Origin of the sequence: Rhodococcus sp. A14 (genome assembly GCF_011603105.1) — a bacterium.
GTDB lineage: Bacteria > Actinomycetota > Actinomycetes > Mycobacteriales > Mycobacteriaceae > Rhodococcus_F > Rhodococcus_F opacus.
In genome coordinates this window covers 1-57,671 of the sequence record NZ_JAAOQS010000050.1, presented here as the reverse complement: position 1 = coordinate 57,671, position 57,671 = coordinate 1, and the positions used below count along the sequence as shown (strand labels likewise).

The 57,671-nt window shown below is 69.4% G+C and carries 25 protein-coding genes (1 of these 25 running past the window's edge); 13 read left to right on the top strand and 12 right to left on the bottom strand.

Annotated features, from left to right (window positions below):
- A protein-coding gene (locus tag G9373_RS24265; protein WP_005561915.1) for a bifunctional SulP family inorganic anion transporter/carbonic anhydrase crosses the window boundary here: on the top strand, positions 1–2,044 show its 3' portion. It extends 236 nt beyond the left edge of the window; only the last 2,044 of its 2,280 coding nucleotides appear in the window; the start codon falls outside the window, past its left edge; its stop codon occupies positions 2,042–2,044.
- A gap of 1 nt (position 2,045) precedes the next feature.
- On the opposite strand, the gene G9373_RS24260 is transcribed toward G9373_RS24265, so the two are convergent.
- A complete protein-coding gene (locus tag G9373_RS24260) occupies positions 2,046–2,942 on the bottom strand; it encodes a diiron oxygenase (protein WP_005255915.1) in 897 nt (298 codons plus the stop codon).
- Positions 2,943–3,041: 99 nt separating this feature from the next.
- Positions 3,042–4,625 carry an MFS transporter gene (locus G9373_RS24255; RefSeq protein ID WP_005255916.1) on the bottom strand — a complete coding sequence of 528 codons (1,584 nt, stop codon included), beginning with the start codon at positions 4,623–4,625 and terminating at the stop codon, positions 3,042–3,044.
- 90 nt (positions 4,626–4,715) lie between these two features.
- Here G9373_RS24255 and G9373_RS24250 point away from each other — a divergent pair, with 90 nt between their 5' ends.
- Entirely contained in the window at positions 4,716–5,387 is a 672-nt protein-coding gene (locus G9373_RS24250; RefSeq protein WP_043787452.1) for a TetR/AcrR family transcriptional regulator, read from the top strand.
- A gap of 204 nt (positions 5,388–5,591) precedes the next feature.
- Here G9373_RS24250 and G9373_RS24245 read toward each other — a convergent pair whose 3' ends face one another.
- Positions 5,592–6,647 (bottom strand): adenylate/guanylate cyclase domain-containing protein, encoded by a 1,056-nt coding sequence (locus tag G9373_RS24245; RefSeq protein WP_054247079.1) that lies wholly within the window; start codon positions 6,645–6,647, stop codon positions 5,592–5,594.
- Between the two features lie 163 nt (positions 6,648–6,810).
- On the opposite strand from G9373_RS24245, the gene G9373_RS24240 reads away from it, so the two are divergent.
- A complete protein-coding gene (locus tag G9373_RS24240; protein ID WP_005255920.1) occupies positions 6,811–7,524 on the top strand; it encodes a DUF6319 family protein in 714 nt (237 codons plus the stop codon).
- A gap of 121 nt (positions 7,525–7,645) precedes the next feature.
- Positions 7,646–8,299 carry a S1 family peptidase gene (locus G9373_RS24235; protein ID WP_005255921.1) on the top strand — a complete coding sequence of 218 codons (654 nt, stop codon included), beginning with the start codon at positions 7,646–7,648 and terminating at the stop codon, positions 8,297–8,299.
- Positions 8,300–8,365: 66 nt separating this feature from the next.
- Here G9373_RS24235 and ilvD read toward each other — a convergent pair whose 3' ends face one another.
- Together ilvD and G9373_RS24225 are read right to left on the bottom strand one after the other, a co-directional pair.
- The gene (ilvD, locus tag G9373_RS24230) at positions 8,366–10,060 is read right to left on the bottom strand and encodes a dihydroxy-acid dehydratase (protein WP_054247060.1); all 1,695 of its coding nucleotides are present in this window, start codon (positions 10,058–10,060) and stop codon (positions 8,366–8,368) included.
- 37 nt (positions 10,061–10,097) lie between these two features.
- Positions 10,098–10,664 (bottom strand): TIGR03086 family metal-binding protein, encoded by a 567-nt coding sequence (locus tag G9373_RS24225; protein ID WP_167117113.1) that lies wholly within the window; start codon positions 10,662–10,664, stop codon positions 10,098–10,100.
- An 84-nt stretch (positions 10,665–10,748) separates the two neighbouring features.
- On the opposite strand from G9373_RS24225, the gene G9373_RS24220 reads away from it, so the two are divergent.
- From G9373_RS24220 to G9373_RS24205, 4 genes are all read left to right on the top strand, one after another.
- Positions 10,749–11,747: an aldo/keto reductase gene (locus G9373_RS24220; RefSeq protein WP_167117110.1), complete on the top strand. Its 999-nt coding sequence runs from the start codon at positions 10,749–10,751 to the stop codon at positions 11,745–11,747.
- A gap of 45 nt (positions 11,748–11,792) precedes the next feature.
- Positions 11,793–13,061, top strand: coding sequence for an MFS transporter (locus G9373_RS24215; protein ID WP_037203483.1), 1,269 nt, complete (start codon positions 11,793–11,795; stop codon positions 13,059–13,061).
- Between the two features lie 92 nt (positions 13,062–13,153).
- Positions 13,154–14,734, top strand: coding sequence for an FAD-binding oxidoreductase (locus G9373_RS24210; RefSeq protein ID WP_167117116.1), 1,581 nt, complete (start codon positions 13,154–13,156; stop codon positions 14,732–14,734).
- Entirely contained in the window at positions 14,731–15,645 is a 915-nt protein-coding gene (locus G9373_RS24205; RefSeq protein ID WP_005561892.1) for a diacylglycerol kinase, read from the top strand. Before G9373_RS24210 ends, G9373_RS24205 begins: the two co-directional genes overlap by 4 nt.
- Before the next feature lie 4 nt (positions 15,646–15,649).
- Here the strand turns inward: G9373_RS24205 and G9373_RS24200 are convergent, their stop codons facing one another.
- Positions 15,650–16,033: an RNA-binding S4 domain-containing protein gene (locus G9373_RS24200; protein WP_005561891.1), complete on the bottom strand. Its 384-nt coding sequence runs from the start codon at positions 16,031–16,033 to the stop codon at positions 15,650–15,652.
- A gap of 47 nt (positions 16,034–16,080) precedes the next feature.
- A complete protein-coding gene (locus G9373_RS24195; protein ID WP_065489481.1) occupies positions 16,081–17,571 on the bottom strand; it encodes an MFS transporter in 1,491 nt (496 codons plus the stop codon).
- 6 nt (positions 17,572–17,577) lie between these two features.
- Between G9373_RS24195 and G9373_RS24190 the strand changes: the two genes are divergently transcribed.
- Positions 17,578–18,105: a GNAT family N-acetyltransferase gene (locus G9373_RS24190; RefSeq protein ID WP_167117108.1), complete on the top strand. Its 528-nt coding sequence runs from the start codon at positions 17,578–17,580 to the stop codon at positions 18,103–18,105.
- A gap of 53 nt (positions 18,106–18,158) precedes the next feature.
- Entirely contained in the window at positions 18,159–18,578 is a 420-nt protein-coding gene (locus G9373_RS24185; protein ID WP_005255936.1) for a hypothetical protein, read from the top strand.
- 15 nt (positions 18,579–18,593) lie between these two features.
- Here the strand turns inward: G9373_RS24185 and G9373_RS24180 are convergent, their stop codons facing one another.
- Positions 18,594–20,039: an MFS transporter gene (locus G9373_RS24180; RefSeq protein WP_167117105.1), complete on the bottom strand. Its 1,446-nt coding sequence runs from the start codon at positions 20,037–20,039 to the stop codon at positions 18,594–18,596.
- An 86-nt stretch (positions 20,040–20,125) separates the two neighbouring features.
- Entirely contained in the window at positions 20,126–21,370 is a 1,245-nt protein-coding gene (locus G9373_RS24175; protein WP_167117102.1) for a hypothetical protein, read from the bottom strand.
- 91 nt (positions 21,371–21,461) lie between these two features.
- On the opposite strand from G9373_RS24175, the gene ubiG reads away from it, so the two are divergent.
- Positions 21,462–22,295 (top strand): bifunctional 2-polyprenyl-6-hydroxyphenol methylase/3-demethylubiquinol 3-O-methyltransferase UbiG, encoded by an 834-nt coding sequence (gene ubiG, locus G9373_RS24170; RefSeq protein WP_054247074.1) that lies wholly within the window; start codon positions 21,462–21,464, stop codon positions 22,293–22,295.
- On the opposite strand, the gene G9373_RS24165 is transcribed toward ubiG, so the two are convergent.
- From G9373_RS24165 to G9373_RS24155, 3 genes are all read right to left on the bottom strand, one after another.
- A complete protein-coding gene (locus G9373_RS24165; RefSeq protein WP_005561875.1) occupies positions 22,292–23,140 on the bottom strand; it encodes a 3-hydroxybutyryl-CoA dehydrogenase in 849 nt (282 codons plus the stop codon). The two genes, ubiG and G9373_RS24165, sit on opposite strands and share 4 nt — an antisense overlap.
- A gap of 74 nt (positions 23,141–23,214) precedes the next feature.
- Entirely contained in the window at positions 23,215–24,375 is a 1,161-nt protein-coding gene (locus G9373_RS24160) for an acyl-CoA dehydrogenase (RefSeq protein ID WP_005255941.1), read from the bottom strand.
- 172 nt (positions 24,376–24,547) lie between these two features.
- The gene (locus tag G9373_RS24155) at positions 24,548–25,246 is read right to left on the bottom strand and encodes a TetR family transcriptional regulator (protein ID WP_133986173.1); all 699 of its coding nucleotides are present in this window, start codon (positions 25,244–25,246) and stop codon (positions 24,548–24,550) included.
- A gap of 118 nt (positions 25,247–25,364) precedes the next feature.
- On the opposite strand from G9373_RS24155, the gene G9373_RS24150 reads away from it, so the two are divergent.
- Both G9373_RS24150 and G9373_RS24145 read left to right on the top strand, forming a co-directional pair.
- Positions 25,365–52,064 (top strand): non-ribosomal peptide synthase/polyketide synthase, encoded by a 26,700-nt coding sequence (locus tag G9373_RS24150; RefSeq protein WP_167117099.1) that lies wholly within the window; start codon positions 25,365–25,367, stop codon positions 52,062–52,064.
- A 164-nt stretch (positions 52,065–52,228) separates the two neighbouring features.
- Positions 52,229–57,671 (top strand): non-ribosomal peptide synthetase (locus G9373_RS24145; RefSeq protein ID WP_167117096.1); only part of this gene is annotated, 5,443 nt, incomplete at its 3' end.

The window sequence follows — 57,671 nt, the reverse complement described above, 5'->3', positions numbered from 1 at the left end:
ACTCCAGGTCAGCGGTCCTGCCGCCGGATTGACCGTGGTGGTAGCAGAATTGGTCGCCACATTCGGCTGGAAGGCCACGTGCGCGATCACCGTCGCAGCCGGATTCCTTCAAATCATCTTCGGGCTCAGTAGAATTGCCCGTGCAGCCCTGGCCATCGCGCCGGTCGTGGTCCACGCCATGCTGGCCGGTATCGGAATCACGATCGCCCTCCAGCAGATTCACGTCCTACTCGGTGGCAGCTCGCACAGCTCGACCATCGAGAACCTCACTCAGCTCCCCGGCCAGCTGACGTCCGCCCGCTACGGCGACGTCCTCGTGGGAACGGTGGTCATCGCCGTCCTGCTGTTCTGGAAGAAGATCCCCGGCAAGCTGCAGGTGCTCCCCGGCCCGCTGGTCGCCGTCGTCGCCGCCACCGTTCTGTCCCTTGTCCTCCCACTCGACATCGATCGAATCACGTTGGACGGCTCCCTGTTCGACGCCGTGGCACTGCCTTCGATGCCGGACGGCCCGTGGCTCGCAGTGGCCACCGGCGTACTCACGGTCGCGTTGATCGCGAGCGTCGAGAGCCTGTTGTCCGCGGTCTCCGTCGACAAGATGCACGGCGGCACGCGTTCGGAGTTCAACCGTGAACTCGTCGGTCAGGGCTCGGCCAACATGCTCTCGGGTCTCATCGGCGGCCTGCCGGTCACCGGTGTGATCGTGCGCAGTTCCACCAACGTGGCCGCCGGGGCGCGCACCCGGGCGTCCGCCGTGCTGCACGGCGTGTGGATCCTCGTCTTCGCCGCGCTGCTCACCGGGCTCGTCGAGCAGATCCCGATGGCAGCGCTGGCCGGCCTCCTCATCGTGATCGGCATCCAGCTCGTCAAAATGGCTCATCTGCGGACGGCCCGGCGCACCGGCGACCTGTGGGTGTACGGCGTGACCGTGGCCGGCGTGGTCTTCCTGAACCTGCTCGAGGGTGTGATCATCGGCCTCGCACTCGCGGTGGTCCTGCTGTTGTGGCGGGTCATCCACCCCAAGATGCGGGCCGAACCTGTCGGCTCCGAGGATTCCGGGCGGTGGCGCGTGACCGTCGAGGGGTCGTGCAGCTTCCTGTCCATGCCGGCGTTGACGGGGATCCTCGCGAAGGTGCCCGAGGGCGCGCACGTCACCGTGGAACTGGCGGTCGACTTCCTCGACCACGCCATGTTCGAGGCGATCGACGACTGGAAGCGTCACCACGAGCGGAACGGCGGAACGGTCGTGATCGACGCGCTCGGTCCCGTCGACATGGACGCCGTCGGCGCGTCGCCGCCCCGGCGCGGCATCGGCGTGGTGAGCTCCCGCGGGTTCGCCCCGTGGAAGAGCTGGCAGCCGCGGCACACCGACACCGAGGACTCCACCACCACACCGGCGGCACTCCGGCCGGTCCTCGCGGGAGTGTCGGAGTATCACCGGCGGAACGCGGCTCAGCTGCTCCCGCACCTCGACGAACTCCGGGACGGGCAGCGCCCCGACTCGTTGTTCCTCACCTGCTCCGATTCACGCATCGTGCCGAACGTGATCACCAGCAGCGGTCCGGGCGACCTGTTCACGGTGCGCAACGTGGGCAACCTCGTCCCGACCGGGAAACAGGACGTGTCGGTCGAGGCGGGACTGGCCTTCGCCCTCGACGAACTCGAGGTCAGCTCGGTGATCGTGTGCGGCCACTCCGGCTGCGGCGCGATGAAGGCCGTGCTCGCGAGTGCACCGACCGAGACCGACGGGTCCGATCGCGACGCCGTCGAACAGTGGCTGACGTTCGCGCAGCCGAGCCGGAACGCGTTCCTCAGCGGTCATCCGGTGGCACGTGCAGCGGCCGAACTCGGATTCGACGAGGTCGACCAGCTGGGCATGGTGAACGTGGCGGTCCAGGTGCAAACCCTCGGGCGCCATCCCCTCGTCGGCGCGGCAGCGGCCGAGGGTCGAGTACGCGTCGCGGGAATGTTCTTCGACATTCCGTCCGCCCGCGTACTCGAGATCACCTCGACCGGTGTGTCCTACCTGGACCACGTCCCCACATGATTCAGAGGAGATGGACCCTCTTGTAGAGGCGCTTGGACGGGCCGCCGACGAGGCCGACGCCATCGAGGAACTGCATCAACTTGGAACCGGACGTGCGAACGGTGTCCTTGTAGTGCTGGTTGTTCTTGGCCTCGGCGGCGGCCCGCTCCGGGTCGAGTCCGGCATTCGCATACACGTCCTTGCGGATCATGCTCTTCATCACGAAGTACACGACCACCGCGGTGTTGAGCCGCTCGAACTGCAGCCGAGCCCAGCTGGCGCCCTCGATGCGGCGGCCGACCTCTTCGCGGGCGAAGCGGATGTGGCGGGCCTCTTCGAGGACGTGGATCTTGCTGACCGTGCGGGTGACGGGCTGCACGCGCTCGTCCTTCATGAAGTCGCGCTGCATCATGTCGAGGATCTCCTCGGCGGCCATCACGCTGGCGTACGCGTTCGCGCCCCGGAAGAAGCCACCCCAGATGCGTCCGAGCTTGTGGATCGCGGGGTGCGGTCCGTAGCTCGGCATGTTGAGGCGTTCACCGGCGCGGGCGAACATCACCGAGTGGCGGCATTCGTCGGCCACCTCGGTGAGCGCGAACTGGACGTGGCGCGAGTGCTTGTCGCGGCCGTACACGTCGCGCAGGAGCATCTGCATGAGCAGGATCTCGAACCACAGTCCGACGCTGGACACGCTGGCGGCCTCGTGCTTGGTGAGCTCGATCTTCTGTTCTTCGGTCATTTCGTCCCAGAGGGCGGTGCCGTAGAGCGTGCTCCACTCAGGGGTGAGACCGAACTTGTCGTCGGGGATCGGTGCTTCCCAGTCGACCTCGACCATCGGGTCGTAGGACTTGCGTGCCGACGACGCCAGCAAGCGCTGGGCGGTCTCTTCGCGGTCGGAGACGACGATCGATGCGGTCATCACTACCCCTTGTTCTGTGACTAGGCGGTCAACTAACTGTGACATTCAGTAACTGATACTGAACGATACAATGACGGCGGTCACAAGGGCAACGTCCGCTCAGTCGACGTCGGCCAGTTCCTCGTCCTTCCGCGGCGCCGGAGACGACCCTTTCCGGCCCGGCGCCCACACCGCGAGCACCACCGCGGACGCAAAGCACACGCAGGCCAGGGCGATGGACGCCTCGTCCATTCCCTCGAGGAACGCTTTCCGGGCGAAGCTCGCGAGCTGCTCGCCCTGCGGGCCCGCCGACTGGGCGACGTGCAGCGCGGCCGCCAGGGAACTCGACACGGGCTCCTTCGCGACGTCGGGGACGGCGTCGACGGCCGGCTGGACGTGCCTGCCGTACCCCGCGGCCAGGATGCTGCCTGCCAGTGCGACGCCGATCGCCGCCCCGATCTCGCGTGCCGTGTCGTTGACCGCGGACGCCACTCCCTGTTTCTCATCGGGAGTGTTCTGCACGATTGCGGTGGTGGCGGGTGCCGTGCACAGGCCGATGCCGAACGCGGCCACGACCAGCGGCAGAGCCACCTGGGGGTAACTCGAGTACTCGTCGAGCCGGACCATCAGTAAGATTCCGACACCGAGGATCGCGGCGCCGACGGACAGCAACGGGCGGAGGCCGACATAGGGGAGGACGAACGGCATCCCCGCGGACAGCATCATCACGGGTACCGCGATGGGGGCGAGCGCGAGCGCCGACTCCAGCGGCGAGTAGCTCAGCACCAGTTGCAGGTACTGCACCGCGAAGAAGAAGAGCCCGAGGATGGCGAGGAACTGCATCAGCAACGACATCGACCCCGACCCGAAGGCGCGGTTGGCGAAGAGCCTGACGTCGAGGAGCGGATGCTCGCGGCGCAACTCGACGAGCGCGAACGCCACCGCGGCGGCGACGCCACCCGCCATGAGTCCGACGACGGCAGGGTCCAGCCAGCCGCGGTGCGGCGCCTCGATCGTGCCGAGCACGAACAGGCCCACCGCCGCCGCGATCGTCACGGTGCCGGGAAGGTCGAGCGGCGCCTGGTCGGTCTGGCGTGAGGAGGCGATGGTGAATCCGGTGAGGAAGAGGACGCCGGACACCACGGCGAGGCTCACGAAGATCGCCTTCCACGACCACTGTTCGAGCAGCAGTCCCGAGACCAGCAGTCCGGCGATCGCGCCCGACCCGGCGACACCCGACCAGATGCCGACGGCCCGGCCGCGCTGGGACAGTGGAAAACCGGCGGTGAGCAGCGACAGCGTCGCCGGCATCACGAAGGCCGCGCCGATGCCGGCGACCGCGCGGGACCCGATGATCCACTCCGGGCTGTCGTTCAGGATCGGAATGGCGGCACCCAGGCCGAAGATCAGCAGTCCGAACATGAGGAGGCCGCGGCGGCCGTAGCGGTCGCCGAGTGCGCCGGCGGGAAGCAGGAGTGCGGCGAGGGTGAGGGTGTAGCCGTCGACGATCCAGGTGAGCTGGCTCTGGCTGGCGCCGGTGTCGCGGGCGAGGTCGGGCAGGGCGGTGTTCAGTGCGGCCATCGCCGCAACGACGAGTGCGACCGCGCAGCACGCGACGGTCAGCATCCAGATCTGCCGAAGGGTCCAGCCGGTGGTGTTGCTCTGTTCGGTGTCCTGCGGTGGTGCGGAGTCCCGAGAGCGCACGATGTAATCCCTCCGTGGAAGTAACGAGACTGTCAGTATCGTTGGTAGACTGGTAGTTCACAAGAGGTGCGGCAGTGGCAGGAACGGGCGGTGCAGATGACCGAGCAGGATCCCCGCAGGCAGCGCTCTCGCGCGAGACTTCTCGACGCCGCGACAACTCTTCTCGCGAAGGGTGGCACCGACGCCGTGACGATCGACGCCGTCACCAAGCTGGCGAACGTGGCTCGGGCCACGCTCTACCGGCATTTCGGCAACGGCACCGAACTGGTCGCCGCGGCGTTCGGGCGGTTGCTCCCACCCGCGCCGACCGTGCCCGCCGACGGCGACCTCCGCGACCGGCTGGTCGAGCTGATGGTCAGTCAGGCGAAACTCATCGAGAGTGCCCCCATGAACGTGACGGCCATGTGCTGGCTCGGCATGGGCCCCGCGCTGGACGACTACTCGAGCGCGGCCGCTGTCGAGTCGGACAAACCGGAACTGCGGACGCTGAGGCAGACCATCGTCGAGCAGTACCGGGCGGCGTTCGACCAGGTCTTCGGCACACCCGAGGCGGCCGAACGCCTCGGCGAATTCGACTACGACCTCGCTCTCGCCCAACTCATCGGACCACTCGTCTTCACCCGGCTCGCGACCCTGACCCCGCTGGGACGGACCGCGTGTGAGCAGATCGTCGACGACTTCCTCGCCGCACGCGCCGCCCAGGTCGCCGCCGGTCCCGCGAAGCCGACGCTCCTCGAGATACCGCCTGCTCAGGCATTGTGACGTCGACAGCTCCGCGCGTCGTCATTACCGTGGCACGTGCGCGCGGCACCGGATGCCGCGCGTATCGAATGAATGGTGTGGGAAGGTTTCTCGATGATCACTGATGCACTCAACTGGCTCCTCGGTGCTTGGGGCGGCGTCGCCGCCGGCAGCAGCGGATACTCCATCCCGCCCGGAACCCTTCCCTTCGGAAGCTGACAGTCGCTAGGCGTCCCGGTCTCGACGCAGCACGAACTGTTCGAGTCGTCGAATCCCTCGAACACGTCGTGGACGTAGCTGCTTGAGGTAGTAACCGGGAGCGTCGGCGAGTTCGTGGGCGAGCGCCTCGTCGATCAGCACCGTGCCGGGACGCGCCGAACCGGTGAGTCGCGCCGCGGTGTTGACGACGGAGCCGTAGAGGTCGCCGAACCGGACGAGCACCGGACCCATCGCGAGTCCTACCCGCAGTTCGGGGTCCGCCTCGTCCGGCAGAACCTGCTCCTGCAGCTGCAGGGCGATCTCCGCCGCATCGGACGGCGACTCGACGGCGAACATCACCTCGTCGCCGACCGTCTTCACCACCCACCCCTGATGGCGGCCGATGACCGACGTCGACGCCGACTCGAAACGTTCCAGAAGGTCGCTCAGTTCCCGCGCGCCGAGCTGACGGGTCAACGACGTGTACCCGACGATGTCCGCGAAGCCGACCACCAGTTTCCGGCTCGCGACCTCCTCGCCGGGATTCCCGACGTTGCGACCGGTGGTCGAGGCGATGTGCCTGCGCCACACGTACGCCTGCAACGACTCGACCGCCGGAAGGATCTCGGCGGTGAGTTCGCGCACCTGCTCCCGGATGGCCTGCTCGTCGCTGCCCGCGGACCCGGCGAGTTGATCGACGATGTGGGTGCTGATCAACGAGACCTGCCATTCGGCGAGCCGCGACATCGACTGGCCGAGAGCACGAGCCGCCGCCACTTCGCGTTCCGGTGAGATGATCCCCTGGTCGACGAGCGACGCGATGGTGCGCAACGCGGCGGCGTCCCCCTCGGTGAACATGACGCCGTCCGGATCGGTGTCGACCGCGAAACCCATCGACACCCACAGGCGATCCGCCCGTTCGAGGGATACCCCCGCGAAGTCGGCGATCTCGGTCCGCGTGTAGCGGCGGGGCCCGCCCAGAAGCGACTCCTCGAGATCGGCCTGGACGTCGCGGAGCAGGGTCGGTGAGATCTCCGTCGTCGTTGCGGTCTCGTCGCCGTTCTCCGGTGCTTCCGAGGTCACGTCGTTCCTCTCGATACGGTCGATGCGCACGCATGGTCGCGGTGCGTCCATTCCCCTCAATCTGCCACTGTGCGAGCCCGTCCGATGCGGAACCGTCGGTGGGGTGTGCGAGAGTTGCGGTGCTCACGAGCGTAACCAGGAGACAGACCAGAAAGGACAGCGCATGCCGCCCCGTAGACGTTCCGGTGCCGCCGCACCGGATCACCTGACCGCGGAGAATCTCGAGACCCTCGCTGCCGCGATCGCGGAAGGTAAGCGGGCCACCGTGTATCTGCGCGAGGCGATGCCCAGCCTCGGGCTCGAGGCCGGAGCCTCGGCGAAAGTTATCTCCGTGCAAGGCAATACGCTCTTGATCCGCCCCAAAGGCGTCGACGACGAGCTCCCCTTCGAAGCGGAGGAGCTTCTGATGAGACGAATTCCGGCCGCCAAGTCTGCGCCCGCGCCCGCCGCTCCCGCGACCCCGGTCGTGCACCAGGAGATCGAGCCCGGTCCGCCCCCCGCCCCCAAGACTCCGGCCGCCAAGACCGTCGCGACGCCTGCGCCCGCCGCCACCGCGGTCCCGAAACCCGCCGCGGTACCGGCCAAACGCACCAGCAAGAAGGTGCCCGCGGGAGTCAGCGTCACCATCCACGCCGGCGCCGACAACGACTGGAGCGTCACCGTCGCGCACGGAGCCAAGCGTCCCGGCAAGGCCGTCCCCGTCTCGCCGGACGCCGTCGAGCGCGCCGTCCGGGAACTCGGGGAGGAGACGGCGATCGAGGCCGTCGAGTCGATCATCGTGGCGGCACGCAACCTCGCGGCGGCCCGGGTGGACGAGCTGAGCCGGCAACTCGAGGACGCCCGCAAAGCACTGGAGGCGCTCGGCGCCGTCGAGTAGCGCCCGGGTCGGCAACGGTCGCGGTCTCTACATCGGCATTCCCCCACGCAGGTCTTGTGCGGGGTGGGATTCTTATGGGGAGACACGCGGCCGTCGGGGCTCATCCGGGAAGGTTCGAAAAATGTTGAAACGATTCGCGGCGGTTGTTGCGGCGACAGCGGGAATTCTGGGATTCGTTGCGGCGGGGTCCGCGACAGCAGCTCCGGCCGCCGTCTTGGGGGGCGGTTCGGGGATCGTGGTGAACGACGAACTCGTCTGCTCACTCACCACCATCGGACACGACAACGCGGGCCGGCTCGTCGGCCTGACAGCGGGCCACTGCGGTGAATCGGGTTCCTACGTGGTGCCCGAGGCCAGCCAGGACAGCGGCATCGTCGGAACGTTCGTCGTCTCCAACCCCGTTCTCGACTACGCGGTGATCCAGTTCGACCCGGCGAAGGTCGTCCCGGTCAACAGGGTGGGCGGCGTCACCATCACCAACATCGGCGCACCGGCAGCCTTCCCACAGGTGGCGTGCAAGGAAGGCCGCACCACGGGCAACACCTGCGGCATCGTCTACGGCGACCTCATGCAGACGGGTGAGACGTGGACCCAGGCCTGCGTGATCGAGGGTGACTCGGGCGCACCGATGGTCGTCGGCACCACCCTGGTGGCCATGGTCAACGCCTACCTCGCGGCACCGTGCATCGGCCCGGAGATCGGCACCAACCTCAACTCGATCATCGCCGACATGAACGCGAGCGGCGGTCCCGGCGCCGGGTTCCGGCCCATCTAGGCCCTTCGGGCTCGTGCGCCTTTTTGGTAGCCAGGACAACCAGAAAGGCGCACGGGCGCGAAGCGCCTACCCGCAGACGGCGCCGCCCGAGGCGGAGCCGACGAGCTTCGTGTACTTGGCCAGGACCCCGCGGGTGTAGCGCGGGGGCAGAGGGTCCCACCCGTTCTTACGGCCGGCGAGTTCCTCCTCGTCGACGAGCAGTTCGAGGGTGCCCGTCCCAACGTCCAGTCGGATCTGGTCGCCGTCGCGGACGAACGCGATGGGACCGCCGTCGACGGCCTCCGGTGCCACGTGGCCGACGCACAGGCCGGTGGTGCCGCCGGAGAATCGGCCGTCGGTGAGCAGGAGGACGTCCTTGCCCAGTCCGGCACCCTTGATCGCGCCGGTGATCGCGAGCATCTCGCGCATGCCGGGTCCGCCCTTGGGACCCTCGTAGCGAATGACCACGACGTCGCCGTTCGTGATGGTGCCGTCCTCGAGGGCGTCCATCGCGGCGCGTTCCCGTTCGAAGACGCGGGCGGTGCCGGTGAAGACGTCGGAGTCGAACCCGGCCGACTTCACCACCGCACCGCCCGGGGCGAGGGAACCCTTGAGGATCGTGATTCCGCCGGTCGGGTGGATGGGCGAGCTCATCGCGCGGAGCACCTTGCCGTCCGGGTCGGGAGGAGCGATGGCCGACAGGTTCTCGGCCATGGTCTTGCCGGTGACGGTGAGGCAGTCGCCGTGCAGCATCCCGGCGTCGAGCAGGGCCTTCATGATGACGGGCACGCCGCCGATGTGGTCGACGTCCTTCATCACGTGCTTGCCGAACGGTTTGACGTCCGCGAGGTGCGGGACGCGGGCACCGACGCGGGAGAAATCGTCGAGGGTCAGTTCCACATCCGCTTCGCTCGCGATCGCCAGCAGGTGCAGGACGGCGTTGGTGGAGCCGCCGAACGCCATGACCACGGCGATGGCGTTCTCGAACGCCTCCTTGGTGAGGATGTCCCTGGCGGTGATGCCGCGTCGGAGCAGTTCGACGACGGCTTCACCGCTGCGCCTCGCGAATCCGTCGCGACGACGGTCGGTGGCGGGCGGGGAGGCGCTGCCGGGCAGCGACATGCCGAGTGCCTCGGCGGCACTGGCCATCGTGTTCGCGGTGTACATTCCGCCGCACGCGCCCTCGCCTGGACAGATGGCACGTTCGATGGCGTCGACGTCCTCACGGCTCATCAGTCCGCGCGAGCAGGCGCCGACCGCCTCGAACGCGTCGATGATGGTGACGTCGCGTTCGGTGCCGTCCGACAGTTTGGCGACACCCGGCAGGATCGAACCGGCGTAGAGGAACACGCTCGCGAGGTCGAGGCGGGCCGCGGCCATCAGCATGCCGGGCAGCGACTTGTCGCAACCGGCGAGCAGCACCGATCCGTCGAGGCGTTCGGCCTGCATCACCGTTTCCACACTGTCGGCGATCACCTCACGGGAGACGAGGGAGAAGTGCATGCCCTCGTGTCCCATCGAGATGCCGTCGGACACGGAGATGGTGCCGAACTCGAGGGGGTACCCGCCCGCGGCGTGGACGCCGTCCTTGACGGCCTTCGCGAGCCGGTCGAGCGACAGGTTGCAGGGGGTGATCTCGTTCCACGACGACGCCACGCCGATCTGGGACTTTCCCCAGTCGTCGTCGCCCATGCCCACCGCACGGAGCATTCCGCGCGCTGCGGTCTTCTCCAATCCGTCGGTGACGTCGCGGCTGCGGGGTTTGGGATCCGGGGTACTCATGTCTCCCAGCGTAGGCGGGACCCTCGGCGGCGGTTGGTTAAATGCGTTGCCGGGGATCGCGACCGGTGAGGGCGATCAGGCGATCCTGGAGCGGCGCGTCGTCGGGAACGTCGACGGGGTCGGCGAACAGCCCGCTCTCGGAGAGCATCTCGCGTTGGCCGTCGAGATCCGACCAGACGCCGGCGACGAGTTGCGGGTCGAGTGTGTCGTCGGATCCGGTGGCCTTGGCGAGGTCCCATGCGTGGATGGTGACGTCGGCGATCTGCTGCCGCAGATACGGCTCGAGCGGCACCGTGCCGTAGGACAGGTGCACCTGCGTCCGCGGGTCGGTCGACGACCACGCGTGTATGGCCGCGTCCGAGTACCGCTGCCATTCCGACCGCATGTCGCCGTGCAGGGGCTCGATGTCCGGGGTCGCTTCGCCGACCGTCTTCCCGGCGAGCAGCGGGGGAACCCACTGCTGTTCCTCGATGACGTGCCGCACCAGCTGGGTGACGTCCCATTCGCGGTCCGGTGTCGGCGCCGACCAGTCGGTGATCGCGGCGACCCGTGCACCGAACTCGCGGTGGGCGATGCGGGCGAGTTCGAACCAGTCGAATGCCATGCCTTCAGGGTAGAGGCAGCCGGGTCACGATCAGCGCGATTCCAAACGATGCACCTGTCGGGGTGCTCGGGAAGGATGGGGCGCATGACCAACATCCCCACCGTGCAGTTGTCCGAAGGCCTCACCGTCAGCGCGCAGGGCTACGGCGCCATGTCCGTCGCCCCCGTGTACGGCCCCGTCGACGCCGCGGAGGCGCTCGCGACCCTCCACCACGCCATCGACATCGGAGTGACGTTCATCGACACGGCCAACGTGTACGGCGACGGCGCGAGTGAGATCGCGGTGGGCACGGTGCTGAAGGAACGCCGCGACGAGGTGCAGCTGGCCACCAAGTTCGGTCTCGTCGGCAACATCGCGAACGGCCGGCGCAGCATCAACGGCAAGCCCGAATACGTGGCGCAGGCCCTCGACGAATCGCTGTCCCGGCTCGGCGTCGACACCGTTGATCTGTACTACCTGCACCGCGTCGACCCCGAGGTGCCCATCGAGGACACCGTCGGTGCGATCGCGGAACAGGTGAAGGGCGGGAAGGTCCGCAACATCGGACTGTCGGAGGCGACCGGCGACGAGTTGCGTCGCGCCTCGCGCGTGCACCCCATCGCCGCGATCCAGAGCGAGTGGAGCATCTGGAGTCGCGACGTCGAGAAGCACGTGGTTCCCGCGGCGGCGGAACTCGGCATCGGCTTCGTGCCGTACTCGCCGGTGGGCCGGGGATTCCTCACCGGAACGTACGACCCGGCCACGCTGGGCGACAAGGATCTGCGTCGCCGGTTCCCGCGTTTCGGCGACGATGCGCTGCCGGCGAACCTGAAGGTGCTCGACGTCGTCCGCGAGGTCGCTGCCGAACTCGACGCGACGCCCGCCCAGGTGTCGCTGGCGTGGCTGGACGCGAAAGCCCGCGAGTTCGGGTTGCCGTCCGTGTCGATTCCCGGTACCCGGTTCGCGGCCCGTGTCACGGAGAACGCCGGCGCGCTCGCGCTCACGCTGACCGAAGGGCAGATCGCGCGTCTGGACCTGCTCGCGGATCTCACCGTCGGCGAGCGCACAGCCGATCCGACCTGGGTGTCGCTGGGCCGCGAGTGACTTCGACCGGCGGGTAATACCTGCTGGGGGGTAGTTTGATCTGCGATGAGCAGAGTGTGGTTGGTGTGGGGCGTCGGGGTTGTCGCTTATATCGTCGCCGTCCTGCATCGAACCTCGTTCGGTGTGTCGGGCCTCGCGGCGACGGAACGATTTTCGATCAGTCCGAGTGTGTTGTCGGGTTTCGTCGTACTCCAGATCGTGGTGTACGCGGGGATGCAGATCCCCGCCGGTGTGCTCCTCGACCGGTACGGATCGCGAGTCATGATTTCCGCGGGCGCCCTCATCATGGCGTCGGCGCAGATGCTCCTCGCGCTCACCGAATCGCTGCCGCTGGCGGTCGCCGCGCGCGTTCTCGTCGGCGTCGGCGACGCGATGACGTTCATCTCCGTGCTGCGCCTGGTGCCGCAGTGGTTCGCGCCGCGGCGGGTCCCGCTCGTGTCGCAGCTCACCGGCATCTTCGGTCAGATCGGTCAGATCCTGTCGGCGCTGCCGTTGATGCTGTTGCTGAACGGGCCGGGCTGGAGTTTCGCGTACGGCAGCGCGGCGTCGCTCGGTTTGCTGTCGTTCGTGCTGGCCGTCTCCGTCATCCGCAATGCGCCTCCCGGTCTGGAGGTGGTGGCCGCGCCCGCCGGACTGCGGGAGGTGGGCAGGCAGATCCGCACCGTGTGGGGGCGTCCCGGCACCAGGCTCGGGTTCTTCACCCACATGGGCACGCAGTTCTCCATGACCACGTTCGCCCTGCTGTGGGGTGTGCCGTACCTGAGGTCGGCGCAGGGATTGTCGCCGGCGGAGGCCGGTTCGCTGCTGACCCTGTCGGTGATCTCGGCAATTGTGGCCGGCCCGATCATCGGCATCCTCAGCGGCCGTTTCCCGATGCGCCGCTCCTATCTGGTGCTGGCGATCATGAGCAGCAATGCGGCGATCTGGACCGTTGTCCTGTCGCTGCCGGGTCCGGCGCCGATCTGGTTGCTGATCGTGCTCGTGATGGTGATTTCGGTGGGCGGCCCCGGTTCGATGATCGGTTTCGACTACGCCCGCATGTTCAACCCCAGCACCAGCATGGGAACGGCGCAGGGCATGGTCAACATCGGCGGCTTCCTGGCGTCGTTGCTGGTCATCCAGGCGATGGGTCTCATCCTCGATGCGATGGGCGGGTACTCGTTCGACGCGTTCCGAGTGGCCTGGCTCGTGCAGTACCCGGTCTGGATCGTGGCGATCACGGGTGTTCTGGTGACGCGTGGGAAGACACGGAAACAGATGGGATTGGTGCTGCGGCCCATCCGGCAGGTGTGGCGGGAGCGGGGCGGTCGCTGAAGAGGGCTAGTTACACTCTTACATGATGTGTAACACTATAACGCATGAGCAATGAGCGATCGGAAGATCACGCCGTCCTGACGGCACCCCCGATGCAGTGGGACGCCTGGGGCGCGCCGGAGAAGCACAAGATCCTCTCGGACGGCATCAAGGGGCTGCTGCAACAGGCCCTCGGCGTCACGATCAGGGAGCCCTCCGACCGGGCGGCCGACGACGTCGTCCTGGCTCCGAGCGCACTGTCCGACCAGCAGGTCGCCGCGCTCGCGGGCATCGTCGGAGAACAGTTCTGCAGCACCGCGCACTCCGACCGGCTGCTGCGTTCCGGCGGCAAGAGCACGCTCGACCTGCTGCGCCGCCGCAGCACCGAACCGCAGAACGCGCCCGACGCCGTCGTCACCCCCGGTACGGACGACGAGGTCGCCGACGTGCTCCGATACTGCGCCGACCACGGCATCGCCGTGGTGCCGTTCGGTGGCGGAACGAGCGTGGTCGGCGGGCTCGACCCCTTGCGCGACCGATTCGACGCCGTCGTCTCGCTGGACCTGCGCCGGTTCGACGCGCTCATCGACCTCGACGCCGACTCCGGCATCGCGACGCTGGGAGCCGGTGTGACGGGTCCGCTCGCCGAGGAACTGCTCGGCGCGCACGGCTTCTCGCTCGGGCACTTCCCGCAGAGCTTCATGTTCGCGACCATCGGCGGCTTCGCGGCCACCCGGTCGTCGGGGCAGGCGTCCGCGGGGTACGGGCGGTTCGAGGACATGGTGCAGGGACTGAGGGTGGTGACCCCCACCGGGACCCTCGACACGGGGCGCGCCCCGGCCTCCGCGGCGGGTCCGGACCTCGGCGAACTGTTCGTCGGGTCGGAGGGAACGCTCGGCGTCATCACCCGGGTGCGGGTGCGGGTGCACGCGGTCCCCGACACCACCGTCCGGGAAGGGTGGAGTTTCCCCGACTTCGAGACGGGCGCGGCGGCTCTGCGGGCGTTGCGGCAGGAAGGTGCGGTCCCGACCGTGCTGCGACTGTCCGACGAGGCGGAGACTGCGGTGAACCTCGCGACCACCGACAAGATCGGTGAGGAGACCGTCACCGGCGGCTGCCTGGCGATCACGACGTTCGAGGGCACCGCCGAGCACACCGCGGAGCGGACGGCGGAGGCTCGCGCCGTGCTGGTGGCGCACGGCGGCACGTCCCTGGGTGAGGCGCCTGGAAACGGCTGGGAGCACGGCCGTTTCGACGCACCGTACCTGCGCGACTCGCTGCTCGACGCGGGAGCGCTGTGCGAGACGCTGGAAACCGCGACCACCTGGGGCAACCTCGCTGCGCTCCGCACCGCCGTGACCACTGCGCTGACGGAGTCGCTGGCCGGGCAGGGCACCCCGCCGCTCGTCCTGTGCCACATCTCGCACACGTACCCGACCGGCGCCTCGCTGTACTTCACCGTCGTGTCCGCGCAAGCGGAAGACCCGATCGAACAGTGGCGGAAGGCCAAAACCGCCGCCGGTGATGCGATCATCGCCGCCGGCGGAACCATCACGCATCACCACGCGGTCGGAGTCGACCACCGTCCGTGGATGCGGGACGAGATCGGCGACCTGGGCGTCGCGATTCTGCGGGCGGTCAAGGACGCGGTCGATCCTGCGGGAATCCTCAACCCCGGCAAGTTGATTCCGTGAGCACGCAGCAGGTGATCGAGAAGGTCACCGTCCTCGTCAACCCCCTCGCCGGACACGGTCACGCACCCGTCGCCGGCCGCAAGGGGGTGGCGCGCCTGCGGGAGCGCGGGGTCGCCGTCACCGAGATCATCGGCACGGATGCCGATCACGCGCGCATGCTGGCGCGCCGGGCGATCGACGACGGCACCGACGCGCTCGTCGTCGTCGGCGGGGACGGCGCCATCAGCATCGGGCTGCAGGCGGCCGCGCAATCCGGGACACCGGTCGGGCTGATCCCGGCCGGCACCGGCAACGACCATGCGCGCGAATTCGGTATCCCCGTCGGCGATCCCGTCGCCGCGGCCGACGTGATCGCCGACGGGGAGGTGCAGGAATCCGACCTCGCCCGCATCACGCTCGCGGACGGCGCGGTGGTGTGGGCGGGCACCATCGTCGCGAGCGGATTCGACTCGCTCGTCACGGACCGCGCCAATCGGATGTCGTGGCCCAAAGGCCCGATGCGGTACAACCTCGCGATGCTCGCCGAGCTGACGCAGCTCCGCCCGCTGCACTACACCATCGAACTGGACGAGGAGACGTTCCAGGTGGACGCCACCCTCGTGGCGGTGGGCAACGGACGCTCGTACGGCGGCGGCATGCAGATCTGCCCGGGCGCGGACAAGAGCGACGGCCTGCTCGACGTCACGGTCGTCGACTACGGTCGCCGGTCGAGGCTGGTCCGGTTGTTCCCCCGCGTCTACAAGGGCACTCACGTGGATCTCCCTGACGTGCAGACCTACCGTTCGCGGAAGGTGCGATTGCAGTGCGACGGCATCACGGCGTACGCGGACGGCGACCGGGTCGGTCCGTTGCCGATCACCATCGAGGCGGTGCCGGCCGCCCTGCGCATCCTCAGCCACACCCCGGCCTGAGCGGTCACAACCCGCGCAACCGGTCCATCTCGCGGCGTTCGCGTTTGGTAGGCCGGCCTGCACCGCGGTCGCGTTGCGGTATCGACGCGAGGACTTCGCGCGGTGGGGGCGGTGGTGTGTTGTCGGTGTAGCACTCGACCGCCACCACCGCGCCGACCCGTTTGGTGATGGGCCGGACGACCTCGACGATGCGTTCGACACCCGCCGCGCGAATGCGGACCTCGTCACCGACCTTGACCGGCTGCGCGGGTTTGGCGGTGGTGCCGTTGACCCGCACGTGCCCCGACCTGCAGGCGGCCGCCGCCGCGGAGCGCGTCTTGAACAGCCGGATCGCCCAGGTCCAGCTGTCGACCCGGACACTCGCGGGGTCGGTACCGGAAATCGCCACCCGACCAGGATACGAAAGCGCGCATGACGGTGTGGCCTGCGGGCGCGTCACCCGTTCGGGGGAGTACGGCTCGACCGGGCGAGGGTCGGTTGTACTGCCGGACCGGTGACGTCGCAATGTGGTTTGCATGCAACCGAATCCGGGACGGGACCAAGCGGGGTGCGAGCGGGCGGGGCGGGCGCCCGGATCAGGGCTGCGGCGATGGTCGCCCCGACCAGGAGCAGTGCGATGCAGATGTACATCGCGATGCGGAAGCCGTGCGAGAAGCTGGTGGGGTCGATCATGCTTTCGGCGTCGATCCCGGCGATCCCGGGGAGTGCGGCCACCGCCAGCAGCTGGCTGGTGCGCGCGACGGCGTTGTTCACCCCGGAGGCGATGCCGGACTGGTCCACCGGGACCGACCCGAGCACGGCGGCGGTCAGCGGCGCGACCATCGCGGACAGCCCGAGGCCGAAGACGACGACGCCGGGGAGCACGACCGTCCAATAGTTCGCATCCGGCCCGATCCGGGTCATCAACAGCAGGCCGACCGCTGCGAGTGCGGGCCCGACGGTCATCGGCAGTCGGGGGCCGTGGGTCTGGGCGTAGCTGCCGGCGCGGGAGGAGAACGCCAGCATCGCCAGCGTGATCGGGATGGTGGCGACTCCGGCTTCGATCGGCGAGTATCCGGCCACCAACTGCAATTGCAGGACAAGCAGGAAGAAGACGCCGCCGAGTGCGGCGTACACGGCGAGCGTCACCAGGTTCGCCGCCACGAATATGCGCGACGCGAACAGGCTCGGCGGCACCAGGGCGTTCGGTGAACGCCGTTCCACCACGACGAACGCGATCAGCGCGACGGTCCCGACCACCCCGGCGATCAGGTTCATCTCGATCAGACCGTAGGTGAGCGCGCCGAGGCCGATCACCGCGCACACCGACCCGAGCACGTCGAGATGATCGGGAGGATGCGGGTCGCGGCTCTCGGGGACGTGCCGCATCGATGCCCACACGACGACGGCGGCGAGCGGAAGATTGAGCAGGAACACCGACCGCCAGCCGGCCACCTCCACCAGCCAGCCGCCCAGAAGAGGTCCGATCGCCCCGGCCACCCCGCCGAGCCCCGACCACAGTCCGATCGCGGCGCCCCGGTCGTCCTCGTGGATCGACGCCGCGATCAGAGCGAGGCTGCCGGGGGTCAGCATCGCTGCCCCGACACCCTGGAGAATCCGTGCGATCACGAGCATCGTGATGTCGGGTGCGATGCCGCACAGGAGTGACGCCACCGCGAACCAGACCGTCCCCCAGACGAAGACGCGGCGCCTGCCCCAGCGATCCCCGAGCGCCCCGCCCAACAGGATCAGCGACGCGAGGGCGAGAGTGTAGCCGCTCAGTACCCACTGCATTCCCGCGACATCCGACCCGAGGTCCTCGCCGATGTGCGGCAGGGCGATGTTCACCACCGTCCCGTCCAGTAGCGCGAGGCTGGAGCCGAGAACGGTGGCGGTGACCACCCACCGTCCCTGGCGGGTGCTCAGGCGCAGCACGGTCTCGGTCATCTCCCCATGGTGCGCCGCGGTCCAGGCAGTGGGGTGCTCGTTGCGATTTCTCGCGCCGGCTTCGGCATACTCGAGCGCGTGTACATCGAAGTCGACGACCTGTCCCGCGAGGCCGTGCACGGTCTGCTGGCAGAGCACCTGGCGGACATGCGTGCGACGTCGCCGCCCGACAGTGTTCACGCCCTCGATCTGCCCGGTTTGCGGGACCCGTCGGTCACGGTGTGGACGCTGTGGGACGAGGAGACCGTGCTGGGAACCGCGGCCTTGCGTGAGCTCTCGCCTGCCGAAGGGGAGATCAAGTCGATGCGGACGGCCACGGAGGCGCGCGGGCGGGGTGTGGCCACCCGGCTCCTCGCGCACCTGGTCGACGAGGCGCGGGCGCGCGGGTACGTCCGGCTCAGCCTCGAGACCGGCGTCGAGGATTTCTTCGCCCCGGCCAGGCGTCTGTACACCGAGCACGGCTTCACCGAATGTCCCCCGTTCGGGGACTACGGCAACGATCCGAACAGCATCTTCTTCACACTCTCCCTGTGACGGCCCGGTCCGTGCGACACTTTCCGCCACGCACCTCGATATACGGAGTACTCATGGACATCAAGCGCAAGGTCGCAGTCGGGGCCGCCGCGGTTGCCGGCCTGTGTCTCGTCGGCGCGGGGACGGCCGCAGCGGACCCGGTGCCGGCGCCCATGCCGCCGCCGCTACCCGCGCCCATGCCGGTCCCGCTGCCTGCCGGGACGTACGTCGGCACCACCAACGTTCTCGGTGGTGACCTGATCTGGAAGGGCAAGACGTTCGGACCCGGGTGGGTCATGGACAACTTCGGGGTGTTCTTCCCGTACATCTTCGGCATGACCACTCCGGAAGCGAGCGGTTCCCTCGTCACCGACTACAGCCCCTCCGGGCTTCCTTTCCTGACCGACCGGATCACGCCGAGGCCCGACGGGACCTACGAGGGCACCGTCTACATCAACGGCAACCCGGTGGCGGGGTACGCCCTCCACAAGTAGGCAACCGGCAAGGGGCTACACCTTCGACGGCGCGAGCGGTTCGGGAATCGAGTTCGGCGCCGCGAGGGTGGCGCGACGGGTGGGAATGGCCAGCGTGATGGCCGCGGCTACGAGTGCGACACCGCAACCGATCAACAGGCCGGTTCGGAAGCCGCCCTCGGTCGGCAGGGTGTGGCCGGCGACCTGGACGCTCATCTGGGCGAGGACCACTCCGACGACGGCCGCGGACACCGCGGTACCGACCGAGCGCATCAGGGAGTTGACGCTGTTGGCGGAGGCGGTCGCGGACTGCGGCACGGCGCTCATCACCAGGGCGGGCATCGCGCCGTAGGCCAGGCCGACGCCCGAGCCGCAGATGCAGGTCACCACGACCAGGCCCCACGTCGACCCCATCAGGAACATCGACGACCCGTAGCCGAGCGCGATGACGAGGCTTCCGACGAGCAGGGTGACCTTCGGTCCGCGGGTGGACGACAGCTTGGCCCCGAAGGGGGAGACCGCCATCATCATCAGACCCGAGGGGGCCATCCACAGTCCCATGGCCAGCATCGACTGTCCCAGGCCGTATCCCGTCGACGCCGGCAACTGCAGGAGCTGCGGAACGATCAGGGACTGGGCGTACATGGCGAAGCCGACGACGACGGACGCGGCGTTGGTCAGCAGCACCTGACGGCCGGCAATCACCCGCAGGTCGACCAGCGGTTCGGGAGTGCGGAGTTCCCACCAGCCCCAGGCCGTCAACGCGATGACCGTGGTCGCGAACAGACCGAGGGTGGTGCTGCTCGCCCAGCCCCAGTCGGCGCCCTTGGACACCGCCAGCAGCAGGGACACCAGTCCGACACCGAGTCCGACCGCGCCGATGGGATCGAAGCGGGCCTTGGGCCCGTGGACGGGCGTGGCAGGCACGAAGAACCAGAGCAGCACGGCGATCAGCGCGCTGAGCCCGGCGGCGCCCCAGAACAGCACGCGCCAGCTCGCATTCTCCGCGACCGTTGCGGCGAGCGGCAGACCGAGGGCGCCGCCGATGCCCATGGACGAGCTCATCAAGGCGATGGAGGAGTGCAGGCGCTCGGGCGGCAGCAGGTCCCGCAGTGCGCTGATTCCCAGCGGAATCATGCCCACACCGATGCCCTGCAATCCTCGGCCGATCACCATCGGGGCCAGGGACGTCGCGAGTGCGCAGACCACCGAGCCGAGGACGAGCGGCACCGTGCAGATCAGCATCATCCGCCGCTTGCCGTACAGGTCGCCGAGACGTCCGGTGACCGGTGTCGCCACGGCGCCGGCGAGCAGCGTCGCGGTGATCACCCACGATGCGTTGGAGGCGGTCGTGTCGAGCAGTCGGGGGAGGTCGCCGATCAGCGGCACCACGAGGGTCTGCATGAGCGCGGCGACGATGCCGGTGAATGCCAGCACGGCGATGAGGCCGCCTGGCCGGACGGCGGGCGTCGGACTGTCCACACGAATCTCCTCAACTCTGCGAAACACAATTTGTGCACCATACACAGCGTATGCATGGTGCACAACGTATGTATCGTGCAATGAGCTCAGGTGGGGCGTTTTCCGAGGTGAGCGGCGGCGAGACCGCACGCGACCACGGCAGCCACGGACAGTCCGGTCGATGTCCACGCCCACGAGTCCGGCCCCAGCGTCCTCTCGGATTCGACGAGCGGCGCATACGCCGTCCACCCGTAGTCGGCGATCAGCGGGACGGCCAGCGCGGCAGGCACCGCCAGCGATGTCGCGGTGACCGGCTCGCTCGACGGCAGACTCGACGCGACCGTGTACGAGGCCGCGAGCGGAAGGAGGAGCCACGTCGCCCCGACGTGCAGGTTGTCCCACGGCGGGTGCTCGAACAACGCCGACGCGGCCACGACTGCGAGCGCCGCGATGCCGAGCACCGGGTGCGGGAAGCGCCGGCCGAGCACGGCGCCCGTCAGCACGAGCGCCGCGGGCACCAGCAGCCACGGCCAGGAATCCGGGAACGCCGCCACACCGATGTCCCCCGCGGCGACGAACGCCATCGCTGCGAGCAACACGATCCCGGTGCGGCTCTCCAGCCACAGCGAGGCGGCGATCACCGCCACGACCAGGACGAGTCCGAACATCCACCTGCCCTGCATCGCGCCGTAGGTGCCCACGTTCCAGACACGTCGAACGAACCACCAGTACAGCACCAGCCCGATCAGCGGCAGGACGATCCCGACGACGAGGGCGCGCGCGCTCGCCGCGACGTCCGTCCGCTCACCGAAGTCGCCGGACGCCAGCGTGACGGCCAGAACTACGCACGTGAGCGCGAGGACGGTCAGCGCCACCGGATCGAATGCGGGTGCCGGAAGGTAATCGGCGTAGCGCCGGGGAAAAGACGTCCGGAAGTGGTCGATCGGTCCGGCGAGGAGGAGTCCGGCGAGAACCCCCGCCGCGAGTGCGGTCTGCAACCATGCCCGGTCGGCGGTGGCGCACAGTCCGACGAGGCCGCCGAGCAGCAGGCCCGCACCGACTCCGCCGAGGTACACCTCGAAATCCCACGGCCCCGTCGACGGAGCGACACCCAGCAGCGCGAGACCGGCGAACGACAGCGTCGACAGGACCCGGCGGGCACGAACCAGCGCTGCCACCAGGACGGCGACGACCGCAGCCAGGAAGGCACCGGCGGCCGGCCCGGCATACAACGCGTCCAGGCGGTCGCCGCCGACCACGAACGCGAACTCCCTGGACGTGGTGGACGTCAACGCAATTCCCGTGACGAACCCGCCCAGCAGCAGGCACACGTGCGAGACCCTGAATGTCATCCTCTGAGCATCGCGTAAGGGCACCGGCCTTGAAGTGACCGACGCTCAGGAGAAGGCTGGAGGTCGTCGCTGTGCCGTCGGCAGAGAAGGGGTGGTCCGCTTGGTCATCGACAACGACGTCTACAACCGTGTGGGGGAGTCGTGGTGGGAGGAAGACAACCCACTCAACCTGCTGCACGGAAGCCTCACGCCGGGACGATTCGCCTACTTCCGTAAGGTGCTCGGCGAGACGGTCGGTCGTGACCATCACGGGCTCCGCGCCCTCGACGTCGGGTCGGGCGGTGGGTTCCTCGCGGAAGAGTTCACCCGCATCGGTTTCCGGGTGACGGGCATCGATCCGTCCCCCGTGTCGGTCGACACCGCACGGCGTCACGCAGCCGGTTCGGCCCTCGACATCGAGTACCGCATCGGGTCGGGCGAACAGCTGCCGGTACCGGATGCCGCGTTCGACGTCATCTACTGCTGCGACGTCCTCGAGCACGTGTCGGATCTCGACGGCGTGATCGCCGAGACGTCCCGGGCGCTGAAACCCGGCGGCCTGTACCTGTTCGACACCATCAACCGCACATTCGCCAGCAAGCTCGTCGCGATCAAGATCATGCAGGAGTGGCGGATGACCCGGATGTTCGACACTCCCATCCACGACTGGTCGATGTGTATCCGCCCCGCGGAGCTGGAGCCGATCATGGCGCGGCACGGACTGCGGCTCGGCGAGATCGTCGGGCTCGGGCCGCGGTCGAAGAATCCGCTCCGGCTCCTCGACCTCGCCCGGGCCGGCGGAACACGGCTCAGTTACGGGGAGTTGAGCCGCCGGCTCGACTTCGGGCAGATCCGGAGCACGGCCATCTCCTACATGGGATTTGCGGTCAAGAACGGCGAAAGCCCGCCGCGACGACGCGACGGGCTTCCAGAGAGGCGTGACTAGCTGTAGTCGTAGAAGCCCTTACCGCTCTTCTTGCCGAGCTGTCCGGCGTCCACCTTGCGCTTGAGCAGCGTCGGGGGAGCGTAGTGCGGCTCGGCGAACTCCGCGTACAGCGACTCCGCCGCGGCGAGGGTGATGTCGAGACCGACGGTGTCGATCAGCGTCAGCGGGCCCATCGGGTAACCGCAGCCGCCCTTCATGGCCTCGTCGATGTCCTCGGCGGTGGCGTAACCCGACTCGAGCATCCGGACCGCCGACGTGAGGTACGGGATGAGCAGCGCGTTCACGATGAAACCCGCACGGTCCCCGGCCCGCACCGTCTTCTTGCGCAGCGTGTTCTTCGCGTAGTCGGTGACCGCGAGGACGGTCTCCTCCGACGTGACCAGGCTGACCACGATCTCCACCAGCGGCATCACCGGCACCGGGTTGAAGAAGTGGACACCCACGACCTGCCCGGGACGCTGCGTGGCGTTGGCCATCTTGATCAGCGGGATGGACGACGTGTTGGACGCCAGGATGCCCGACGGCTTCACGATCTTGTCGAGCTTCTGGAAGATGTCGACCTTGAGCGACTCGATCTCCGGCGCCGCCTCGATCACGAGGTCGCGGTCCGCGAACTCCTCGATGTCGAGGGTGACCCGCACGCGGGCGAGCGCGGCATCCGCGGCGTCCTGGTCGAGCTTGCCCGCCTTGACCCCGCGAGCCAGGGACTTCTCGATGCGGGCCTGCGCCGCCTCGGCGAATTCCGGCTTGGTCTCGAGGATGAGAACCGAGCTACCGGCCTTGATGCATACCTCGGCGATGCCGGCACCCATGGTGCCGCCGCCGATCACGCCTACTAGTTCCACAAATTCTCCTCACGTAGCCGTGCGCCTTTTTGGTAGCGGGAGCTACCAAAAAGGCGCACGGGCGGCGTAGCCGCCTACTTCAACAGTGCACGCGACATCACGACGCGCTGGATCTGGTTGGTGCCTTCGTAGATCTGAGTGATCTTCGCATCACGCATCATCCGCTCGACAGGGAAGTCGGTGGTGTAGCCGGCGCCACCGAACAGCTGGACGGCGTCGGTGGTGACCTCCATCGCGACGTCGGAGGCGAAGCACTTGGCGGCCGCGGAGATGAAACCGAGGTTCTTCTCGCCGCGCTCGGCACGGGCCGCGGAGGTGTAGACCATGAGGCGTGCGGCCTCGACCTTCATCGCCATGTCGGCGAGCATGAACTGCACGGCCTGGAAGTCGCTGATCGACTTGCCGAACTGCTTGCGGTCCTTGGTGTAGGCGAGAGCGGCGTCGAGGGCGCCCTGTGCGAGGCCGACTGCCTGCGCGCCGATGGTGGGACGAGTGTGGTCGAGGGTCTGCAGCGCCGTCTTGAATCCGGTGCCGGGCTCGCCGATGATGCGGTCGCCGGGGACCTTGCAGTTCTCGAAGTAGAGCTCCGCGGTGGGCGAGCCCTTGATGCCGAGCTTCTTCTCCTTAGGTCCGACGACGAAACCCTCGTCGTTCTCGTGGACCATGAACGCGGAGATGCCGTTGGCGCCCTTGTCGGCGTCGGTGACGGCCATGACGGTGTACCAGCTGGACTTGCCGCCGTTGGTGATCCAGCACTTGGAGCCGTTGAGGATCCAGTCGTCGCCGTCGGCCTTGGCGCGGGTGCGCATGCCGGCCGCGTCCGAACCGGCCTCACGCTCGGACAGTGCGTAGGACGCCATGGCCTCGCCGGACGCGAGCTGCGGCAGGACCTGCTGCTTGAGTTCCTCGGACCCGTTGAGGATGAGGCCCATGGTGCCGAGCTTGTTGACGGCGGGGATCAGGGACGAGGAGCCGCAGACGCGGGCGACCTCTTCGATGACGATGCAGGTGGCGACGGAGTCGGCGCCCTGGCCGTCGTACTCCTCGGGGACGTGGATGGCGTTGAACCCGGAGTTCACGAGGGCGACGCGGGCCTCCTCGGGGAAGCGTGCATCCTCGTCGACTTCCTTCGCGTAGGGTGCGATCTCCTTCTCGGAGAGCGCGCGGATCGCGGACCGCAGTTCGTCGTGCTCTTCACCGAGCTTGAACAGATCGAAGTCCGGATTTCCGGCCATGGGGCGCTCCTTGCTGAGTCTCAACGGCACCGAGTCTGAATAGGCACTCCGTGCCAAGGTCATTGTCGTTCAGGTGGGCCGCAACGTTCGTGGTCGGCAAACTACTGCCACTACAGTGCAGTCAACCACGGCACTGAGTGCCAGTCAAGGGTGGTTGTCGTCACCCGGCCACTCAGCCCCGGCGCCGGGACAGCTGGGACTGGATACGCCCGGTGATCTCCTCCACCGGCGTTCCCGGCGGGTACGACACCACCAGCACCGCGTCCTGTTCCTGCGTCGATGCCCCCGGAGCGACGCCGAACGTCCGGCGCACGTCGAGGAGGGCCCGCTCGAGTTCCTCGGCGGTCGCGTCGGGGTCGCCCTTGATCATGTTCCGGAGCAGGAAGTTGTGGCACGCGGTGACGGCGGCCGCGAATCCGATGACCTTCAGGACCGGCTCGGTGGGTACGACCCCGCGCAGGTAGTCGACGAACAACCGCTCGTAGCGGAAGCCGGTGACGATCTCCCGGTCGCGCAGGGCGGGAACCCGCTGGACCACCTGGTACCGGCGAGCCGACAACTCCCGGTTCTCGCGAAACCTGTCGAAGACCAGGCCCGCCGTCCTGCAGACCGCCGCCCACGGGTCGTCGGAATCCGTGGACAGATAATCGCCTGCCTGCTGCAACAGCGATTCGTGATCGGCGAAGATCACGTCCTCCTTGGAGCGGAACTGGCGGAAGAACGTCCGCCGGGACACGCCCGCGGCGGATGCGATCTGCTCGACGGTCGTCGCCTCGTACCCGTTCTCGGAGAACAGCCGGATGGCCTGCGCCACCACGTGGACGCGGAAGTCCGCGGGATCGATGCCGGGTGTGTCGACGCGCTCGGTCATGGGCCCCAGTATCCATTGGCGGCTTTTGTCCCGCAGTGCCCTGGACCCGGCGCGTCCGAGGGGCGGATACTCGAAACAGTGCGTCCGTCCTGGTAGGGCGGGGCGAGGTCGAGTTCGAGTGTGCCCAGGACAAGGTGAAGGACCCGTTCCGGGGGCGGGAGAAACGCGCCGCCCCGCGGACCTCCGTGTTCCGGGCGGCGGCGAACCGATTCCGCTCTCGGCGGCGCAGCGGGCCACGTGGTTCGCGCAGCAACTCGAACCGCAGGTCCCGATCTCCATCGCCCAGTACGTGGAGTTCCACGGTGTGCTCGACATCGACCTGCTCCGGCAGGAGACGGTGGAAGCGGCCCGTGAGTTCGAATCACCCTTCCTCAAGGTGTACGACGTCGAGGGCCGGCCGCTGCAGTACGTGGACCATCGGACGGACACGTCGATCGCGTACGTCGACTTCCGTGCGGAAGACGACTCGGTGGCGGCGGCACACGAATGGATGGAACGCGATTACGTCACGCCGCTCGACCTGAGCGCCGACCGGCTGGTCGAGACGTCGATCCTGCAGACCGGTGACACACACTTCCTGTGGTACAGCAGGATTCACCACGTCGCGCTCGACGGCTACGGCGCCATGACGATGCTGCGCCGCATCGCACACCGCTATTCCGCGAAAATCGCGGGCCGCGAACCGGATCCGAACCGGGCGGTGAGCCTGCGGCAGTTGTACGACATCGACAGCCGGTACCGCGCCTCCGAGCGTTTCGCAACCGATCGAGAGTACTGGGCCGCGCGGGTCGCCGGGCTCGAGGGCACCACGCTGGCGCGGACGGCGGGGCAGGTGTCGGCCACCAGCACGGTGGAGAGTGCCATCCTCTCGGACGACGTCGTGGCGGTTCTCGATTCCCGCGACAGTCTGTCTGCGGCGACCATCATCGCGGCCGCGGCATGCTACCTGTCGCGACGTACCGGCAGAACCGATGTACTGGTGACGATTCCGGTGTCGGCGCGCACCACGGCGGTGCTGCGCAATTCCGGTGGCATGCTCGTCAACGTGGCCCCGATGCCCGTCAGCGTCCGGGCCGACGACACCGTCGCGGAACTGATCGAGAAGGTCCAGCGTGAGCTGGTCGCCGCACTGCGACACCAGCGGTGCAGCCTCGACGACATCCGCCGCGACGCCGGCGACACCGCGACGACGGCACTGTACGGGCCGATGGTGAACGTCATGTTGTTCCGCCAGGAGGTCGCGCTGGGTTCGCTTCTCGGCGATTTCCACATCGTCACGTCGGGCCCGGTCGAGGACCTGCTGATCAACGTGTATCAGAGCGGCACCCCCACCAGGATCTTCGTGGACTTCCGCGCGAACCCCAGCCGCTACGAGGAGGCGGAACTGCGGGAGCACCATCGGCAGTTCGTCGAGTTGCTCGAGGAACTGGCCACCGCAGATCCGGCGTCCCGGGTGGGCAGCATTCACGAGACCAGTGCCCGCACCGGCGAACGACTTCTGCGCGAGGCCGAGGAAATCGAGTATTGGCGCCGGCAGCTGGACGGGTTGCCCGACTTCCTGCCGTTGCCCACCGACCGCCGCCGGCCGGCAAGGTTGTCGCCGGCGAGCGACCGGGTCACCGTCGTGATGCCGGGGGAGTTGCACCGCCGCGTGGCCGCACTGGCCGACGCCGCCGGCACCACCGGCCGAACGGTGTTCCTGACGGCCCTGTCGATCCTGCTGGGCAGGGTGACCGGAAGCAGCGACATCGCCGTCGGAATCGCCGTGGACGTGGGCGATCGCACGGATACCGTGGTGGTGCGATCGCGTTACGCGAGCGAGGTGTCGTGCCACGACTATCTGTCGCACGTCCGGGACGTCGCCACCGAGGCGGTGGCGCACACCGCTGTTCCGTTCGACCGGCTGGTGCGGGAGCTCGACGTGTCGGTGTCGGACGCGTACGCACCGATCGTTCAGGTGCTGCTCGACACCCGCGCGCCCGGCTCCCCGGGTTGCACCGTCTCCGGCCTCGACCTGTGCGTGACCGTGACCGAAGCGGTCGACGAGTCGGGGGCTGCGGCGGGTGTGACCGTCGAATTCGGTTTCGCCGCAGAACTGTTCGACGTCCACACGATCCGGGTGGCCGCCGACCGGTACCTCCGCATACTCGGCGCGATGGCGGCCGACCCCGAGGTTCCGGTCGGAGACATCGAGATCCTCTCCGCGGACGAACGTTCCGCGCTGACACCGGTACGAGGACGCCCGGGCCGGTCCGAGCGCACCCTGCCCGACCTCTTCGCGGACGCAACCGCGCTGGATCCGGCGGCGACGGCCCTGTCGCGGCAGGGCGAGGAGTTGTCGTACCGCGAGCTGGACCGGTGGTCGACGCAGGTCGCGCGAATGCTGATCGACCGCGGGGTGGGGCCGGAATCGTTCGTCGCGCTGGCACTGCCGCGCTCGTTCCGGTCGGTGGCCTCCGTGTGGGCCGTCGCGAAGACGGGGGCGGCATTCGTTCCGGTGGACCCGAACTACCCGCCCGATCGGATCGACTACATGCTCGCCGATTCCGGTGCGGTGCTGGGCCTGACGGAGGAGTCGCTGCGGGGACGCCTCCACGATTCTATTCCCTGGTGCGTGCTCGACGACCAGGACTTCCAGGCCGCCTGCGCGGCCCGGCCCGACAATCCGGTGACCGACTCCGACCGCATCCGGCCCCTGCATCTCGACAATTCCGCGTACCTGATCTACACGTCCGGCTCGACGGGGCAGCCGAAGGGCGTCACCGTCACGCACCGCGGGCTCGACAACTTCGCGGCCGACCAGCAGGAACGCTTCGGCGCCACGAGATCGTCCCGGACACTGCACTTCTCGACGCCGAGTTTCGACGCGTCCGTCTTCGAGTACCTGCAGGCGTTCGGGGTGGGTGCCACGATGGTGGTCGTGCCGCCATCCGCGTACGGTGGCCCGGAACTGGCCGACCTCCTGCGGTCGGAACGCGTCACGCACGGCTTCGTCACCACGGCCGCGCTGGGCACGATCCCGCCGGATGCGCTGGGCGACTTCCTCGACGTGGCCGTGGGCGGTGAGGTCTGCCCGCCCGAACTGGTGGCCCGGTGGGCGCCGGACCGCAGGCTGCACAACGCGTACGGTCCCACCGAAACGACCGTCATGGCGAACATCAGCGCACCGATGACCCCCGGTGACCCCATCACACTCGGCGGGCCGATCAGAGGTGCCGAGGAGGTGGTACTCGATGCCCGGCTCCATCCGGTACCCGTCGGGGTACCCGGTGAGCTGTACATCGCCGGTGCCGGTGTGGCGCGGGGCTATCACCGCCGTCCCGGTCTCACCGCGGCGCGCTTCGTCGCCGACCCCTACGGCCGCGGCCGGATGTACCGCACGGGTGACGTGGTGCGGTGGCGGCCCGACCACACGCTCGAGTACCTGCGGCGCAGCGATTTCCAGGTGAAGGTGCGGGGTTTCCGCATCGAGCTCGGCGAGATCGACGCGATTCTGCAGACACATCCGGACGTGCGGCTGGCCGTCACCATCGGCAGGCCGGGGCCGTCCGGGGACACGGTCCTGGTCTCGTACGTCGTCCCGGCCCCAGGCAGGCCGATCGAGACGACGGAACTGCTGCGACAGGTGCGGAACCGGTTGCCGGCGTACATGGTTCCCTCGGTCGTCGTGGTGCTGGACGAGATCCCGTTGACCCCGGTCGGCAAGCTGGACCGCGCGGCACTGCCGGAACCGCGGTTCCTGTCCGCGGCCGCCGAATTCAAGGCGCCTACCGACCCGGTCGAGGAATCGATCGCCGAGGTCTTCACCGAGGTCCTCGGCGTCGAACGGATCAGTGTCGACGACAGTTTCTTCGACCTCGGCGGCAATTCTCTCGTGGCGACGCGGGTGATCGCGCGCGTCAACGCGGCACTCGGATCGGACGTGGGTGTGCGAGCGTTGTTCGAGGCGCCCACCGTCGAACTGCTGGCCGCGTACGTTCGCCGTTCCGGTACGGAACTCGTGGACCGACCGCCCCTGGCCGTCGGGGAGCGGCCCGAACGGATCCCGTTGTCGCTGGCGCAGCAACGGATGTGGTTCCTCAACCAGTTCGACACGTCGTCGGTGGCGTACAACATCCCGATGGCCGTGCGCCTACTCGGACCTCTGGACTCCGACACGCTGCGGGCCGCGGTGGGCGACGTCATCGAGCGGCACGAGTCGTTGCGCACCGTGTACCCCGCGTCGGCGGACGGGCCGTACCAGGTGGTGGTCGACACCGCGGACGTCGTCCCCGACCTCACCCCGCACGTCGACGGCGACGAGTCGCTGCACGAGAGGATCGCGACCCTCCTCGCGGGCGGATTCGACGTGAGCGCGAAGGTCCCGCTGCGGGCGGCGCTGTTGTGGATCGGCCCCGACGAACACGTGCTGGTGATCGTGGTGCATCACATCGCCGCCGACGGGGCGTCGCTGGCGCCGCTGGCCCGCGACCTGATGGTCGCATACGCGGCACGCCGGTCCGGGACACCGCCGAGCTGGGAGCCGCTGCCCGTGCAGTACGCCGACTTCAGCGTGTGGCAGCGTCGCCTCCTCGGCAGTGCCGACGACGCGGACAGCCTCATGTCCCGGCAGTTGCAGTACTGGCGCGGTGTGCTGGCCGAACTCCCGGAGGTCAGCGCCCTGCCGCTGGACCGGAACAGGCCGGTGACCCGCTCGCTCGAGGGTGCGACCGCGGCGTTTGCGATCGACGCGGGCCTGCACCGGCAACTGCTCCTCCTCGCGCGCGAGCACCACGCAACCCTGTTCATGGTGATGCACGCGGCGCTGGCCGTGCTGCTGTCGAGGATGTCCGGATCGGGCGACGTCGCCATCGGCACCCCGATCGCGGGTCGTGGCGAGGCGGCGCTGGACGACCTCGTGGGGATGTTCGTGAACACGCTGGTGCTGCGGACTCCGGTGGAGCCCGGTGAGGTGTTCACCGACGTGCTGGCCCGGGCCCGCGACACGGATCTGGGCGCGTTCGGGCACACGGACGTTCCCTTCGAGAGCGTCGTCGACGAGCTGGCGCCTGGCCGGTCGACGTCCCACTCGCCGCTGTTCCAGGTGCTGCTCGAATTCCAGAACACCGTGCGCGCCCACCTCGAACTGCCGGGCCTGACCGTCGAGGCGGTCGACGTCGACCCGGGGGTCGCCAAATTCGACCTGCAGCTGTCGCTCGCCGAATACCACGACGAGAAGGGCACCGCCGCAGGTATGGCCGCCGCATTCCTGTACGCGACGGACGTGTTCGACCGGACGTCGGTGGAGGGGTTCGGGGAACGCTTCGTCCGGGTGCTGCGGGCGGTGGTCGACGACCCGGCGGCGGTGGTGGGGGACATCCCCGTTCTCGGTGCGGTCGAGCGCGACCTGGTGCTGGACCGGTGGAACCGTGCGGGTGTCCCGGCCGACGCGCAGACCGTGGTCGAGTTGCTCGCGCGGGTGACCGCGTCGACCCCGGACGCCACTGCGGTCGTGTGCGGTGACGAGACGCTGACCTACGGCGAACTGGACGAGCAGGCGAACCGGTTGGCACGGTTGCTGATCGCCGAGGGGGTGGGAACCGAGTCGCTGGTCGCGGTGATGGTGGATCGCACGCCTGCCCTCGTGGTGACGTTGCTGGCGGTGCTCGCCGCCGGCGGCGGGTACGTCCCGGTCGACACCAGCTATCCCGCCGAGCGGGTGGCAGCGATGTTCGAGGACGCGCGACCCGTCTGCGCCGTGGTGAGCGCGGAATTCGCGTCGCTGGCGCCGGCCGGAATTCCGGTGGTGGCGATCGACGATCCGGCGACGGCGCGTGCGGTGGCCGAACTGTCCGGGCTGCCGGTCACCGACTCGGACCGGTTGCGGCCGCTGTGGGCCGACGCCGTCGCGTACGTCATCTTCACGTCGGGGTCGACCGGGCGGCCGAAGGGCGTCCAGGTATCACATCGGTGCGTCGTCACGCTGCTCGCCAACACCCGGGAGCTGTTCGGGTTCGACTCGTCCGACGTCTGGACGCTGTTCCACTCGTACGCGTTCGACTTCTCCGTCTGGGAACTGTGGGGTGCGCTCGTCCACGGTGGCCGGCTGGTGCTGGTCGACTACTTCACCGCACGATCGCCGGACGCGTTCCTCGAACTGCTGCGCCGGGAACGGGTGACGGTGCTGAACCAGACCCCGACGGCGTTCTACCAGCTGACGGAGGCCGATCGTGCGGCGAACGCCGTCGAGGACACCGACCAGGCGCCACTGTCTTTGCGGCACGTGATCTTCGGCGGCGAAGCCCTCGACGTCGGGAAACTGGAGCGGTGGTACACCCGGCACGACGACCGGGACCCCGTGCTGGTGAACATGTACGGCATCACCGAGACCACGGTGCACGTCAGCGTCCTCGCCCTCGATCGTGCGCTGGCGGCGTCCGTACCGGGCTCGGTGATCGGCGGCGGACTCCCCGGTCTGCGTGTCTACGTCCTCGACGGCCGGCTGCATCCGGTGCCGCCCGGAGTGGTGGGTGAGCTGTACGTGTCCGGCGACCAGGTGACCCGCGGCTATATCGGCAGGCAGGGTTTGACCGCGACGCGTTTCGTCGCCGACCCGTTCGGCCACCACCGGGCGGGGGCGCGCATGTACCGGTCGGGCGACGTCGTGAAGTGGGGTGCGGGCGGCCGGCTCGAGTACATGGGGCGCAGCGACTTCCAGGTGCAGCTGCGCGGGTTCCGGGTGGAACTCGGCGAAGTGGAGGCGGCTCTGGCCGCGTGCGCCGGGGTGGCGCAGTCGGTGGTCGTGGTGCGCGGCGACGACCGGGACGGCGACCGGCTGGTGGGCTACGTGGTCCCGGAGATGGGTGCGGATGTCGATGCGGCGGCGGTTCTCGACGCGGTCGGGGCGAGCGTTCCGTCGTACATGGTGCCGGCCGCGGTGGTGGTGATCGACGCCCTGCCCCTGACGGTCAACGGCAAACTCGACCGGAAAGCGCTGCCCGAAGCGGACTTCGGCACGTCGACGGTGGGGTTCGCCGCCCCGCGCAATCCGGTGGAGGAGATCGTCGCCGCCGTGTTCGCCGACCTGCTCGGCATCGTCCGGGTGGGGGCGAACGACAACTTCTTCGCGCTCGGCGGGAACTCGCTGACCGCGACCCGGCTCGTCGCCCGCCTCAACGCCGCGGTCGGCGACCGGCTGGGCGTGCGGGACGTGTTCGACGCCCCGACTGTCGCCGGGTTGGCCGCCCGCGCCGAGGCCGGGGAAACCAACCTGGAATCCCGGCCGGCGCCGACCCCGCGGGATCCGTCGCGGGAGGTCCCCGTCTCGCTCGCACAACAGCGGATGTGGTTCATCAACCAGTTCGACACGGCCAGTGCGGCGTACAACGTCGCGATCGCGCTCCGCCTCACCGGCACGCTCGACACGCAGGCGCTGGAAGCGGCCGTCGCCGACGTCGTCGAGCGCCACGAATCCCTCCGCACCGTCTTCCCCCTCACCGACAGCGGTCCGCGGCAGGTGATCCTCCCGGCGGAGAAGGTGGCGCCCGCTCTCACACCGCACGCCGTCGAGTCGGCGGACCTCGGCGCGGAACTCCACCGCCTGCTCTCCGCAGGGTTCGACGTGACGACGGAGGCACCGGTGCGGGCCCGGCTGTTCGGGGTGAACGAGCACGAGCACGTGCTGGCCGTGGTCGTGCATCACATCGCGGCGGACGGCTTCTCGATGGTTCCGCTCGCCCGCGACGTCCTGTCGGCGTACACCGCGCGGCGCCGCGGCGTCGCGCCGGACTGGACCCCGCTTCCTGTGCAGTACGCCGACTACACACTGTGGCAACGGGACTGGCTCGGCGACGAAGACGACGGCGGTTCGCCGCTCGTCCGCCAGCTCGACTACTGGACCGCGACACTGGCCGACCTCCCGGATGTGCTGGAATTGCCGACGGACCGGCCCCGCCCGGCCGCCCGGACCCTGGGTGCAGGCCGCGTCGAGTTCGAGATCGACCCGGACCTCCACCGGAGCGTCGTGCAGCTCGCCCGCAGGCACGGATCGACCGTGTTCATGGCCCTGCACTCCGCGCTGGCCGTCCTGCTGTCGCGGCTGAGCGCGTCGGACGACGTCGCCGTGGGCACCCCCATCGCGGGCCGCGGCGAGGCCGAGCTCGACGACCTGGTCGGCATGTTCGTGAACACCCTCGTGCTCCGGACCCCCGTCGACGGCGCCCGCACGTTCGCCGAGCTGCTCGCGCAGGTCCGCGAGGCCGATCTCGGGGCGTTCACGCACGCGGACGTCCCGTTCGAACGCGTCGTGGAAAGCCTGCGTCCCTCCCGCTCGACGGCGTACTCGCCGCTGTTCCAGGTGATGCTCGAATTCCAGAACACCGAGCGCCCCGAGCTGGAGCTGCCGGGCCTCCACGTCGAACCCCTCGACCTCGCGTTCGACCCGATCAATTTCGACCTCCAGCTGACCCTGCGGGAGAACGCCGACGCCGAAGGGCATCCCGGGGGCCTCAGTGCGGCGCTCGGGTACGCCACCGACATCTTCGACGCGGACACGGTGGCCGCGTTCGCCGAGCGCCTGGTCCGGATCCTGAGCGCCGTCACCGAGTCCCCGGACGCCCCGGTCGGCGACGTCGACGTCCTCGGCGCCGGCGAGCGGGTCGCACTGACGTCCGCGAGCGGGGGCCCCGGCGTGGCGGCTCGGACGCTGCCGCAGTTGCTGGCGGCCGCCACGGCCGCGGACCCGGACGCCGCGGCGCTGTCCTTCGAAGGACGTGAGGTGTCCTACCGGGACCTCGACGAATGGTCGAACAGGCTCGCCCGGCTCCTGATCGAGCGCGGCGTCGGCCCGGAACAGGTGGTGGCTCTGGCGCTGCCGCGGTCGATCGAATCCGTGCTGGCGGTCTGGTCGGTGGCCAAGACCGGGGCCGCGTTCCTGCCGGTCGACCCGAATCATCCGGCCGACCGCATCGAGTACATGCTCGGTGACTCGGGCGCCGTCGCCGGTCTCACCACGGCCGCGTTGCAGTCGGCCCTTCCCGCGTCGATCCCGTGGCTGGTGCCGGGCGACCCCGGAACCGAGGCCGAACTGGCGCTGCTCCCGGCGGCGGCGGTGACCGACACCGACCGCACGTCGGCGTTGCACGTGGACCACCCCGCGTACGTCATCTACACGTCGGGATCGACGGGCAGGCCGAAGGGCGTGGTGACCACACACCGCGGCCTGGCGAATTTCGCTGCGACGGAGCAGAACACGTTCGACACGACCGCGGCGTCCCGCACCCTGCACTTCGCGTCGCCGAGCTTCGACGCCTCCGTGCTGGAGCTGATGCTGGCGGTCGGGCCGGGCGCGACGATGGTGATCGCGTCCCCGTCCGTCTACGGCGGCGAGGAGCTCGCGGATCTGCTGCTGCGCGAGCGGGTCACGCACTGCTTCGTCACCCCGGCGGCGCTCGCCTCGGTCGATCCCGCCGGCCTCGAGAGCGTGCGGTGCGTGGTGACCGGCGGCGAGGCCTGCCCACCGGAACTGGTGGCCCGCTGGGCGCCGGGCCGGGCCATGTTCGACGCGTACGGTCCGACCGAGTCGACCGTCGTGTCGAGCATCAGCACCCCGCTGGCGCCGGGCGAACCGGTCACGATCGGCGCGCCGACGCTCGGGTTCACCGAGGCGGTCCTCGACGCGCGGCTGCATCCCGTACCGGCGGGGGTCGCGGGGGAGCTGTATCTCGCCGGCCCCGCGCTCGCACGTGGCTATCACGGGCGATACCCGCTGACTGCGGAACGCTTCGTGGCCAACCCCTTCGGGCCGGCGGGCAGCCGGATGTACCGGACCGGCGACCTCGTGCGCTGGACGGTGGACGGGCAACTCGACTACCTGGGGCGCACCGACTTCCAGGTGAAGATCCGCGGATTCCGGATCGAACTCGGCGAGGTCGAATCGGCGCTGCTCGCGCACGGCGACGTGGCGGCGGCGGTCGCCGACGTGCGCCGGGACGAACGGTCCGGCGACCGGCTGATCGGGTACGTGGTCCCCGAACCCGGAGCGGACATCGATCCGGGCGAGGTGCTGCAGTTCGCGGGCACGCGGCTCGCGGCGTACATGGTGCCCGCCGCCGTCGTGGTGATCGCGGCGCTCCCGGTGACGGTCCACGGCAAGCTCGACCGGAAGGCGCTGCCGGAACCGGACTTCGGTGTCGCCGTCACCGACAGTCGTCCGCCGCGGACCGAGACGGAGGCGCTGCTCGCCGGTCTGTTCCGGGACGTGCTGGGACTCGAGTGGGTGGGTGTGGACGATTCGTTCTTCGCGCTGGGCGGCGACAGCATCATGTCGATCCAGCTGGTGGCCCGCGCGAAGGCAGCCGGCCTGATTCTCTCCCCGCGGGACGTGTTCGAACGCAGGACCGTCGCCGGTCTCGCCGAGGTGGCCCACTACGAGCGCGCGGATACCGTGGTGCTGGAGGAACTTCCCGGCGCCGGCGTCGGCCCGGTTCCGCTGACACCCGTCGTCGCGTGGATGCTGGGGCGCAGCGGCGGCCGGCTGGACCGGTTCTCCCAGGCCGTGCTGGTCACCGCGCCGCCCCGGCTCACCCGCGACGATCTCGCCGCCGCCGTCGACGCCGTGCTGGACCGCCACGACATGCTCCGCGCGCGGCTCGCCGTCGACGAGGCGGGGCAGTGGGCCATGACGGTGCTGCCGGCCGGATCGGTGCCTGCCGACGCGCTGATCCATCACGTGCCCGTGACGTCGTTCGACCCTGGTGATTTCGATGCGGTGGCGAGGGCGGAACTGAACGCGGCGGCGGACCGCCTGGACCCGGCCTCGGCCAGCATGGTGCAGGTGCTCTGGTTCGACGGTCCCGGCGGGCAGGGGCGGTTGCTGCTGGTCGCGCATCATCTCGTGGTCGACGGCGTGTCGTGGCGGATCCTGATCTCGGATCTGGCGGCGGCCCACACCCGCGTCGCCGAGGGTTTGCCCGCCGCGCTGGCTGCCGTGGGGACGTCGATGCGGCGGTGGTCACACGGACTCACCGAGGCCGTGGGGTCCCGACGCGCCGAAGCGGGCCGGTGGCAGTCGATCCTGGACGGCCCCGATCCGCTCGTCGGCTCCCGGCCGCTGGATCCCGCAGTCGACGTCGATGCCACGACGGGCCGCGTCACCGTGGAAGTACCCGCACACGTCACCGAGGCACTCCTCACCACGCTGCCCGCCGCCTTCCACGGCACCGTCGGAGACGGCCTCCTCACGGCGCTCACGCTGGCGATGATTCGGTGGCGGCGCCGTCGTGGGGTCGAGTCGGCCGACGTGCTGATCAACCTCGAGGGTCACGGACGCGAAGACCACGTCGTGCCCGGCGCCGACCTGTCCCGCACCGTCGGGTGGTTCACCACACTGTTCCCGGCGCGACTCGACCTCACCGGCATCGGCGTCGACGCCGCCCTCGCCGGCGACGACGCGGCCGGGTCCGCGATCAAGGCAATCAAGGAACAACTCCTCGCCATCCCCGATCACGGCATCGGCTACGGGATGCTGCGGTACCTGGATCCGGTCGGCTCGGAGGCACTGCGCCGATTCCGGCCACCGCAGGTGAGTTTCAACTATCTCGGCCGGGTGGCGACGAGCGGGGGCGACGTGCCCTGGCTGCCCGTCGCCGGCAGCGGGGACCTCGGCGGAACCCAGAACTACGACATGCCCGCCGCCTGGGTCGTGGACGTCAACGCCGCCACCACCGCCCGGGACGGCGCCCCGGTACTCACCGCGACGTGGTCGTACCCCACGGGTGTGCTGGCCGCCGAGGACGTGGAAGAGCTGTCCGCACTGTGGGTTCGGGCACTCACCGCCCTGGCCGAGCACGCGAGCCGTCCGGGCGCAGGCGGGCTGACACCGTCCGATCTCGATCTGGTGTCGGTCGGGCAGACAGACATCGACCGGTTCGAGAGCACCTACCCGGACGTCGCCGACATCTGGCCGTTGTCACCGCTGCAGGCCGGTCTGCTGTTCCACGCGCAGCTGTCCGAGCATCGCCTCGACGCGTATCAGGTGCAGCTGGTCCTCGACCTGCGCGGCACCGTCGACTCCGCCAGACTCCGCCGCGCCGCACAGGGCCTGCTCGACCGGCACGCGAACCTCCGGGTGGCGTTCGCCGACACCGGTGGCGGACCGGTCCAGGTGGTACTCGCGAGGGCGACCGCGCCGTGGACCGACGTCGACCTGTCGGATCTCGACGACACCCGGATCACGACGGAGGCGGCGGCACTCGTCGCGGCCGAGCGCGCCGTCCCGTTCGAGATGTCCGAGGCGCCGCTGCTCCGATTCACGTTGCTGCGCATCGCACCCGACCGGTACCGGCTGGTCGTGACCCATCACCACATCCTCCTCGACGGATGGTCGACGCCGCTGGTGATCAAGGACCTGCTCGTCCTCTACGCCACGGACGGCGACACGACGGCCCTTCCCCGCGTCACGTCCTACCGCGACTACCTGCAGTGGATCGGCAGGCAGGACCACGAACGGTCTACGGCTGCCTGGGTATCCGCCCTCGCCGGCTCGGACGAGCCGACGTTCGTGGCGCCCGCGGCGCGCGGCGAGCAGAGCTTCGCCGAACCCGAGGACGTGCGCCTCGACGTGGGCGAGGAGAAGACCCGGGCGCTCGAGACCCTCGCGCGGGAGCACGGGCTGACGTTGAACACCCTCGTCCAGGTGGCGTGGGGGCTCGTGCTGACCACGCTCGGCACCCGCGAGGACGTGGTTTTCGGAGCCACGGTGTCCGGCCGCCCACCGGGAGTAGCAGGCATCGAGTCGATGGTGGGGCTGTTAATCAACACGGTGCCCGTCCGGTTGCGCCTGCGCCGCGAGGAGACGCTCGCCGAACTGCTGCAGCGTTTCCAGCGTGAACAGTCCGCCCTCCTCGATCACCACTACGTGGGACTCACCGAGATCCAGCGCGCCGTGGGCGAGGGCGCCGTGTTCGACACGCTGACCGTGTTCGAGTCGTATCCGGTGGACCGCATGGGGTTGTCGGAAGACACCGACATCGACGGCATGCACGTCGCCGGGATCGAGGGGATCGACTCCACCCACTACCCGTTCACCCTGATGGCGCACGTCGACACCGGACTGCACCTGCGACTGCGGTACCAGCCGAACGTCTTCCAGAGCGAGTTCGCGGAGTCGGTGGCGGCCCGCGTCGCGCGCGTCGTGCAGATCCTGCTGTCGGACGTCGATACACCCATCGCCCACCTCACCCTGCTGTCGGAGGCCGAACTCCGGGAGTACACCGCGGTGTCCGGGGCCCCCGCCGGTCCGCCGAAGACCCTGCCCGAGATCCTCACCGCCTCGGCCGGGAACCGGCGGGAGGCGCCCGCGCTCGTCTTCGACGGACGCGAGACGAGCTACCGCGAACTCGACGAGCGGTCGAGCGCGCTGGCCCGCGTCCTCATCGAACGCGGTGCCGGGCCGGAGACGTTCGTGGCGCTCGGGCTACCCCGATCACGGGAATCGGTGCTGGCCGTGTGGGCGGTCGCGAAAGCGGGCGCGGCGTTCGTGCCCGTCGACCCGAACTATCCCGCCGACCGCATCGAGCACATGCTGGCCGATTCCGGTGCGGCACTGGGTGTGACGACGTCGGCGCACCGGCACCGATTGCCCGGTTCCGTGCCGTGGCTGGTGCTGGACGATCCGGCCTTCGACCGCACGTGGGCCGCCGCATCGCCGGTCCACGTCACCGACCTGGACCGCCGGTCGGTGCTCGACGTCGACCACGCCGCGTACGCCATCTACACATCCGGGTCCACCGGCAGGCCGAAGGGCGTCGTCGTCACCCACCGCGGTCTGGCGAACCTGCTCACCGAACAGACCGAGCACTACACCGTGTCGCCCGACGCCCGGTGCCTGCACATCTGTTCACCCAGCTTCGACGTGGCGATACTCGAACTCGTCCAGTCGTGTGCCGCCGGGGCGACGCTCGTCATCGCTCCCCCCGACGTATACGGCGGGGCGGAACTGGCCGCGCTGCTGCGGCGCGAACGCGTCACCCACGCCTGCATCACCCCGGCCGTCCTGGCCACCGTGGAGCGCGATCGCATCGAGCACCTCGAGGCGCTCGTCGTGGCCGGCGACGCCGTCGGTGACGAACTGGTCGCCGCGTGGGGTGCGGATCGGGCGATGTTCAACGGGTACGGCCCCACCGAGGCCACCATCCTCACCACGTTCAGCCGGCCGATGAGACCGGGCGAGCCGGTCACCATCGGGAGCCCCGTCCGGGGCATCGCGCTGTCGGTCCTCGACGCGCGGCTGCAGCCCGTTCCGGCCGGGGTGCCCGGCGAGTTGTACATCGCGGGACCGGCGCTGGCCCGCGGATACCACCGCCGGCCTGCGCTCACCGCGGAGCGGTTCGTCGCCGACCCCTACGGCGGCGGCCGGATGTACCGCACGGGCGACGTCGTGCGGTGGCGTCGCGACCACACCCTCGAATACCTCGGGCGCAGCGACTTCCAGGTGAAGATCCGCGGTCAGCGCGTCGAACTGGGGGAGATCGATTCCGTTCTCACCACCCATCCGCACCTCGACTTCGCCGCGACCCTCGGCAGGCCGGGCCCGCTGGGGGACACGGCGCTGGTGTCGTACGTGCTGCCGCACGACGGCGAGGAGGTGGCGGCGCCGGACGTGCTCGCGTTCGCGGGCCGGATCCTGCCCAAGTACATGGTGCCCGCCGCGGTGGTCGTCCTCCACGAGATTCCACTGACCCCCGTCGGCAAGCTCGACCGGAAGGCGCTGCCCGCACCGGAATTCACGTCGGCGACCATCGGGTACCGGGCGCCCACCACTCCGGTCGAGGAGGCCGTCGCGCAGGTGTTCGCCGACGTGCTCGGTGCCCCGCGTGTCGGTGCGGACGACAGCTTCTTCGAACTCGGCGGCGACTCGCTCAGCGCCACCCGGGCGGTGGCGCGCATCAACTCCGCCCTCGACGCCGGGATCGGCGTGGCCGCGCTGTTCGACGCGCCCGTCGTGGCCGATCTGGCGGTCCGGATCGACTCGGCGGCGACGGCGACCACCCCGTCGGTGGCACTCGCCGCACGACCGCGCCCCGACCGGATCCCGTTGTCGCTGGCGCAGCAACGCATGTGGTTCGTCAACCAGTTCGACACGTCTTCGCCCGCCTACAACATCCCGATCGCTCTGCGACTGACCGGAGTCCTCGATCACGCCGCCCTGCTCGCGGCGGTCGGCGACGTCGTCGAACGGCACGAATCGCTGCGCACCGTGTTTCCCGGGTCGGTGGACGGACCGCACCAGGTGATCGTCGATCCCGGGCGGGCCACCCCCCGCCTCGATCCGGTGGCCGTCGCCGGTGACCGTGCACTGCGGGACGCCCTCGCAGCCCTGGTCGGCGCCGGTTTCGACGTGAGCGACGAGATCCCGTTCCGCACAAGTCTGTTCGAGCTGGAGCCCGAGCAGCACGTCCTGGCCATCGTGGTGCACCACATCGCCGCCGACGGGTTCTCCATGATGCCGCTCGCCCGCGACGTCATGCTCGCGTACACCGCCCGGACCGTGGGGGACACCCCCGGCTGGACTCCGCTGACGGTGCAGTACGCCGACTACAGCGTGTGGCAGCGGGACTTCCTCGGCGCGGTCGACGACCCGGACTCGGTGCTGTCGAGGCAGCTGGGCTACTGGACGGACACCCTGTCCGGTGTGCCCGAGGTGCTGCAGATCCCGGTCGACCGGCGGCGCCCCGCCCAGCGGTCGTACGGCGGGGACGTCGTCGAGTTCGAGGTGCCGGCCCGGCTGCACCGGGCGTTGAACACGATCGCGGCCCGACATAATTCGACGCTGTTCATGGCGGTCCACGCGGCGTTCGCCGTCCTGCTGTCCCGGTTGTCGGGCACGGACGACGTCACGATGGGAACGCCCGTCGCCGGTCGCGGGCAGGCGGTGCTCGACGACGTGGTGGGCATGTTCGTCAACACGCTCGTGCTGCGAACGGTGGTGGATCCGCGGGCGTCGTTCGGTGAGGTACTGACCGCGGTCCGGGCCGCGGACCTCGGTGCGTTCGAGCATGCGGACATCCCGTTCGAGCGGCTTGTCGACCATCTCGCCCCCGAACGATCCACGTCGCACACCCCACTGTTCCAGGTGCTCATCGAGTTCCGGAACGCGGAGGGCACCCACCTCGAACTGCCCGGACTCACCGTCGACTCGCTCGACGTGGACCTCGGCGTCGCGAAGTTCGACCTGGAACTGAGCGTCGCCGAACAGATCGACACGGACGGCGCACCGGCCGGACTCGCTGCCGGACTGCGGTTCGCGACGGACGTGCTCGATCGCGGCACCGTGGCGCGGTTCGGGGACCGGTTCCTGCGGGTGCTCGAATCGGTCGCCGCTGCCGAGGGCCTCCCGGTGGGCGACATCGAGATCCTGGACAGGGTGGAGCGGGATCTGGTGCTGCCGGCGCTCGCCGAGCCCGCCGCGCCGGACGCGACCCTGGCGGAACTGTTCGAGCGGGCCGCGCAGCGATCCCGCCACGCGACGGCCGTCGTGTGCGAAGGCGTCTCGCTCACCTACGACGAGCTGGACAGCCGGGCGAATCGTCTGGCGCGGTTGCTGATCGCGCGGGGCGCCGGCCCCGAGACCCTGGTGGCCGTCGCCGCGGCGCGGTCGGTGGATCTGGTGGTGGCGCTGCTCGCGGTGGTGAAGTCGGGCGCCGGCTATGTGCCCGTGGACGTCACGTACCCGGCGGAGCGGCTCGCGTTCGTGTTCGCCGACGCCCGGCCGGTGTGTGTGCTGACCACCGAGGCCGAATCCGGCGCGGTCCGGGCGAGCGGGGTCCCGCTCCTCCTCGTGGACAGCGCGGAGACGGTGGCAGAACTCGACCGTACGTCGCCGCTGCCGGTGACCGACGGCGACCGGACCGGACCGCTGCGCCCGGACTCGGTGGCGTATGTCATCTACACCTCCGGCTCGACGGGCCGGCCGAAAGGCGTTCAGGTGGCGCACCGCAACGTCGTCACCCTGTTCGCGAACACGCAGCCCCTGTTCCGGTTCGATGCCTCCGACGTGTGGACCATGTTCCATTCGGCGGCGTTCGACTTCTCCGTGTGGGAGTTGTGGGGCGCGCTGCTGCACGGCGGCCGGCTGGTGGTGGTGGACTACTTCACGACCCGCTCACCCGACATGTTCCTGCGACTGCTGCGGGACGAGAACGTCACCGTCCTGAATCAGACCCCCACCGCCTTCTACCAACTCGCCGAGGCGGACCGGGTCGCCGGCGCCGCCGAACTCGCCCTCCGCGTCGTGGTGTTCGGCGGCGAAGCCCTCGACCTGGGGCAGCTCACCCGCTGGTACGCGCGGCGCGTCGACACCGCCCCGGCGCTGGTGAACATGTACGGCATCACGGAAACCACCGTGCACGTCAGTCACCTGCCGCTGGACGAGGAACTCGCCGCATCCGCCTCGGCCTCGGTGATCGGCCGGGCACTGCCCGGCCTGCGCGTCTACGTGCTCGACTCCCGCCTGCACCCGGTGCCGCCGGGAGTGGTCGGGGAACTCTACGTGTCGGGCGGGCAGGTGTCCCGGGGTTATCTGGGCCGGTTCACGCTCACGTCGACCCGGTTCGTGGCCGACCCGCACACACCCGGATCGCGGATGTACCGGTCCGGCGACCTCGGCCGGTGGAACACGGACGGCCAGCTGGAATATCTGGGCCGCAACGACTTCCAGGTGCAGGTCAAGGGTTTCCGCATCGAGCTCGGTGAGGTGGAGTCGGCGCTCCTCGACTGCGACGGTGTGGCGCAGTCGGTGGTGTCGGCGCGGCGCGAACGACTGGTGGGCTACGTGGTGCCCGAGGCGGGCCGGGTGCTGGACCCGGCCGGAATCGTCGACGCGGTCGCCGACAGGCTGGCGGCGCACATGGTGCCCGCGACCGTGGTGGTGCTCGACGCCCTACCCCTCACGGTGAACGGCAAACTCGACCGCCGAGCGCTGCCCGAACCGGACTTCGGACGGCAGGTGTCGCTCAGTCGTGCCCCCGCCACGGAGACGGAGCGGATCCTGGCCGCACTGTTCGCCGAGGTCCTCGGCCTCGAATCGGTGGGTGTCGACGATTCGTTCTTCGCGGTGGGCGGCGACTCCATCATGTCGATTCAGCTCGTCACCCGGGCGAAGGCGTCCGGGGTGGTGATCACCCCGCGGGACGTGTTCGAACGCAAGACGGTTGCCGCACTCGCGGAGGTCGCGACCGCGGGGGAGGAGACCGTCACGCTGGAGGAGTTGCCCGGCGGCGGCGTCGGCGAGTTGCCACTGACCCCGATCGTGCACTGGATGCTGGGCAGGGACGGCGATTTCCGGCGGTACTCCCAGGCCGCGCTGTCCACGACCCCCGCCGCACTGGACGAAGACACGCTGACGGCGGCGATGCAGGCCGTCCTGGACCGGCACGACATGCTGCGCGCCCGACTGTACCGCAGCGACCGGGCCGAGCGGGGTGCGGCGATGGTGGTCGCACCGCCCGGCTGGGTGCGGGCGACCGCGGTGGTGCGCACGGTGCCGCTCGACGCCGCGGACTCGTTCACCGAGGCCGCGTCCCGCGAACTGGACGCCGCCGCGGGCCGGCTCGACCCGGAGTCGGGTGTGATGGTGCAGGCGGTGTGGTTCGCGAGCAGCGCGACACCGGCCGCCGCGGGACGGCTGCTGATCGTCGCCCATCACGTGGTGGTCGACGGGGTGTCGTGGCGCATCCTCGTCCCCGACCTCGCCCTCGCCTGCGCTCAGGTGCCGTCGGGTGAGCCGCCTACCCTGCCCGGCATCGGCACGTCGATGCGCCGGTGGGCGCACGCCCTCACGGATGTGGCGCAGGAACCCTCTCGCACAGCCGAACTCGACCTCTGGCGGCGGATGCTCGACACCCCGGACCCGCCGCTCGGGTCGCGGCCCCTCACCGCAACCGACATCCAGACCTCCGACGTCGAGGTCCGGGTTCCCGTCGAGGTGACGGAGGCGCTGCTGACGACGCTGCCCCAGGCCTTCCACGGGAGTGTCGGCGACGGACTGCTGACGGCGCTGGCGTTGGCGCTCGTCCGCTGGCGCCGGGCGCGCGGCATCGAGTCGTCCGGCGCCCTGGTGAATCTCGAGGGGCACGGTCGTGAGGAGCAGGTGGTGCCGGGCGCCGATCTCGCCCGCACCGTCGGCTGGTTCACCACGATCTTCCCGGTGGGCCTCGACCTGAGCGGCGTGGACGTCGACGACGCGTTCGCGGCCGGCCCCGCCGCCGGTGCTGCGGTCAAGGCCGTGAAGGAGCGGTTGCAGTCGATCCCCGACCACGGCATCGGGTTCGGGCTGCTCCGTTACCTCGACGCCGAGACGGCGCCGGAGCTCGCGGCCCTGCCGAGCGCGCAGGTGAGTTTCAACTACCTCGGCAGGCTCGGTTCGGGTTCCGCGGCGGACGGCGACTGGACGCCGGTCTCCGACGCGGGGCTCGCCGCCGCCGCGCAGTCCGGGCTGCCCGCGGCGGCCGTCGTCGACGTGAACGCCAGGACCACCGACACCGCCGCCGGTCCCGCCCTCACCGCCACGTGGTCGTTCCCCGTCGGGGTGATCGCCGCCGACGACGTCGGCGAACTCGCGGGGCTGTGGGTCGGCGCGCTCGAGGCCCTCACCGCGCACGCCCGGTCCGGTGGCGGCGGCTTCACCCCGTCCGACCTGAGCCTCGTCCGGCTCGGCCAGAGCGCGATCGACGACCTCGAGCGCCGCTACCCGGCGATGACCGACGTCTGGCCGCTGTCGCCGCTGCAGGCGGGCATGCTGTTCCATGCCGAACTGGCCGACGAATCGGTGGACGCCTACCTCGTCCAGCTGATCCTCGACCTCGGCGGCGACGTCGATGCGGAACGACTGCGCCGGGCCGCCGGCGCCCTCCTCGACCGTCACCCGAACCTGCGCAGCGCGTTCTGTCACGACACCGAGGGCGGGGCCGTGCAGGTGGTTGCGGGCCGGGTTGCGGTGCCCTGGCGGGAGATCGACCTGAGCGGACTGGACGAGGACGCGGCGACCGCCGAGGTCGAGCGACTGCTGGCCGCCGACCGGACCACCCCGTTCGACATGACCACCGCACCGCTGATCCGGTTCCTGCTGGTGCGGACGGCCGGCGGCCGCTGCCGGCTGGTGTCGACGAACCACCACATCCTGCTCGACGGCTGGTCGATGCCGCTGATGATCCGGGAACTGCTCACGCTGTACGCCACGAATGCCGACCTGGCGCCGCTGTCCCGGGTGCGGGACTACCGCGACTACCTGGCGTGGATGAACAGGCGCGACACCGGCCTGTCCGCGCGGGCCTGGGCGGACGCACTCGCGGGTGTGGAGGAACCGACGCTGCTGGTGCCCGCCGACCGGGCTCGGCAACTGTCGACCGTGTCGCGGGAGTGGGTGTTCGACCTCGACGAGGACCGGACCGACCGGCTGCGCGAATCCGCGCGTGCTCGCGGGCTCACCCTCAACAGCATTCTGCAGACGGCATGGGGCATCGTGCTGGGGATGCTCACGGGACGCGACGACGTCGTGTTCGGCGCCACCGTCTCCGGCCGGCCGCCGGAACTCTCCGGCATCGAGACGATGGTCGGGCTGTTCATCAACACCGTGCCGGTGCGCGTCACGCTGCGTCCGGAGGAGACGCTCGGCGCGTTGCTGGAGCGGGTGCAGGCCGAGCAGGCGGCGATGCTCGATCACCACTACACGGGTCTCGCCGAGATCCAGGACGCCGCGGGTCCCGGCGTCGGGTTCGACACGCTCACCGTGTTCGAGTCGTACCCGGTGGACCGGGCCGGGCTGTCGGAAGACACCGACATCGCCGGGCTCCGCGTGACCGGCGTGGATGCCCGCGACGCCGCCCACTACCCGCTGAGCCTCGTCGCGTCGGCGGCGGCGAGCCTGCACCTGAAGTTCGAGTACGTGCCCGACCTGTTCGCCCCCGGCGCGATCGAGGACATCGCCGAGCGGGTGGTGCGGGTGCTCGATGCCTGCACCGGACCCGACGTGCCGCTCGCCCGGCTGTCGCTGCTCACCGAGCGCGAACGGGCGGAACTGGTACCGGTCCGCGGTGGTCCCGCCGGCTCCGTCCGCACGCTCCCGCAGATCTTCACGGACGCGGCCGCCGTCGACCCGGATGCGGTCGCCCTGTCGTCCGGCGACGTCGAGGTGTCGTACCGGGAGCTGGACGAGCGGTCCACCCGGCTCGCCCGTGCTCTGATCGACCGCGGACTCGGCCCGGAAACATCGGTGGCCGTGGGTATCCCACGCTCGATCGAGTCGGTGCTGTGTGTCTGGGCGGTGGCCAAGACCGGGGCCGTGTTCGTGCCCGTCGACCCGAACTATCCGGGCGAGCGCATCACGCACATGCTCACCGATTCGGAGTGCGCACTCGGGCTGACGACGTCCGAGCATCGCGCCCGCCTGCCCGAGACCACCGACTGGCTGGTGCTCGACGATCCCGCGTTCGTCGCCGAGTGCGCGGCCGCATCCGCGGCACCGGTCGACGACGGCGACCGCAGGGGACCGGTCACCCTCGACACGGCCGCATACCTCGTCTACACGTCGGGGTCCACCGGCAGGCCGAAGGGCGTGACCGTGACGCACCGCGGTCTGGACAATTTCGCGCGCGACCAACTCGCCCGCTTCGGGGCGGACCCCGCATCCCGGACGCTGCACTTTTCGACACCGAGCTTCGACGGATCCGTATTCGAGTACCTGCAGGCGTTCGGCGCGGCAGCGACGATGGTGATCGCGCCGCCCACGGTATTCGGCGGCGACGAACTCGCCCAACTGATCCGCGAGCGGCACGTCACCCACGCATTCGTCACCACGGCGGCACTCGCGTCCCTCGACCCGGCGGGGCTGGATCATTTCACCGACGTCGTCGTCGGCGGCGAGGCCTGCCCACCCGAACTCGTGAACCGGTGGGCGCCGGGACGCCGGTTGTACAACGGGTACGGACCGACCGAGACCACGATCATGTCCAACATCAGCGATCCCCTGATCCCGGGGGAGCGGATCACCATCGGCGGACCGATCCGCGGTGTCACGGAGTTGGTGCTCGATTCCCGGTTGCAGCCCGTCCCGGTCGGGGTTCCCGGGGAGTTGTACCTCGCCGGTGCGGGACTGGCGCGCGGCTACCACCGGCGCCCCGGGCTGACGGCAGAACGGTTCGTCGCCGACCCCGCCGATCCCGGGAAGCGGATGTACCGCACCGGCGACATCGTGCGCTGGACGCCCGAGCACACCATCGAGTACCTCGGCCGCAGCGACTTCCAGGTGAAGGTGCGTGGGTTCCGCATCGAACTCGGCGAGATCGACACCACCCTCATGGCCGACTCCGACATCCGGTTCGCGGCCACGGTCGCCTACCGCGGACCGGCCGGGGACACACTCCTCGCGTCCTACGTCGTGCCCGCGCCCGAACGTGCTCTCGATACCGAGACGATCACCCGACGGCTCGCGGGCAGACTGCCCGCCCACATGGTTCCGTCCTCGATCACGGTGCTGGACCAGATCCCGCTGAACGCCGTCGGCAAATTCGACCGCAAAGCCCTGCCCGCACCCGAATACGACGTCGGCACGCGCGAATACCGGGTACCCGCCGATCCGGTCGAGGAGATGGTGGCCGAGGTCTTCGCGGAGGTCCTCGGACTCGACCGGGTGAGCGCGGATGCGGGATTCTTCGACCTCGGCGGCAACTCGCTGAGCGCGACCCGGGCGGTGGCCCGCCTGCGCGCCGCACTCGGCACCGACATCGGCGTGCGCGCGTTGTTCGAGGCGCCCACCGTCGAGGCGTTCGCCGCGCGCATCGAGCACGCGGGAGCGGGTCCGTCCGGCCGTCCCGCCCTCACCGCCGGGGACCGTCCCGACCGCATCCCGCTGTCCTTCGCTCAGCAACGCATGTGGTTCATCAACCAGTTCGACACGAGTTCGCCCGCCTACAACATCCCGATGGTGGTGCGGCTCACCGGCGACCTCGACGTGGATGCGCTGACCGCCGCCGTCACGGACGTCGTGACCCGGCACGAGTCGTTGCGCACCCGCTTCCCGCTCCGCGACGGCGAACCCGTCCAGGAGATCCGCGCGCCCGCCACCCCGATGCGCGCGCCGACCCCGGTCGCGGACGAAGGCCTCCTCCGGGAGGAGCTCACCCGGCTGGTGTCGGCCGGCTTCGACGTCGCCGCCGCCGTCCCGCTGCGCGTCGCCCTGTTCTCCCTGGACCCGACGGATCATGTGCTCGCCGTGGTGGTCCACCACATCTCGGCCGACGGCTTCTCCATGGCACCGCTGGTGCGGGATGTGATGATCGCGTACGAGTCCCGCGTCCACGGTCGCGCTCCCGCCTGGACGCCGCTGCCCGTGCAGTACGCCGACTACACACTGTGGCAACGCAGGCTGCTGGGGTCCGAGGACGACCCCGGATCGCTGATCTCGCGGCAACTGGCCTACTGGGAGTCGGCGCTCGCGGGGCTGCCCGAACTCCTCGAACTGCCTGCCGACCGTCGGCGTCCCGCACAGCAGTCGTTCCGGGGCGACCGGGTGCGCTTCGCGATCGACCCCGGCCTGCACGAGCGGATCCGGACGGCGGCGCGAGAGTACCGGTCCACCGAATTCATGATCGTGCACGCCGCACTCGCCGTTCTGCTCGGCCGGCTCGGCGGCACCGGGGACGTGGCGATCGGCACCCCGATCGCCGGCCGCGGCGAGGCGGCGCTCGACGACCTCGTCGGCATGTTCGTCGGCACGCTGGCGCTGCGCACCCCGGTAGCGGCGGAACAGCCGTTCCGTGACCTGCTCGCTCGGGTCCGCGACGCCGACCTCGGTGCCTTCGCGCACGCCGACCTGCCCTTCGAACGGGTGGTGGACGCAGTCGGACCGGTGCGGTCGACCGCCCACTCGCCGCTCTTCCAGGTGTCCCTCGAATTCCAGAACACCGAGAATCCCGCCTTGCGGTTGCCGGGGCTGACCGTCGAGGGGCTCGATCCCGACCTCGCCGTCGTGAAGGTGGACCTCGAGGTGATCCTCGACGAGCGGTTCGCCGCGGATGGCAGCGCTGCGGGGATGGTGGGTGCGATCGACTACGCGACCGACCTGTTCGACGCCGACACGGTGCGGGGGTTCGCAGAACGGTTCGTGCGCATCCTCGACACCGTCACCGCCGAACCCGGTTTTCCGGTCGGCGACATCGAGATCCTCGGCACCGACGAAGTCGCGGCGCTCACCCCGGCGCGCGGTGCGCCCGACGCCCCGAATGTCCTGCTGCCGGAACTGCTCTCGGCCGCGGTCGAACGAGACCGGAGTGCCGACGCGGTGTCGTACCGGGGCCGGACGATCAGTTACCGCGAACTCGACGAATCCTCCAACCGGTTGGCGCGCCGCCTGATCGAGGACGGTGCGGGTCCGGGAACGACCGTCGCTCTGAGCCTGCCGCGCTCGATCGAATCGGTGCTGTCGGTGTGGGCGGTCGCTCGAACGGGCGCGGCGTTCCTGCCGGTCGACCCCGGGTATCCACTCGACCGCATCGAGCACATGCTCACCGATTCCGGGGCGGTGTCCGGGGTGACCCTTCGGGCACACCGAGATCGGCTGCCCGGCACCGTGAACTGGATCGTTCTCGACGACGCCGAAGCCGAGGAGCGGATCCGGGTGCAGTCGCCTGCCCCCGTCACCGATGCGGACCGGACGGCGCCGCTGCACGAATCACATCCCGCGTACCTCATCTACACGTCCGGATCCACGGGCGTCCCCAAGGGAGTGGCCGTCACGCACCGCGGCCTGGCGAACCTCGCCGCGGAGGAGCGCGACCGTCTCGCCGTCACACCCGGCGCCCGGGTGCTGCACTTCGCGTCGCCGAGTTTCGACGCCTCCGTGTTCGAACTGGTCATGGCATTCTGCGCGGGCGCGACGCTGGTGATCGCCCCGCCGACGATCTACGGCGGCACCGAACTGGCCGGACTGCTGAGCGACGAGCGGGTGTCCCACGGATTCGTCACCCCGACCGCACTGGCGTCGATGGACCCCCTCGGCTTCGAGTCGCTGCAGACGCTGGTCGCGGCCGGTGAAGCCTGTCCACCCGAACTCGTCGCCCGGTGGGCGCCCGGCCGCAGGATGTTCAACGCCTACGGGCCGACCGAGACGACGATCATGTCGAACATCAGCGAGCCGCTGGTGCCGGGCGACCCGATCACGCTCGGCGCACCCACCCGCGGCGTCTCCGAGGTGGTGCTGGATTCGCGGCTGCGCCCGGTGCCGGTCGGTGTGGTCGGTGAGCTGTACGTGTCGGGACGCGCCCTGGCGTCCGGGTATCACCGTCGGCCCGGACTGACGGCGTCCCGTTTCGTGGCCGCCCCCTGGGGTGTGCCGGGCGAGCGGATGTACCGCACGGGAGACGTGGTGCGGTGGCGCCGGGACGGCACTCTCGAGTACGTCGGGCGCAGCGACTTCCAGGTGAAGATCCGCGGGTTCCGCATCGAACCCGGCGAGATCGACGCGGCACTCACCGATCATCCCGACGTCGGGTTCGCCGTCACGATCGGCCGTGCCGGGCCTGCCGGGGAACCGCTGCTCGTGTCCTATGTCCGTCCGATCGGCGGCGCGGACCTCGACACCGCGGAACTCACCCGTCTCGTCGGGGAGCGTCTGCCCGCCCACATGGTGCCCGCCGCGATCGTCGTAATCGACCAGATTCCGCTGACCCCGGTGGGCAAGCTGGATCGCGCCGCACTGCCCGCACCCGAGTTCCTGTCGGGCGCTCGCTTCCGGTTGCCCGCGAACGACCTCGAGGCGGCAGTCGTGGACGTCTTCGCCGAGGTGCTCGGTCTCGACCGGGTGGGGGCCGAGGACAATTTCTTCGAGAGGAGCGGCAACTCCCTGCTCGCCACGAAGGTGATCGCCGCCCTGCAGGAGAGACTCGATCGGAAGATCCCGCTGCAATGGATGTTCCTCGATCCGACCCCGGCCGGCCTCGCCCGCAGGATCGCCCTGCCGTCGGCGGAGGGCGGTGTGACGGAGGCGCTGGGGGTGGTGATTCCGCTGCTCACCGAGGGCGCCGGACGACCGCTGTTCTGCGTCCACCCGGGAATCGGGCTCTCCTGGGGGTATGCGGGTCTCGTCCGGTATCTGCCCGCCGACCGGCGCGCGTACGGACTGCAGTTGCCCACGATCAGCGGGGACGGCGACTACCAGTCGATCGAACAACTCGCGCACCGGTACATCGAAGAGATGAGGGTCATCCAGCCGGAGGGACCGTACGACCTGCTCGGCTGGTCTCTGGGCGGGGTCATCGCGCACGCGATGGCCGTCGAACTGCAGAGGGCAGGCGAGGAGGTCGCCACCCTCACGGTCATGGACAGCTATCCCGACAACGGCGAGGATCCGCTTTTCGGGAAGCTCGACATGCGGGATCTGCTCCGCGGACTGGGGCTCGTCGTCGCCACCGACGGCGACCTCACGTACGAACGCGCGGCGCAACTGCTGAACGAATCGTGGGGCAGCGACTCCGGGCTGCGCGGCGAACACCTCGAGCGAATCAACGCCGGATACGAGAATTCGCGAAACCTCGTCCACCGGTTCGAGCCACAGGTCTACGATGGCGAGCTGCTGATCTTCCCCGCGACCGGCGACGACGACGGCACCACGCGCGCCCGGTCGGCGGACGAGTGGCGACCGCTCGTGACGGGTCGAATCGTGGAACATCCGGTGGACTGCGGGCACAACGACATGATCGAGCCGCAGTCCCTCGCTGTCATCGGGCCGGTGCTGTCGAGGTATCTCGAGGCCGGTCGCACCCGTCGCCGCGAGAACCGAATCCGCTGAACGGAGCCGCGCCGCTGTGCGACGATGGGGTCTGTGCGCCCTGTTGACGGCGAACGAATTTTCTGGGGGGCGGGGAAAAGCTACCGCCTCCCGCCTTCGCGAGCCAGGATCAGGACGCGGTCACGCTGTGAGCGGTCGGGGATACCTTATGGGGAGGAACCGCCGTGAAGCCCGTCGACACGCGAAAGCCGGCTACACACGATTCGGGCGCGGTGCCCTTCCCGCTGTCTGCGGCGCAGCGTGCCACCTGGTTCGCGCAGCAACTCGACCCCGCGGTGCCGATCTCGGTAGCGCACTACGTGGAACTGCACGGCGACCTCGACATCGACCTGTTGCGACGGGAGACCATCGCGGTGGCCCGCGAGTTCCAGTCGCCGTTCCTCAAGGTCGTCGAGGTCGACGGCCGGCCGATGCAGTACGTGGACCACACCACCGACACGTCCATCGCCGTCATCGACTTTCGCGGTGAGGACGATCCGGTCGCTGCAGCGCACGAATGGATGGACCGGGACTACCAGGCCCCACTCGATCTCGACACGGATCGACTGTTCGAGACCTCGATCCTCTGCGTGGGAGAGTCGCACTACCTGTGGTACAGCCGCATTCACCACGTCGCGCTCGACGGTTACGGCGCCATGACACTGATCAACCGCATCGCGCACCGGTACTCGGCCTCGATGTCCGGTCGCGAACCGGATCCGAATCGAGCCGCGACCCTGCACGAGCTGTACGACGTCGACGCCCGCTACCGGTCCTCCGACCGCTTCGTGGCCGATCGGGAGTACTGGGCGAAACGAGTCGAGGCAGTCGAAGGATCGACCCTGGCCGACGCGACCGCGCCCGCACTCGCCAGGAGCAAGGTCGAGAGTGCCCTGCTGTCCGAGGCGGCCGTTTCCGGAATCCACAACGCCGACAGTCAGGCAAACGCCACCGCGGCAGTCACGATCATCGCCGCCTTCGCCTGCTACCTGTCGCGGATCACGGCGAAAACCGATGTTCTCGTGAATGTTCCGATGTCCGGCCGGACCACGTCGGTGCTGCGCAACTCCGGCGGCATGATGGTCAACGTCGCACCGCTGCCGATCACGGTCGACGAGGACGAGACGGTCGCGGACCTCGTGTCGCGGGTCAGGCGAGAACTGATGGGCGCGTTGCGGCATCAGCGGTGCAGTATCGAGGACATCCGCCGCGACGTGGGCACGGGCACTGGCGCCGAACTCCACGGCCCCATGGTCAACGTCATGCTGTTCCATCAGAACGTCCAACTGGGCCCGCTGGTCGGCGAATACCACATCGTCACGTCGGGTCCGGTGGAAGATCTGCTGGTCAACGTGTACCCGAGCGGGACGCCGGCCGAGATCTTCGTCGATTTCCGGGCCAACCCGAACCGGTACGAGGATTCGGCACTGCGCCTGCATCACCGGCACTTCGTCGAACTGCTGGAAGAGTTCATCTCGGCCGGCCCGCAGGCCCGGGTCGCGACGATTCACGAGGCCACGGCCCTCGACGGTGCGCGACGACGCCTCGCGGCGCACCAACTCGAGTACTGGAAGGATCGGCTGTCGGGGATGCCGGAAGTGCTGAATCTGCCGTCCGATCGGCCTCGCCCCGCCGCGCAAACCCGGGGGGAGGACCGCGTCGACGTTGCGATCGGTGCAGAGGCACATGCCGGAGTGGTGGCCCTGGCGCGGGAACACGACACCACCACGTTCTCGGTGCTGCACGCGGCCTTCACCGTTCTGCTGAGCCGGCTGTCGGGTGCCTCGGATGTGGCGATCGGAACGACGACCGTGGTGGACGACGGCCGGAGCCGGAACCTCGTGGTGCTCCGTAACCGCGTCGAACCGGACACCTCCTTCACTCATCTCCTCGGCCACGTCCGCGATGTCGACCAGGCGGCGTTCGAGCACCGCGACGTCCCTTTCGAACAGGTGGTCCGGACACTCGCGCTCAGCGATTCGCCCGCATACTCGCCGATCGTCCAAGTCCTGTTCGAGTGCCGCGAGGGGGCGGAGACCTCCGGGGTCGGCCGATTCGACCTGCGGGTGACCGCGACCGAGGCCGTCGACGCCGACGGCACCCCGTCCGGGATCACGGCGACACTCGGGTTCGCCACCGATCTGTTCGACCCCGGGACGGTACGTGGCCTCGGCGAACGGTTCCGCCGAATCCTGCAGACGGTCACCGGCGACCCGGCGCTCGCCGTCGGCGACATCGACATCCTGTCCGATACCGAACACGCGACCCTCGTTCCGGTCTCCGGCGTGCCGGGACGTCCGGGTCGCACGCTTTCCGAATTGTTCTCAGCGGCAGCACGAACCAATCCCACCGGTGTCGCGCTCTCGTATCGCGGTGTCGAGGTGACGTACCGAGAATTGGACGAGCGCTCGAACCAGTTGGCACGCGTCCTCGCCGAACGCGGCATCGGGCCGGAGAACTTCGTGGCACTGGGCTTGACTCGCTCGATCGAGTCGGTTCTGTCGATGCTGGCGGTGGCCAAGTCTGGTGCGGCCTACGTGCCGGTGGACCCGAACTACCCGGCCGAACGCATCGAGCACATGCTCGACGATTCGGGCGCTGCGCTGGGGGTGACGGTGTCCGCCGTGCGTTCCCGGCTACCGGACGCCATTCCGTGGCTGGTGCTCGACGACGAAGAATTCCGGTCGCTCTGTGCGACGCAGCCGGAATCCGCCGTGACCGACGCGGAGCGGACGCGGCCTCTCCGCGTGGAGAATCCGTCGTACGTGATCTACACGTCCGGTTCCACGGGCCGGCCCAAAGGCGTCGTGGTCACACACGGTGGCCTGGACGACTTCGCGGCCGAGCAGCGCTCACGATCCGGGGCCACACAGACGTCCCGGATTCTGCACTTCTCCACACCGAGTTTCGACGCGTCCGTATCCGAGTACCTGCACGTGTTCGCCGCCGCCGCCACCATGGTGATCGTTCCGCCCACGATCTACGGCGGCGCCGAGTTGTCCCGCCTCCTGACGTCGGAACGGGTCACCCACGGATTCGTCACCACTGCCGCGCTCGGAACGGTCGAGCCGGACGGACTCGCCGACTTCCGGGACGTGGTGTTCGGTGGCGAGGCGTGCCCGCCGGAACTGGTGAAGCGGTGGGCGCCCGGTCGCAGATTGTGCAACGCGTACGGGCCCAGCGAGGCGACCGTCATGTCGAACATCAGTGCACCGTTGTCACCGGACGGAGCCATCACACTGGGCGGTCCGCTCCGCGGATTCCACGAGGTCGTCCTCGATGCGCGGTTGAACCCGGTGCCGGTCGGCGTGGCCGGGGAGCTGTACGTCGCGGGCGACGCCCTCGCTCGCGGATATCACGGTAAATCAGCGTTGACGGCGGAACGGTTCGTGGCCAACCCCTTCGGCGGCCCCGGCGACCGGATGTATCGCACCGGGGACGTGGTGCGGTGGCGAACCGACCGCACGCTGGAATACCAGGGCCGCAGCGATTTCCAGGTGAAGGTACACGGCTTCCGCATCGAGCTCGGTGAGATCGACACCGTCCTCCATACCCATCCGCGGGTGCGGACCGCAGTGACGATGCCGCGAACGGCACCGTCCGGCGAGACGGTGCTCGTGTCGTACGTGCTGCCGGCAGCAGGGCAACAGCTGGCGACTGCCGAGTTGATCGACTATGCCGCAGAGCAATTGCCGACGTACATGGTGCCGGCAGCGATCGTGATTCTGGACGAGATCCCGATGACACCGGTGGGGAAGCTCGATCGTGCCGCATTGCCGGCGCCGGAATTCCTCTCCACGGCCACCGAGTTCCGTGCGCCCGTCACTCCGGTGGAACGGGCCGTCGCGCGAGTGTTCGCCGACGTGCTGGGTGTGGAACGAATCGGCCTCGACGACAGCTTCTTCGACCTCGGCGGAAATTCACTGGTCGCGACGAAAGTGGTCGCGCGGGTCAACGCCGCACTCGGCGCCGACCTCGTGGTGCGGACCCTGTTCGAGGCGCCGACGGTGGAGGCATTGGCGGGATGGATCGAGGGTGCCCACGCGAGGCGCCCCGACCGCCCGGACCTGGTGGCGCGGACACGCCCCGACCGGATCCCGCTGTCGCTTGCCCAGCAACGTATGTGGTTCGTCAATCAGTACGACACCTCGTCGCCCGCCTACAACATTCCGATGGCGCTGCGACTGTCCGGAACGCTCGACGTGGAGGCGCTCCGGGCGACGGTGGCGGATGTCCTCGAACGACACGAATCGCTCCGCACGGTGTATCCGGCGTCGGTGGACGGACCGCATCAAGTGATCCTGTCACCGGGGGAGGTAATTCCGGATCTGGAGCCGACGGTCTGCGAAGACGAGGACGCAGTGCGCGCGCGGATCGCCGAGTCGACTGCTCAGGGCTTCGACGTGAGCACCGAGGTGCCCGTGCGTGGTGCCCTGTTCCGGACCGGTCACGACGAGCACGTCCTCATGCTGGTGGTGCACCACATTTCGGCGGACGGAGCGTCGCTGGCCCCGCTCGCCCACGACCTGATGGTGGCGTACTCGGCGCGGCTACAGCAGCAGGCTCCCGACTGGCGGCCACTCCCGGTGCAGTACGCCGACTACAGCCTGTGGCAGCGGGCGGCCCTCGGCAGCGACGAGAATCCCGGCAGCATGATGTCGGCGCAGTTGGAGTACTGGAAGCAGACGCTGTCCGGGCTCCCCGACGCGATGGATCTTCCATTGGACCGGCCGAGGCCCGCGGACAGAGCGCTCCGGGGTGGGATCGTCCGGTTTTCGGTGTCGGCGGAAGATCATCGGGAGCTTCTCCTCCTCGCGCGGCAACACAATTCCACGATGTTCATGGTGATGCATGCGGTGCTGGCGGTGTTGGCGGCGCGGCTGAGCGGTTCCGGCGACATCGCGATCGGGACGCCGATCGCCGGGCGGGGCGAGGAAGCACTCGACGACGTGGTGGGGATGCTCGTCAATACCCTGGTCCTGCGGACGATCGTCGAGCCTGCCGCAACGTTCGGCGAGGTGCTGTCCCGGGCGCGGGAAGCGGATCTGGCGGCGTTCGGTCATGCCGAGGTGCCCTTCGAGAGTGTGGTCGATGCAGTCGCACCGACCCGCTCGACCGCGTACTCACCGCTGTTCCAGGTTCTGCTGGAGTTCCAGAACACCGCCCCGGCGCACCTCGACCTGCCGGGACTGACGGTGGAGATCCTCGACGTCGATTCCGGTGTGTCCAAGTTCGATCTGCAGTTGACCCTCGCGGAGCGCTACGACGCGTCCGGGATGGCAGCAGGCATCGAGGCGTCGTTCACGTTCGCGTCGGATGTGTTCGATCCGGACACGGTCGTGGGATTCGGGGAGCGGTTCCTCCGGATTCTGGCGGGAGTGATTGCGGATCCGGATGCGCCAGTGGGTGATGTGGAGGTTCTGGGGCCGGGTGAGCGGGCGTTGGTGGTGGGTTCGTGGAATGCGACGGGTCACCCGGTGCCCCGCACCACCCTCGCCGACCTGCTCGATGCGCAGGTGGCGCGGACCCCGGATGCTGCGGCGGTGGTGTGCGGTGCGGTGGTGTTGTCGTATGGGGAGTTCGGTGCGCGGGTGAATCGGTTGGCGCGGTTCCTGATCGGGGCGGGGG

What these genes read in the sequence shown, in the direction of transcription:
- G9373_RS24260 (WP_005255915.1), bottom strand. Translation starts at nt 2,942, where the DNA reads ATGACCGCATCGATCGTCGTCTCCGACCGCGAAGAGACCGCCCAGCGC.
- G9373_RS24240 (WP_005255920.1), top strand. Translation starts at nt 6,811, where the DNA reads ATGCCGCCCCGTAGACGTTCCGGTGCCGCCGCACCGGATCACCTGACC.
- G9373_RS24235 (WP_005255921.1), top strand. Translation starts at nt 7,646, where the DNA reads ATGTTGAAACGATTCGCGGCGGTTGTTGCGGCGACAGCGGGAATTCTG.
- ilvD (WP_054247060.1), bottom strand. Translation starts at nt 10,060, where the DNA reads ATGAGTACCCCGGATCCCAAACCCCGCAGCCGCGACGTCACCGACGGA.
- G9373_RS24225 (WP_167117113.1), bottom strand. Translation starts at nt 10,664, where the DNA reads ATGGCATTCGACTGGTTCGAACTCGCCCGCATCGCCCACCGCGAGTTC.
- G9373_RS24220 (WP_167117110.1), top strand. Translation starts at nt 10,749, where the DNA reads ATGACCAACATCCCCACCGTGCAGTTGTCCGAAGGCCTCACCGTCAGC.
- G9373_RS24215 (WP_037203483.1), top strand. Translation starts at nt 11,793, where the DNA reads ATGAGCAGAGTGTGGTTGGTGTGGGGCGTCGGGGTTGTCGCTTATATC.
- G9373_RS24210 (WP_167117116.1), top strand. Translation starts at nt 13,154, where the DNA reads ATGCAGTGGGACGCCTGGGGCGCGCCGGAGAAGCACAAGATCCTCTCG.
- G9373_RS24195 (WP_065489481.1), bottom strand. Translation starts at nt 17,571, where the DNA reads ATGACCGAGACCGTGCTGCGCCTGAGCACCCGCCAGGGACGGTGGGTG.
- G9373_RS24190 (WP_167117108.1), top strand. Translation starts at nt 17,578, where the DNA reads ATGGTGCGCCGCGGTCCAGGCAGTGGGGTGCTCGTTGCGATTTCTCGC.
- G9373_RS24185 (WP_005255936.1), top strand. Translation starts at nt 18,159, where the DNA reads ATGGACATCAAGCGCAAGGTCGCAGTCGGGGCCGCCGCGGTTGCCGGC.
- G9373_RS24175 (WP_167117102.1), bottom strand. Translation starts at nt 21,370, where the DNA reads ATGACATTCAGGGTCTCGCACGTGTGCCTGCTGCTGGGCGGGTTCGTC.
- G9373_RS24160 (WP_005255941.1), bottom strand. Translation starts at nt 24,375, where the DNA reads ATGGCCGGAAATCCGGACTTCGATCTGTTCAAGCTCGGTGAAGAGCAC.
- G9373_RS24155 (WP_133986173.1), bottom strand. Translation starts at nt 25,246, where the DNA reads ATGACCGAGCGCGTCGACACACCCGGCATCGATCCCGCGGACTTCCGC.